This is a genomic window from Nocardia sp. CDC519 (genome assembly GCF_059509835.1).
On the sequence record NZ_CM183377.1, the window covers coordinates 4,535,976 to 4,593,382 of the forward strand.

Sequence of the window (57,407 nt, forward strand, 5' to 3'; positions counted from 1 at the left end):
CTCCATGGTCGCGGAGTACTCGTCGAAGTAGGGTCCGTTGGTGGACAATCCGATGTCCCAGCCGTCCACGACCAGGAAGACATCACCGTACGGGTCGCGATCGGCCCAGGGTGGGCGCCCACCGGACTCGTTGCGCATCGCACGGAACTTCCGGATGGTGTCGATGCCGAACTCCGCGAACAGGTTCTGCCTGGTTTCGAGCAGATTCGTGATCAGCGCGATGGTGCGCCGGATGCGGTCCTGATCGCGCGGCCCGGCCACCGAGCCGACGTGCGGCAACGATCGGATCGCCGACAACGAGCCGCCGGAGAAGTCCACGCAGTAGAACTGCACCTGTTCCGGGGTGTGGGTGAGCGCGGCCGACAGCATGAACGTCTGCAGTGCCGTCGACTTACCGGACTGCGGGCCACCCACGATCGCCATATGCCCGCCGGCCGCCGAGAGATCGGCCGTCCAGCTATCCTGGCGCTGCTGGCGCGGCTTATCGATCAAGGCGACCGGAATGCTCAGCGAACCCGGCTCGGTCCCGCCCAGCAGGCGGTCCAGCGTGGGCGGGGTGTTCAGCGGCGGCAGCCACATCTTGTGTGCCGGCCTGCCGTGTCCTGCCAATTGCTGCAGCACCGTCTCCATCACGGTGATCTGCTCGCCCTCGACCGCCTCGGGCTGCTGGGACCGGGTGGGCGCCTGCTCGACCACAGTCGGCCGGATATCGGCGACCGGGCCGGTGGTGAATCGTTGCGGCGGACGGTATCCGCCCCCGGCGCGCCGGGCCCGGTTCGACGCGTTCGGCGCCGAGACGGTCGCGCGCGGCGTGTACGCCTCGCCGACGTAGGTGGCTTGGAACCGTTGCAGATCACCGGAACCGACCCGCAGATAGCCCGAGCCCGGCTTCTTCGGCAGGTGGTAGGCATCCGCGGTGCCGATGGCGTCACGGGAGTCGCTGGTCTGGTTGGTGCGCAGGGCCACTCGATAGGACAGGTGCGCCTCCAGCTCACCCATCCGGTTCGCCGGCACCTTCTGCGAGGACAGCAGCAGGTGGATGCGCAGCGACCGCCCGAGCCGGCCGATCGCGACGAACAGTTTCGAGAAGTCCGGGTAGTGCTCGAGCAGTTCGGCGAACTCGTCCAGGATGATGAACAGCGTCGGCAGCGGGGCCAGGTCCGCGCCCTGTTCCCTGGCCCGCTCGTAGTCGGCGACGTTGGCGAAATTGCCCGCGTCGCGCAGAATGCGCTGGCGGCGCACCATTTCGCCGTTGATCACGTCCTCCATACGGGTGACCAGGTCGGACTCTTCCTCCATGTTGGTCACCACGGCGGTCACGTGTGAGAGCCGGTCGAAGCCGAGGAAGGTGGCACCACCCTTGAAGTCGACCAGCAGCAGGTTCAGCTGGTCCGGAGAGTGGGTGGCGACGGCGGAGAGCACGAGGGTCCGCAGGAATTCCGATTTACCCGAACCGGTGGCGCCGATACACATGCCGTGCGGGCCCATGCCATCTTCGGCCGATTCCTTGATATCCAGGTGCACGATCGCGCCCGCCGGATCGTGCCCGAACGGGATGTTCAGCCGGGCCCGATCGCTGTCACGGCGCATCGGCCACTGCTGGTCGATGCGGATATCGCCGGGATCGGTGAGACCGACCATCTCCTCCCAGGAGGTGCCGGTGCTGGCCTGTTCGGCCGCGACCGCCTCCACCACCGTGGACAGCCGGTACGGGGCCACGCGCCGGGCCAGCGCCATCATCGCGGGCAGCGACAGGGAATCCGCGACACCGACTCGGCGCAGGCCGCGCGCGGTCACCTCGCTGAGCGAACGATCCTCGCCGACAGTGAATTTCAGCGCTCGCGGCAGCGACTGCTCGGCGGGACCGAGGCGCAACCAGGTGCAGCCGTCGATGCCGGAGATATCGCGCTCGTTGGCCTGGCCGCCGACATCGACGATCAGCAGGTGATGCTTGCGGTCGAGCGCGGGCTCGCTGTTGGCGGAGAACGGGCCTCGATTGAGATCGGCCAGCACCTTGGCGCGCAATTCGCCGACGCTGCGATACACCATCCTGGCGGGGCCGACCGCGTCGGTGGCGGTGGGATGCTGGGTATGCGGCAGCCATTTCAGCCACGCCCACTCGGGCGCGTCCGGATCCGTCAGCGCCGCCGCGACGGCCACCTGGTCCGGCCCGTGCAGGACGACGGCCTCGGCGATCATCGCGCGGATCAATCCGGCCACCGCGGCCGGATCACCGTCGAACCCGACCTGCGGCGCGGACAGCAGATTGATCGCGACCGGCATACCACCGACGGTGGAGTACGCCTTGGCGAACCTGGTGAGTTCGACGACGCCGACCGGATCGAGATCGGAGGTCGGCGCCGCTTCGGGCACGATCACCCGCACCTGGTTGGCGATGCGCCCCCGCCCGATCCGCACCCGCAGGAACTGCGGGCTGGCCACCTGCACTTCCCACATGCGCTTGCCGCCGACCAACCGGGCGATCTCGGCAGGCCCGGGGTGGGTGTAGCGCAGGAAGGTGTGCAGATCCTTTTCGGCCTCGTGCACGGTCTTGCGGTTGTCGGTGATGCTGCGCAGGTAGTCCTTGCGTTCCTCGTTGAGGCTCGCCGCCGATGTCCCGCCACCGCCGGAGAACTGCCCGCCGACCATGCCGAACATCGACACCATCATCATCAGCGGGAAGAACAGCATCATCGGCGATGTCGGCATCCCACTGCGGAACATCATCACCATCATGCCGACCATGGCCGCGACCATGACGACGGGCAGGATCATCTTGAGCTTGGACGGCGGGACCGGCTTGGGCAGTTCGGTCGGCGGCTGCAACCGGAGTTCGGTCACCGCGGGAGCTTTGGGCCCACGGATCATCCGGGCCGGCCGGACGAATCGGCGGGTGGCGGTCACGACGGTCCGCCGAAGCCCAGTCCGGCTTTGTCGACCGGGATGCCGTCGTGCACGACCTTGGCATCGGCCTGGGACAGGGTAGGCCCGACAGCGAACAACGACACGATGCTCCAGGGTGCGGGTACGGGCGCGCGCAGCGCCAGGGCGGACAGGGTCTGGCGGGCATCGGATTCGTTGGCCGCGTCGACGTCGATGCCGTAGCGCACGCCGCTGTCGGAGATCCAGTACAGGCCCTCCCGCAGCGGTGAGGCCGGATCCGAACCGCTGACCTGCACGAATCGCCCGGTCGTCCGGGGCATGTACGCGGCGTCGGCGGTCTTGCCCTGCGAGTTCGGCGCGGTCACCAGTGGCACCGTGCGCGACTGTTCCTCGGCGGGCAGCGGCAACCGATCCCCCGCCACCAGTTGTGTGGTGGCGGCGGCGTCACCCGCGGCACGCGACCAGTGGTAGCAGGTGACGCCGAACCGCTCCGGCTCGACGATGTCGACCTGGGTCGCGGGATAGGTCGCCGTCCCCGGCCAGGCGCCGGGGCGCAGATTCGCCGCGATCACATCGGGTCCGACGGTCCGCACCGAAATGGCGCCTTGGGAGTCGGCATTGCGGATCATGTCCGCCAGCACCGCGTTCACCTGAACGACGCCGGACTGCGACACCACATACGTCGCGCCCTCGGTGTCGCGTCCCGACACCGTCAGCACCGAGCCCACCGGAACGGTCAGTCCGGTGGACAGGGTCGTCATCTCCCCCGCACCGGGAACGGCGGGCACCCGGATGGGTGGTGCCTCGGGGATCGCGTTGATCAAACCTTTGGAGGCGGCGACCACCGTCGCCGTCGGGTCGATGCCGAGTGCCAGCACCACAGCCGAGTCGGCGAGATCGATCGCCGCGCGCACGAAGCCCTGCTCCTGATCGGCGTAGACCAGCCAGGTGGTGGAGTCGTCACGCAGCAGGCGCGCCTCGGCGCCGGCCAGCGCGCGGGTGGTCTCGCCGTCGATGTTCAGCGGCCCGCCGATGGCGGTGGTTCGTGGTGCGGTGAGGGTAGCCGTGGGAAGGCCGGTGCGAGAATCGACCGGCGCTGCGGCTCCGGAGCGAGTGGTATCGCAGACCGCCCAGGATGAGTCCTTCGATCCGGAATCGACGATATTGCCTGGTGCTCCGGGAATACCGACCCACGGTCCGCGTGGATACTTCGAGAGTTCACCATTGGAGACACGGACCGGATTGTCGGCCGAACCGACCACCAGCCGCGCCGAGGTCAGGTTCAACGCCGGATGCAGCCGGTCGCCGATGCGAACGTACAGCGCACCGGTGTCCTTGTCGGCAACGATCTTCGAATCACCGACGTTTTTGGCCGGTTTGAAGAAGGCCATCACCGCAGCGCCGGCGACACAGACACACGCGAGGGCGACACCGATCATCAGCGCGGTCGACCGGCCGCGCTGCGGATCGTCGATCATGGAGGCATCGCGACGCACCAGGGCGTGCTCGATCCGGTGCAGGAGAAAACGCCAGCCCGATATCTGGTGTTTGGTCACCACCCGGAAACGTGCCATCACATCACCTGGTGGGTGCCAGACCCGCTAGCGCGGAGGTGATGTCGAACGCGTCGACGGTCATCAGCTCTTCGTCGGTCATCGTCGACACATCGAGGTTGTCGCGCGTGAAGCGGTAATCCCGTTCGGCCTCGGCCGCTTCCACCACATTGCGGATGAAGCGGCCGTTGCCCGCCAGGTCGATCAGCCGCCTGCCGTCGCGGTTCTGCACCGCCAGCTGCTCGCAGCGCTCGCGCAGCACCTCCATCGCCTGTTCGGACAGGATCGAATCCTTCTTCTTGGCAATGTGTTCGGCGATCTGCACCAGTTCGTCGGCGTCGTAGCTGGAGAACCGGATCCGCTTGGTGAAGCGGGAGGCAAGGCCGTCGTTGGAGGCCAGGAAGCGATCGATCTCGTCTTCGTAGCCCGCGATGATCACGACCAGCTTGTCCCGGTCGTTCTCCATCCGGGCCAGCAGCGTGTCGACGGCTTCCTTACCGAAGGCGTCACCGCCGGACAGCCCTTCCTGGATCAGGGTGTAGGCCTCATCGATGAACAGCACTCCGCCCAGCGCGGAGTCGATCAGCGCATTGGTCTTCGGCGCGGTGTGACCGAGGTGGGTGCCGACCATGTCGTTGCGCGAGACCTCGATTACCTCGGCGTTCTGCACAACCCCGAGCCCAGCGAAGATCTTCGCGATCACCCTGGCGATGGTGGTCTTACCGGTTCCCGGCGGCCCGGAGAAGATCAGATGCTGCGACTTCGATTCGACGGCGAGCCCACGCTTGGCGCGCACCTGATCCATCAGCACACCGGATTTCAGCCGGTCCACCTGCTCCTTCACCGAGGCCATGCCGATCTGGGCATTGAGCAGCTCAGACGCCTCGGTCAGCAGGGTTTCGCGTTCGGCCTTGGCGGCGCTGGCGGCGACCTGCACCGGATCGTCGCCGGACCGCGGATCCCAGATGTCGGCGCGGGAGGCGATCAGCTCCGGTGTGGTGATCGCGAACCGGTAGCTCTTGTCCCGGACGGCGCGCTGCCATTCCTCGCGCTCACCCCACAGGCCCGACCCTTGCAGGCCCGCTAGCACCTTGTCCGCTGCTTCGGTATCGCCGTTGTGCCGCAACAGCATGCCGAGCAGGAAGTGCGCGTCGGCCCAGATGTAGGACAGGTTGCCCGACGAACTGTCCTCGACGATCCGCTGCGCGCGCGGCATCGCCTCACCGAACCGGCCCAGATGCGCCAGCGCCGAGGTGGCCATCAATTCGGCCGCGATATCCAGCAGGCCGTCGTCGAGCGAGGGCTGCGCGGTGCGCGCGGCGAGCACATCGGTCCACCGTTCGGTGCGGTAATACAGCGACATCCGAACGAAACCGGCCACGTCGTCGCCGGGGACCTCATCCAGAATCGCCGCGGCTTCGGCCCACTCGCCACCGTCGGCGTAGAAGCACGCCTGTGCGATGGCGATCTGGGCCCGGTCGGCCATTGCCACCCGCAGCCCGTACATGCCGACCTCGACCTGACACCACAGCGCGCGATCGGCGAGGCCGGCGCGCTGCTGATCGCGGTACAGGTTGTGCACGGAGCGGTAGGCCCCGTAGATGACTTCGGAGGTCACTTCACCGGCCATGGCGCGGCCCAGCCAGGCATCGCACATGTCCGGATCGAGGTCGGTCGCCGTCCTGAAGGCGGCGGCCGCGTGTTGCTCGTTGCGCACCCCTCCGGCGACAAGCCCCAAACTCTGTACACCCGTGTAGAACGCGTCCTCGGCCGCTGACACTCGGACTTCCCTTCCGCCGATCTCCGCCTGAGTGCAGGTTAGCCACGGGGGCGATCAGTTGAATCGACCACAGTCCCCAAAATTGGGAAGAGGCGGGGTGATTCGTTCTACAGCACCCGGATGACGACCGAGTCGCTGTCCATCCGCGACCACGTCACCGTCTGCCCGAAGGTCGGCGCCTCGATCACCATGCCGTTGCCCGCGGCGAGCTGTACATGCTCGGGAACACCAGGGGCACTGAACGATCTGCCGGGGAAAACCAGATCACCCGGCTGCACGTCGGATGGATGCACCCGGACGCCGCTGTGGATCTGATCGTAGGTGGTGCGCGGCAGGATCACTTCACCGTTGGTGGCCTGCGCGATCGCGTACTGCGTGAGCCCGGAACAGTCGAAGCCGCCTCCGGTGGGGCCACCGGGGCCGCCCCCGCCCCAGATATACGGCGCACCGAGCCAGGCGCTGGCCGCGCTCACGGCGAGTCCGCCGCGGGTGCCGTCCGAGGGAACCCGGCGCCGGTCGGCACTGCTGCGTCGGATACCGCCGGAGGCTCGCCCTCTCGATGGCCGACGGCGTCTGCGCCGCTGGATCGGCGGTTGACCGCGGACACGCGATTTCGGCACCTCGGGTGGGACGATCTGCGCGGCCTGGCGCCTGGCCGCGTCGAGATCACCGTTGACCTGCTTGGTGGCGTTGGTGACCGCCTTCTGCGCGGAATCGAGCAGGGCCGGACCGCTGAACCGCAGGTCGCCAAGGGTGCTCAGCGCCTTGACCCGGGAATGGAATTCGGCGATCTCGCGGTCGAGAGCGCGCCGACCGAGCACGGTGCCGTCACCGGAGCCGGCGACCGCCTTGTCGACCACTCCCGCCCTGCCCGCATGGGCCTCGACGGCGGACTCATGCCTGGTGCGTGCTTCGGTATAGCCGGCCTGCATATGACCGCCGCGCAACGCGCTCGCCGCCAGATCGGCCTTGGCGAGGGCCGTGTTCGTGCCCGCCGTCGGTTGCCCTTCGCCGTAGAGGCCGGCCAGCGAACGCAGCACGCCCTCGGCGTCCGTCGTCAGCCCCGGCGCCATCCGACCGACCTACCGTCGCGCATCACCGACCGCCTTTCCGATTCCACGTCATTGTCCCGGCAGCCGAATCGAGCATCTTCCCAGCAATGGGACGTTGCGCTCGGGCACAGCACTTCCCAGCGCGGGGAAGGCAAGACAATGAGGGGCGATAACAGCGGGAGGCGGTGTCGACAGAATGGTGGCAGGTGTGGCGGACACCGAAGTTCAACAGGCACAGAGCACAAAGCCCGCAGAGGTCGCGGCGGTAGCCGCTGCTCCACGCGCGCAGAGCGCCACTCCCGCCGAACCCGAGGTCGGCCGAGTTGTCGCGCAGCCCGTCGAAGAAGCGCGACGAGCCGGCTCCGCCGACCCGTCGGGCGCCAAGGACGCGACGACGACACCGCCGGCGCGCCCGGCCCTGCCTGCCGACGGAGCAAAGGGGTCGGGCGATCCCGATTCGGTGCGGCCGATCTCCGCCAAGGACCCGGTCCGCACCCCGCCGCCCGCCAACGGCGACTGGATGAACCTCGATCCACCGCCCGGCGCCTCACCGCAGACGAAGCTGTTGATCGCGCAGGCCGAGAAGGCGATTCGGTTCGCCGTCGACCTGTTGGGCCGCGAACACACCGTCACACCGCCGCCGCAGGTGAGCGAGCTGCTCAAGACTGTCGCCGCCGACAATGTCGGAAACGGCCAGATGGTGGAGGCGTACAACAAGGCTCTCGGCCAATCCCGCCAGACCAAGACGGCGCTGCTGTCCATGGACGACAAGGTCGCGAAGACCTCGACGGTGATGGCCGACGAGAAGTCCAAGAATCTGGCGGCCATCAAGACGATCGTCACCGAACTCAAGGCCGCGCTGAAACCGTATTCCGCAGCCAAGCTCACCGCCGCACAGGACTACGCGGTGATGAAGATCGTCGCGCGTGCCCTGCGCAAGATCTGCGAGAAGATCGTGGCCGCTGCTGATTACAACTGGGACATCGCGCACGGTGGTGGTGGTGGTAACGGTAGCGGCGGTGGCGCCGGCGGCGGCGGTGGCATCCCGGGCGGCGGTGCGCAGCAGCCGGGCGGCGGCCAGGCCGGTGGTGGTGATGGCGGTCTGGGTGGCCTGCTCAGCATGCTGCCCATGCTCGGCATGATCCCCATGTCCCTGATCCCCATGCTGCCGATGCTGCACGAGGCGTTCGCCCCTGAGGAACCCAAGAACGCCGAAGAGAAGAAGGGCGAGGGCGCTCCGCCGCCACCGCCGCCGGGTGACGGCAAGCCGCCCGAGGGTCAGGCGCCGCCACCGGGCGATTCCGGCAAGCCCGCGGAAGGCGCTGCGGCGCCGGGCGATCAGAAGCCGAATGATCCGAACACGCCGGCGGGTGAGCCGGCGAAGGGCGAGGAACCGAAGGCTGCCCCGGCCTGAGTTCGGCAGGGCACGCCACGTCCGTATGCCGTCATCGGCGGATACTCCGTGGGTGCGATGCGGCCACGTGACCAGGTAACACGAGGGGCGGCCTGGACCAACCTGCGTCATGCCACCGTGATACGCCCCAGGCGACCTGGTAGCACGGTTGCCTCTGGTGCGACAGGGTGCCGGGCAGTCGGGAACGATCGGTCGGCGCGATCCCATCTCGTCGCCGGCCGGGGTGTCTCGTGGCCGGCCGCGAATGGCGAAGTGCCCGGTCCGAGCAGGCGAGGCGCAACGTCCGCCGCGCCGGCGAATCAGGTATAGACCTGCGGCCGAACCGGTTTCGGCTGCGGCGGCGCACCGCCGCCCGGCGCGACATCCACGGTCGGTTGCGCGCCCGCGGTGAGATCGCCTGCGGCCTTGTCGATTCCGCTGGGGTGGAAGAAGCCCTGGAACCGTCCGAACGGCCCGTGACCGTCGTCCGGTGGATTGTGCGGATCCATCTGCACGAGCTGGCCATTGAGCAGGACGTTCAAACCGGAATCGTTCATCACGACCAGCGCGGTCCGGTTCTCCCACTGGATCACATCACCGGTGCGCAGACGTTTGTCGGGGTCGGTGGTGTTCGGGTCGACCGCGGTCCACGGGTTGCTCGGGGTCTGCTGCCCGGTCGTGCCTGCGTACGCGGCGTGCGCGTCACTGCCGTTGGTGTTGTAGATCTCCTTGTTCAACGCCTGCGCGACAGCCGGCGGCACCTTCTGCGTAGTCCCATCCGGCAGCGGCGCATCTGTCATTCCGCCGGGCATGACCACCGGCGGCGGCGCACCCGGACCGTACGATGCGGCCGCAACCGGCGGCGCACCCTCGCCGGAGGCCGGCGCGCCACCGGCCTGCGCCGACGCCTGCGCGGTGGCGGCTTCCTCGTCGGCTTTACGCTCCTCTCGCTCGAGCTGACGCTCCTCCCGTTCGAGCCTGCGCTCCTCCTCGACCCGTTCGCGCTCCTGCTGCTCGGCCTTCTGCGCCATCATCATCTGCGCGGCCTGGCCGACGACCTGCGGCAACATCGACATCATCATCATCAACGGCATCGCGAGATTCATGCCGCCGCCACCCTGTTGCTGCGGCTGCTGCGGCTGCCCCGCGCCACCGGAACCGGACCCGGGGTTGGTCTGGTCACCGGGCTTGTCCTGGCCGCCAGGAGTCTGCCCACCCGACGTTCCGCCGCCCGACGTGCCCCCACCCGAGGAGCCCCCGCCCCCCTCACCACCGGAACCGCCGCCCGTACCGCCGCCACCGCCGGCCCCGATCTTCTCGATATCGTCGGCGAGATCGTTGAAGAACTTGGCCAACTTCGGATCGGTTGTGCCCTGGCCGGTTCCGCCGCCGGGGTTGTCGGCGCCGACCGGAAGATCGTTGTAGGTGCCGCTCCAATCCTGGTTGGCGCCAGGGCCGGTTGGGGTGGGGCCGGGCCCCTGCTGCTGGCCTGGACCCTGCGGCGTCTGCTGCCCACCGCCATTACGCTTGCCGTCGCCGTCACCCGTATTGCCGGAAGAACCGTCTTTCTGCTTCCCGCCCGGGTCCTTGGGAGGCTTCTTCCCCTCGACGAAGTCTTTGACGCGTTCGATTCTCTTGGAGATGTCCAGCGAGGTGCTGCGCAGAGCATCCAGCAGCTTCTGCTCGAGCTCCTTGCTCAGCTCGAACGATGTGACGTTGCCGTCCTTGTCGTAGGTGCGCTGGACCTTGGTCTTCTTCTCCGCTTCCAGCTCTTCCAGGCTCTGGCCCCGCGGTCGCGCGCTCGCATACATGGGCGAACGCATCACTTGACCGAGGTCCTCCAACCTGCGGACGATGTCGTTCTTCGCGTCACTCACCTCGCTGGCGAGATCCTTGGTCAACACCTTGACGTCTTTGAGCCGCTTGTCGAGAGCCAGGTTGAGGCTTTCGATCTTCTCGTGATTGTCGCGGTAGATCTTCACCATTTCCGAGGTGAATTTCCCGCTCGGCAGCCCCGCGTTTTTCAGTTCCTCGAGCGGATCAGGCGCGGCGGATGGCTTACCGGCTCCGAGCTGGTCGACCTGGAGCTGCATGATCCGCCGCATCGTCGCGACGGTGTCATAGAAGAACTCGCTACCGCCCGGCGGCACCGGGAAGTCGACGGGGATGAAGTGTTTCTTCTGGTCGCCCATGTAGTAGGCGACACCCAGGACCTCTGTGTTGTCTTTGCCGCCGAGCGCGACGATCGTGCCATCGTCATTGATCCGGTAGGCCTTGATCTTGTCGAGGATCGACTTGTCGAACTCGAATCCCTGCGACCACAGCGCCCGGCCTTTGTCACCCTTGGCGAGATGCTGGCCGCCGAGGATGTCGATGGAGTCGTTGTCGAACCGGGCACCGGTAACCGAGCTGGTGCCATTGTCCGTGCCGGATTGCAGAGCTTTCTGGCCGAGCTCCTTGTCGACGAAAACCAGGTTGCCGTCCTGGAATCGTATGGCGTATCGACCGTTGTCCGAGACCAGTTCATCATTCGGCCCGAGGGTATCGCCGACTTTGATGGTGTTGCTGCCGGTGGCGGCATCGAGCTTGATGTCCTTGGTCGACGGTGCGTCGAATTCCGGTTCGACTGCCCCCTTGATGGGTGCGGTGCCGTCGAGCTTCTTCTCCTCCTCCTTCGGCGGCGGCGGGTCGTCGGACTTTCCGCCGGTGACGCCACCGCCGTCGCCCTCATCTTTTACTTTGACCGCAGCAGGGTACGAGCCGTTGGGGTTCTGGACATACGTCTCACCGCTGTCGGGCTTACCACCGGAACTCCCGCCACCGCCACCCGTGTCGGCAGGCTTGTCCTGCTCGGAGTTTTTCAACGTCTCGGCCAGGGGCGGCGGCCTGTCCTCCGGTCGAAGCAGGCCGCTTTCCTTGTACGCCTGATCGAGCCGGTATTGCTCCAGTGGATAGGTCTTCGGCTTGTCACCGTCGGCCATCAGGGTGTCCGATCGTGCATGGCGGCGTCATCGACGCTGCGATCCATGGCCACCGTTGGGATATCTCGGCTCCTGTCGAGCAGAGAGTCGCGCTGCCACTCAGGAGCCATCTTGTGCGCTCCTCGGCGTCGTCGGCGGTGGGGAGACCGCCGGGGGAACCGAAGCACCCGTGGGCGGGCCACCGACTCCGCTCGGCGGGGCGACCGAAGTTCCTGGCGCGGACACGGTTCCGGTCGTGGTAACAGGACGGTCCACGCGGCCGGTGTCGGCGGCGGACACCGCGGACGGCGCCTCCACGAACAGGGGGTGTTCGATGATCTGCTCGTGGGCGTAGACGGCGTCGCGCAAGCCCTGGCGGGTCGGCTCGCCCTCGAGCAGCATCACCAGTTCGTTGCAGCGGCGTTCGAACACCATGTCCCGCAGGGAGGAATCCGAGCTGTCCACCCTGAGGTCGCCGATGCCGACGCGGCCGGGATCGACGCGACGCGAGAGCATAGAGGCCGCGAGCAGGTCGTCGGCATCGCGCAGGTCGTCCCACCACGGGGCCGGAACGGGTTGGCCGGCCTGAACCATCGCCAGGATGCGTTCGCGCACCGACCGCGCCTCAGCGGCTTCGGCCGGCACCGGCCCGGCGCGACCGACCCGGACGTGTGCGTCGACCGCGAGCTCGATGCAGCGGCCGGGGACCTGCTCGTCGGTCAGCGCGGACACGTGCTCCAAGGCGCTCATCGTGCCGAACAGGCCGAGACGATCGGCGGTGTCCGGGGTGAATACGCGCAGATCCACTTCCTCGGCCGGGCGGACGTTGCCTTCGGTCGACACGTCGCGCAGTTGTGCGCGCAGGCCGGGGTCGATCGGCCCCGATGACACCAGCGCGGACAGCTTGGCGTTGGCCTTGGCGCCCCAGGCCAGGCCGAATTCGGCGAGCACCCGGGCCGGGTCGGTGACGCCTTCCCACGGTGAGCCTTCGCCGGAGTCGGTGCCGAGCAGCTCGTCCCAGATCCATGGCGACGACACCTCACGCGGCAGGAACAGCCCGGCGGGCATCCAGCCGCGGCCCTCGTTCGTGGTGATGAACACGCCGGCGCCGGCCGGTCCGCGCATCACCGATACCGCCCAGGTCAGGCCGATGACCGAGGAGTCGACCGCGGCGAGCACCGAACGCAGCAGCGTCCGCGCGATCACCAGATCTTCGTCGACCTCGTCGCCGACCACATGCGAGGGCTCGGCCGCCTTGTCCTTCGCGGCGGCCACGGCCGCGGCGAACGGGGTCGGCACCGGCGCCATCATCGGCGTGGCGTCGGAGCGGCCGCTCGTCTGCGACGGCGGGGCGGTGGCGGCCCGATCGTCCATCGGGCCGGCGACCGGCGCCATCGGCGCGACGCCGGGCATCCCGGTGGACGGCGGTGGCGTCGCGGTGGGCGCCGACGCTCCGGTGGGCTGGGCAGGCGCGGACGAACCGGTATTCGTCCCGGTGTCGGTGCCCGCTGCCGCCGCCGCGGTGGGAACCTGCGGGGTCACACCGGAAGCGGCAGCGGGTTGCTGCGCAGCGGTTTCCGACGCACCGGGGGCGCCGATGCCGGGTGTGACCGGTGGCGGCGTGGTGACGTTCGGCGCCGGCTGGTCGGCTGTCGGGCCGGAGGGATCGGTCTGATCCGGCGCGGTACCGCCCGGGAGCACCGGACCGGGGGCCGGGCGGTCCGGAGCCGAACTGTCCGGTGGTGTGGTGCCCGTGCCGGGGCCGCCCGTCGACGGAGCGTCGGGTGTCTGTCCGACGGGCGTCGGCGCCGGAACCGGCTGAGTGCCCGCACCCCCTCCGGTCGGAGTATCGAGGCCCTGGCCGCCGCCGCGCACGGCCTGCGCGCCCTGCTGATCGGACCACTCGTAGTCGTTGGCAGACTTGATGAGATAGTCCGCGGTCCTGTCGTGATCGTCGGCCAGGGCATTGCCTGCCTTTTGCCGTTCGTTGTAGTACTCGACCAGCGCTTCGTAGACGGGATCAGCGATCGCCCCGTAGGTCCGTGGGAAGTCGTTGAGCCAATCCAGGGGAGGCTTCGCCCATTCCCGGGTGTCTCGGGCGACGCGCCGGTGCTGTTCAGCCAGCTGCCGCAACACCGCGGGGTCGAGACTCAGACCTTCCGGCACGCCTGATCACTCCTTCCACACCACTGACCCGTCCATTTTCGGCGCTTCCCGCCATTGGGAATCCGCGCCTGGTCAGCGGACGGTCGGCGCGGACACCGCCGATGGCCGGTTCGCACCGGGCCGGGGCGCGGCAGGTTCGGGCAGCGCGGGATGCCCGGTCACCTGAGCGTGCGCGTACATCGCGTCGCGGAGCAACTGCCGGGTCGGCTCGCCGGCCAGCAGCAGCACGAGCTCATCGCAGCGGCGCTCGAACACCATGGCCCGCAACGCCGCACCCTCGGTGCCGGTGTGCTCGGCGCGCAACTCGCCAAGCGTCACCCGTGACGCGTCGAACCGCCGTGACACCATCGACGCGGCGAGCAGATCGTCCAGATCGCGCAGCTCGTCGAACCACTGCTCGGGCACCTCGCGGTCTTGCCGAATCGCGCGGAGTACGCGTTCGCGCTGGGTGGGCGCGCCGAGGGCGTGCGCGTTCTCGCCGAGCGCCCGCGTGACTCGCTGATGGGCGTCGACAGCCAGATCGACGCAGCGGGCGAGGATTTCGTCGTCGGGTATCGCCGCGACCCTGGCCAGCATGCGTGGTGAGGCCGTCAGTTCGAGCCGGTCGACCAGCTTGCCGGTGCGCGCGCTGAGATCCATCTCGGGTGAGGCAGGCACCTCGCCGATCGTCGCCACCTCGCCGAGTTGGGCGGCGAGCACGGCGTGGATCGGGAGCGAGGAGGCCAGAGCCGTCAGCCGAGCACCGGATTTGCGTCCCCACGCCACGCCGAACTCGGCCAGCACCCGCGCCGGATCCGACAGGCCCTCCCAGGCCGAGCCATCGGAGACCGACCACATCCACGGCGTCGACATTTCCGGCGGCACGAACACTCCGGTGGGCAACCAGCCTCTGCCCTCGTTGGTGGTGAGGAACGCACTCACCCCGCCGGAATGGCGCATGACCGCGACCGCCGTGGCATGCCCGACGACAGGGGGTGCGGCGGCGAGCACGCCGGCCAGCAGCGTGCGGGCGAGGACCAGATCGCCGTCGACCTTGTCGCCGAGGACGAATGACGGTCCTGCTGCCGCCGCCATGGCCGCGCCGACGACATTGCGCACCATGTCGCCGGAATCGTCCGGGTCCGCGGGTTGCTCGTGTGGTGGCATCCCGGGCCGGGGAGCCGGCTGGCTGTTGGACGCGACTGCCGGTCCGGTCGGCGCCGGGGCGCCCGCAGCAGGTTGCGCCCCGACGACGGGAGCCTTCGCCGGCGCCACCGGCGGCGCGGGTGGCGCAGCCGGCGACGATGGCTGCGCCGCCGCGCTCGATGGAACGGCGGTTTTGCCGGTCACCGGCGGTGGCGGAGCAGCGGGCGCTGCGGCCGTGACCGCCGACGGTGGCGGGCCGGCCGGCAAGATCGGAGGCGGCATCGCACCCATGGCGGCCGCGGCGGCCTGGTCCGGCCCTGGATCGCTGTCCGCCGCGAAGTCGGCCCCCGGATTCTTCTGCCCAGCGGCGCGAATAGCGGCATCGGCCACGGGGTCGGCCGGATCCGCGCCCGGGTCCGTCTCGGAGCCGGATGATTTCGCGCGAGTGGACTCACCATCGGAACGCTGCTCGTCCGAACCGGCACGATAGGCACTCGCGCCGGCCAGGCGATCCGAGGCGTCGCCGGAGGGTCGATCGCCCGGGCTGCTCGACCGGTCGATGCCGGGATCGGAACCCGCCGCGCCCCTGGCCGTATCGGGGATGACCGCGCCCCACGGTGTCGGCACCTGACCAGCGGAACCACGACCCACCGGGCCGGCATGGACCGGGCCGCCCGCAGGATCGGATACGGGGACGCTGCCGCCGGTCGAATTACCCTCGCCCCGGGGCGTGCGGTCGATCGCCGCGCCCTGCCCGGTCGACTCGCCCTGGCCGACCGACTCGCCTTGCCCCGTCGGCTCGCCGGGCCCAGCCGCAGGCCCCGGTCCGGTGACGATATCGGCCGGCCCCCTGGCCTCCGGCGATTGCCCGATCCCATCGGGCGTCTCATGCACCGGAGGCGGAAGCGTGTGCGGTCCGTCTGGATTCGGCAGCGGCGTGGGAACAGGCACGCCGCGAGGATTCGGCGCAGCGGGCGCCGTGGGCGGTTGCCGAAACCGGTCGTGCACCGGCTCCGTCGGAGCACGACCCGATGGTGGATCAGGCGCTCCCGAACGGCGCTGCGTCCACGGACCGGGCTGCCTCAGCAGTTCCGCGATTCTGGCGAGCGCGGGTACACCGGACGGGCTCAGCGTGGCCAGCGCCGCGGCGACCACATCGCGCACGTCATCGCGCGCGGTCGCGAGGATGGCGGCAATCGTCGCTTCGGCCTCTTCCGGCGTGGGCCGGTTCGCCTCGCCTTCGGTACTTTCGGCACTGTCATCGCTTTGGGCCCTGCGGCGCACTGCCGTGATCCGAGCCGTGGCGTCGTCGACGATGTCGAGAATCCGGTTGCGGGTCCGATAGACCAGGTCACCGAACCCGCGGAAGACCTCGCTCGCGGCCAGCAGCGCGTCGGCGAACGCCTGCGGCATCCCCTGCTGCGCCAGCATTTCGTCCTTGATCGGTTGCAGGCGTTCACTGGCCCGCACCGCTTGATCGAAGGCCAGCCGCGCCTGTGGTGCGTCACCGGTGTTCAGCGCGGAGGCCGCGGCCCGCGCCCGGGTCTCCAGCGCATTCCAGTGCGCCGGAGAGACCTCGGGCCAATCGTCGCCGACGATGGCGTCCCAGTAGGGGCTCGTACGCTCCGGCTCCATGACGTTCGGCTGTTCCGGCGATCAGACCGGGCGGTGACCGCGCACCGCGGCCGCGCCGAGGATGTCGGCGATGTCGTGGGCATTGGCGCCGTCGACCGCTTCCCGGAGTGCGATATCGGCGCGCCCGAGGCAGCTACGCACAGCATTGCCGAAAGTTTCGGTGATCCAGTCGAGTTCGCCGACCAGCGCATGGTCCAGCGACGACGACGGGCGGCACGTGAGCGTGAAATCGCCAACCGCCGCGCCCACCTGGCCGGCCCCGGAAGTCATGGCATACACATAGGCCTGCACCGGGCGCAGAACTTCGGGCGTGCTGTCGCGGTCCAACATGTCAGGGTCCTGTCTCGGATCCGGCCGGTATCAGGGCGTGCGGCCCAGCTCGGCGTTCTCCATGGCTCGGTAGGCGGCCTCGGTCGGCAGATCGAAGGCGTCGACGGTGTAGGGGCGGGCGCCGTTGTATTCCATCTCGGCGCGCAAGCCCACCCTGGATTTCAGATGGGCCAGCCGCGCGATCCGCAGGATCTCGGCCGACAGCCAGGCATCGCCGTTCTCCCTGGCTTCGTCGGTCAGGTGCAGACCGACCACCTCACCGTCACGGTTGCAGGCGACGCCGACGCTGTGATCGAGGTTGACCACTTCGTAGATCATGCTCTGCCAGTCCGGGGCGGCGGGGGCGTCACCGTGATAGCCGTCCTCGTCGAAATCGTCGAAATCGACCGGCTCGGTGGCATTCGGATGCGTCATCGGTTCATCTCCGGGGGTCGTTCGGTGGCGTCGGCAGCCGCCACCGCGGTGGGTCTGGGGGCCGGGCCCGGCGCGTCCGAGGTTCCGGAGAGTCCGGCTACCAGGCCCGACCACATCGTGTCGTCGATGGTCATCACGAATCTCAGCGGCCAGAACCGCGCACCGAGGTACACCTCTCCGGTGCCGTCCGGCGCCACCTCGATGCGGTCGACGCCGTCGTCGGCCGCGTCGAGGACGAGGGTGGTGACGGGCGGGCGTTTGTCGTCGACGTGAATGATCGACGCTCCCCCACCGGGGAAAAATCCGCGGCGACACCTCGGGCTGTCGCCGACCGTCACCGCCTCACTGTTGGTGGTGATGGTGACTTCGGGATCGAGCAGCAACTGCATCACCCACGAACGCGCCACGGCCACCGCATGATCGGCGCTGATCGCGACCTGGAGGAACGCGGCCAGATCGATGACGAGAATCGCGTCCCCCATGGTGATTCCGGCCACCACCAACCGCCGGGCGGACTCCACCGGCGGGGGCAGCTCGTCGGCGGACAACGTCAGCAGTTGGGCGCCGGCACCGGTATTCGTGACCGGATATGCGGTCACCGCGCCGGTGGCGACGTCCACCGTGAAGGCGCCGAACGGAGCGGCCGCATTGGCCGCTGTGCCCGCCAGCCTGCTCAGCCCTTCCTCGTGCAGCCAGCGGATCGCCTCGCCAGGACTGACCGTATCGGCCTGCGTCATGACGACGCCCCGGACGCACCGGCGGTCGCTTCCGGCTCGGCCGACTCGAGGGGGCCGTCCATGACCAAGCGATACTGGCGTCCGGCGTCGGCGGCGCTGTCGCGGATCGCGGCCATGATCTCGTCGACCAGTTCCGGGCTGGTGAATCGGTCCACCGTGCCGGGTGCGAGATACAGGCCGGTCAACCTGCCCATCGCGTCGACCTCGGGAATGACCGCACCGCTCGGCGAGGGACGCCGCGCCCGGATCGCATCGATCTTCTCCCGCATATCGGCGATGCGGTGACGCAGGTCGCGCGCCATATCGAGGGCGGCCTGCACATCGGGATGGATCTTGGTCATGCAGAACCTCCGGAGTGACTCGAATGCTGGTTGCCTCCAGCCGAATTCGGTGTCGGCGGGGTGACGCTGGGTGCGATGGTCGGACGTTCGCCGATCACCATCTCGGTGTGCGGCGTGTCGTCGACGTACATGAGGCGATCGGGGTGCCAGGCGACGACCCGGTTGCGATCCTCACCACCGCCGCCGGGCCCACCGGCCCCTGGAGCCATCGGCATGTACGGCATCATCGGCATGCCCGCACCCCGCATCGCGCTGCCCGACCCGCCGGACGACGACGCGGACAGCGGTTCGATCACCGGCGCGCGCGGCAACCCCTGCGTCAGGCCCGCGGGCACCGAAGCCGACGTGGTCAGGGGTGTGGGTGCGGCGACGGCGGCCGCGTCGAAATCGCCGACGGAACCGCCGAAGCCTCCGCCGCCACCTCCACCGCCGCCGAAGCCTCCGTAGCCACCGGGGGAACCGAAGCCGTAGCTGTCGTCGTACAGTTCGTCACCCAGGGCATAGTCGTCGAGGTATTCCTGCGACGACTGGTCCAGCGGCAGGCCGCCCATGCTCGACATCGCGTTCATCATGGCGGGCAGCAGATTGGCGAGCATGCCTGGGTCCATGGCCTGCTCACCCGAGCCCTGTTCGCCGCCGCCCTGGCCGCCCGAGCCCTGACCGCCTGCGGCCTGACCCGCGGCGGATTCCGCGGCAGCGGCTTCACCCGGAAGCGGCGTGTTGGTGGCAGCGCTGTATCCGGTGACCGTTTCCGCCGAGCGGGCGTTCTGCTCCTCGAATTTCGCCAGCGCCAGGGCAGTGCGCGCCTCGTCCTTGGAGCGCATGGCGGCGAGCAGTTCCTTGCGGGCGGCGATGATCTCCTCCGGCGTCGGATGCGTCGACTTCGCGATCCGGAACGCCTCGCTGTAGGAGTCGATCGAATCGGCGAGCAACCGCATTCCGGTGACCAGATGGCCGAGCCAGCCGCTGTACCGGGTGAGATTGCCGGCGACCTTCTCCCCGACCGGCGTCCACTGCGCCATGGCGGCGGCCGAATCGGCTACGGCCTGGTTCGCGATCGGGGAGATGTCACGGGCGAATCCTCGTACCTTCTCGGCGAATTCCTTCGCCGGCCCCGGCCCCGGGCCCGCCTGCAACTGCTTCGCGAAGGTCAGCGGGTCGATGGCCGCACTGCTCGGCGCCGAGTACACGGGTGGCTTGCGATGCGGCATCGGAACCGGTTCGGCGATCGGGTTCGCGATGATCTCCCCGCCGCGGCCGCCGATCGCGCGGGCCCCTGCATCGTCCTGAGTGCTATAGGCCTGGGCGGATTTCCCGATCTTGTATGCGTCCATCGCGACCGCGTTGAGCACATCGATCATGCCGTTCACGACAGCGGCAGTCTGAGCATTCAACTGCGGCACCTTCGCACCGGAGATCGGGTCGGCGCCCGCGGGCACCACCCAGCCGCTGGGCAGCGCCAGTCCGGTGTCACGTGCGGCGTCGGTCAAGCCCGACGCCGCCTTCACCAATGCGCTCAGATCGACATCGAGAGCCATAATCGTCTCCCCTCAGACCAACCTGCACCCATTACGCCACCACCGTCGGCTGCTGATCCGCCGTGGCGGGCGCGGGCGCCGCCGCACCGGCGTCGGTGGGCGGCACCGCATCGATCCCGTTCGGATGGAAGAAGCCGTTGAACGTCCCGTACGGCCCGTCCTCCTTCATGATGTCGCCGGTCACCGCCTGGAGCTCGCCGTTGGCGACGATCTCCAGCGTGCCCTCGGCACCGCCGGCCGGAGGGCCTGCACCGTCGGCGACCGGCACAGCGTCGGCACCGCCCTCGTTCTTCCAGACGACAGCGATCGCGGTGCCATCCTTCCAGCTCGCCACATCGCCGGTGATCAACTGGCTCGGATCGATCCGCATTCCGATCGTCTTGTCGTCGTTCCACTTCGCCGGCGTATTCGCGTACGCGGCCTTGGCATCGATGCCCTTCTTGTTGGCGACGGCGGCTCCCAACGCGCTGTGCACCACCGGTGATACCCACAGTGTGGGCCGTCCGGGAAAGTCGAACGGCACCAACCCCTTCTCGTTCGGCACCGGTCCCGCCGCCTGCCCCGGCGGTGGCGGGGTACCCGCCCCGGGAGCGGCCGTGGCACCCGAATTCGCGTTCACCTGCTGCCCATTCGGGGCTCCGGGCGCCCCCTGACCCTGCTGCGCCACCGCGGGCTGCGCCGCGGGCTTCGGCTGCGCCACATCACGCGGCTTGTCCCGCCGATCTTCGAGCTCCTCACGCCGACGCGCCAGATCCCGATCCAACTCGTTACGCCGCGCCAACTGATCGTTCATCCCGGGCAGACCCATGCCCATACCAGGCATTCCCATCCCCGGCATGCCCATACCCATTCCGGGCATGCCCATCCCCGGCATACCGCCCAAGCCAGGCGAACTCGGCGACGAGATCGGCGGATTCACCCGCGGCGGAGTGGAAATCGGCGGAGTCGTCGTCGGCGGTTTGATATCCGAAGACGGCGGTTTCACGCCGGACGCCGGCGGTTTCGTCTCCGGCGGGGTGATGGGTTTCGTCGTCCCCGGCGGAGTGATCGTGCCGGGACGTGTCGGATCCGGTGTTGTGCCGGGTTGCTTGGGGCCGTTGTCGTTGACCCAGGGCGGCGGATTTTGTCCCGGGTTGTTCGCCCCGGGAGCCCCCGGCGCGCCCGGTGTTCCCGGCGCCGACGGCCCTGACGGCTTCTGCGCGCCCAGAATGCCTTCCATCTGCTTCTGCCAGGCTTCTCGATCTTTCTGACCTTGCGCGGCCGAGTCTTTTATCCATTTCTGGACATCGTTCCGGAGGCCGTCGCCGAGTTCCTGAGACTTTTCCGTCGACATCTCTCGGACGCCGTCGACACCCCTGAATCCGGACTCCAGAATATCAAAGAATGATGCGTCGTTATTTGCCCGCATGGCGTAGTCATTGATGCCGTCGATCAAATCGAGAATGTTCGTGCGTCCGGTTTTCGTCATTTCTTTTGTCTCGACAACCTTCTCCCAGGCCTTTTGCTGAACCGATTCATAGGAATCGGCGACCAGGATGAGGCCTTCGGACGCAGTCGTGTACTCGTCGATTCCGGGCCTCGCCAAATGCATCTTCGGAAGCTTGGGCAACTCCATGTCGGCAGGCTCGTCCACGCCGAACATCCGATAGGTGATATCGAGATACTCGACGAACGATGGGCTCGAAGGGGTCGATGGTTCCGAGGACGTCGAAGTCTCTGCCGGTTCCGCCACTACGTCGACCTCCCAACTCGCGAGAACATCAAATGGTCACTGCGGCCGCGGCTCCGGTGTCCTTGGAATACAGTTGCTTCATTCCGGGGGACAAGCCATCGGGCTGCCAGATGAATCCTTTGGTGTTGTCGGGGTTCGCGTACTGGGTAAAACTACCGTTCCTCGCCGACTCGACGTATCCGCCTACGAATTTTCCAGCGTACCCTGGTGCTCCATTACCTGGCCCCTTACCTCCGGGAGCCTGACCCGGCTTTACCGGAGGGTCGCCGAAGAGGTAATTGTTCAGCGGCTTGGACGCGTAGTAGCCGGCTACCGCACCTGTGCCGGATGCCCCCGCGTACCCGAGGCCCGATCGCCTGAGGTTTCTGTTCGGGAGACGCCACCGGAGTCCGTCCGCGCCCGGGTTGAAATGGTTACGCCACGAATCGGGTCGGTTTCGGGCCAGGTTCGCTCTTTCCGCACGCCGAGCATGCTGCGCCTGTCCACGCAGGGTTGCCCCCACGCGGCCACCCCTCAGTAACGGCGTAGGGGCGTTGGCGGGAAGATTGTAGTTGCGTCTGGCGGCCTGCCCGGCTCGTGCTGCAGTGCGGCCCTGAGCGCCTCCGAGGAAACCCAGCCTCCCCCCTGCGAGTCCGCCGCCCGCCCTCATACCGACGCTCGAAGCAATGCCGGCAACGATCGTCGACCCATCGAGTTTTCCGGTCTGCGCCCAGTTCGCGAAACTACCGCCGACGGCGGCCCCGATCCTGGCACCGATCGGCCCACCGACGTACGCACCGACCGCTCCGCCGACCAACGGCAGGGCCACTCCAGCCGTAGCGACCGCCGCCTTCTTCAACCACCCAAACATCAGAGGCCTCCACTATCAGTCGGCAGCCATGGTGCTCGCGTACCAAGGACGTCGAACAGGAACAGGGGCGCGTTCGGCAGAACCGTGGTGGCCACAGCCGCCGGTTCCACGCTCCAGTGATAGTCCACGCGCCACATACCCTTCCGAACCCACTCATTGTCGAAGATCCCCAATGCTGGGAACCCTTATGGTGCGCGCACGGGTGAGGATGGTTCGGAGACCGCACCATGGGGTAGGCGGAGCGATGCGGCCGGCCGGGCCTCGCCGGTCACCGACGGACATGGGAGGACAGCCGGAATGGACCTCCACCACCAACGACCACAGACCGGAACCGAGTCCAGGAAGCTCCGCTGGCGTGCCCGCTCGACTACAGGTGCCCAACCATGACCAGCGCCGAGGTGTGGCCGACCGCCGAAACGCCGGCCACGGTCGCAGAACACGACACCGACGACGGGCTCACCACACCGAGTCCCTGGTCGCCGCCATCTGGTCGGGCACGCGCGGGGTCCAGCACACGACCGGTATCGACCGGCACCGACGGCGCGCCCGCGAATACCACCGGCCCGAGCACGGGGAACGGCCGCGATACGCCCGCCGCGACCACCCAGCGCGAGCACGCACCCTCGGCGAACGCCCAATCCGCCGGATCGGCGTCCTCCCCGGCAGCCACAATAGCGCCGGCCTCGCCGGCGGGTGTACCGGCGGATACCTCGATAGAGACGGCCCGCTCCACCGCCTCCGGAGGGCCGACCGCCGAGCAAGAGCCCGCGGCGCAAGACGGCGCGGACCTGCTCGCTCAGCTCGAGCCTGCCCTGTCCGCCGGCTCACAGATGCTGCCGATGCTCGCTTCGGCGCTGTCGGGTTTGACCGGCAACAACGGCGATGCCGCGGGGAAAACGGCAGCGACAGCGTCCGCGCCGACGACCGCGAACGCGGCTGCCGCACCGGCTACGAGCGCTCGCGAGAAGCTGGGCGAACCCGACGCCACCACCGGCACCGCGGGCGCCGGCATGACAGACACCGCCGCCGACGCTGTCGCGGGGGGCCTGTCGCCCGAGGCTCAGCGTGCGATCAAGGCTTTGCGTCTCTTGGCGGCGGCCTATGGGGATGGCAATCCGACCGATCCCGAGGTCATCGAGCTACGAAAGATGCTGGGACTCACCCCCGGCAGTGGCGGCGCTGCCAGTGGGAGCCGTGCTCGGCAACTGTTCCAGCGCACAGCCGCGACCGCATTCAACAATCTCGACAACCAGCTCGCCCAGTACGTCTCGGGTCTGGCAGGCAACCACAAGGTGGACCGGAAGAAGCTCACCGAGCTCATCCGGGAAGTCAATGTCGCACTGGCCGAGCTCGGCCCGCATGCGTATACCCGCGAAGGTCACGCGAAGGTACACCAAATCCTCGCGCGCGCTCTGCAGAAGGCTCACACCATTGTCTCGGCCGGGCAATCGACCACCAAGGACATGGCCGCCCACGTCCAACGCCTCACCGCCCAGTACCTGTGGAATATCAACGGGCAGCAGCAGCCCTCCGGGAACGCGACGACCGGGACCGGGTACAGCCCGTACCGCGTCGGACAGGGCGGGTCGGTCGGCCAATGGATCCAGCAGGCCATGGATATCCTGCGCCGGTCCGGCACCGATATGAGCAAGGTCGATCCCGCGGCCATCGCGATCATGGCCCAGCACGAATCCAGCAACAATCCACAGGCGATCAACCTGTGGGACGACAACGCCAAACGGGGAACTCCCTCGAAGGGCCTGCTCCAGACCATCGATCCGACGTTCCGGCAGTATGCCCTTCCCGGCTACAACGACATCTGGAATCCGGTCCACAACATCATCGCCGGCGTGCGCTACGCACTCGACCGATACGGCTCGTTGGGCAACGTGCCCGGTGTGAAGGCGGTACGCGCCGGCGGCGCCCACGTGGGGTACTGACCATGGCTGGGCCCACCGTCGATACCGGCCCCGTCGACCCGGCGCCCGGGCGCAGAGAACGACGCCAACGCGTCGGCAACAAGGGCCCGGCACAGCTTCGTCCGCCCACTGGCTCCTCCGGTCCCGCGGCACCAGGGGCGGGAGCGGCGGCGGCGACCGCCAAGCCGGGCGCACAATCGGGTGGCACGCCTGCTCCGACATCGCCTGCCACCGCGCCGGGAGTGGTACCACCGGTCGGCGACGCGCGGCCCGGCGGTGCCGCCGCGGCGGCCGGAGCGGATTTCGGTGCTTTGCCCGCTGCGCTCGTCGGGGTGGCCGCGCCGGCGATGGCCGCGCTTGCCGCCATCGCGGGACGCTACGGCGATGGCTCGCCCTCCGCGGTCACCGGTCAGGGCTACGCGCCGCCTGTCGTCAGTACCGGCGCTCCGACCGGCCCCTTACGTTTGGGCGGTGAAATGGGCGCGCAATACGGTCTCCACGAGGGCAATACGTCTCGTCGCGTCGAGGCCCTCGGGAACTTGAACGTCGAGCTCGAGCGGATCCTCGGTGACGCGGCGAATTCCACCGCGCACGGCAGGGCGGCGATAAGCACACTCATCGCCGAAGTCAACACGGCGCTCACCGCTTTGGGGCCGGTGGCGGACACACCCGAGGGCCAGCAGATGGTGATCGCCACGTTGGGCAGGGCGCTACAACGGGCCGGTACCGTGCTGGGCCAGGGGCAGACCAACGCCGCGGTGTCGGCGGATCGGGTAGCCGCGCTCGCAGGTCGCTACGTCCGGGAATCGCGGCCCCAGGCACCCGCACCGCGCCGGCGCCGCGGAACCGGGCCGGGCCGCGGCGGCGCTGGGACCGGACCGCCCCGGACGATGCCCACCGGGCAGCAGAGTCAATGGATCGATCAGGCCATGCGCGTACTGGCCGAGAACGGCTACGACACAAGCCAGATCGACCGCTCGGCCATCGCGGCGATAATCCAGCACGAATCCAGTGGCAATCCGCACGCGATCAACCTGTGGGACAGCAACGCCGCTGCCGGCATCCCGTCGAAGGGGCTGATGCAGACCATCGACCCGACGTTCAACGCCTATTCGCTGCCGGGGCACCGCGATATCTGGAATCCGGTCGACAACATCATCGCCGGCGTGCGCTACTCCATCGATCGATACGGCTCGGTCAGCAATGTGCCGGGGATCGCGAGTATGCGCGAAGGTGGGGCGTACATGGGCTACTGAGCCCGCACCCGCCGTCAGCTCTCGGTACCGGGCAGCACCCGTTTCACGCGTACGTCACTGTCGGAGTTGATCTCCATCAACCCGAACTGCCCAGTGGCCGGATCTGCGGTGACCACGCGCGTTCGGTCCACTGCAATGCCGACTCGGGTCGGCGCGTGATCGCGGTAATCCCAGAAGATCAGATCACCCGCCGAGACGGCGTCGAGCTTGACGCGTTGGCCGCACAGTCCCTGCCCGGCAATCGTGCCGGGTAGGTCGATCACTGACGTGTCGCTGGTCTGTACGCAGGAGCCGCCGGGTTGTGGGTGTCCGGATTGTGCTGTCGGGACTGCTATGCCGCCCCCTTCGGCAGCGACCGCGCAGCGGCCCGTGGTCAACGCGACCGATGCCTCGTAGATCACCTCTCGAACCATCTCCGCCGCAGCGGAACTCACTGCGCTCGCGGGTTCGCCGGTCCGCGCAAGCGCCAGCTCCCGAGCACACTCGACAGCGAAGCCGGAATTGGTCTTGTCGGTGGCGGGGGTCTGCAACGGAGCCGACGACATCGCCGAGAGGCAGTCACGGTGCCAATCCGAAACCTCGGTGTCGCCGGGTGCCACTGTCATTTCGGCGTACGGATTCGTCGTCGGTACGCCGGAGCTCTCCCACTCACCCTCGGAGTCACAGGGAGTGGCACCGGGGGTCGGGCTCTGAGACGAGGTCTGCGTCGCCGAAGGATCAGGCCCGATCGCGCTGTCACATTGGCAATTGAAGAACTGTTCGCCGGACGAGGTGCTGATCCCGGTGAAGGAGGCGACCACGACGAACAGAAACCCCCCGAAAACCGCGATCACTGCCGCGACGGCTGACAACAGAACTTTCATATGATCGCTCGATCCTGTCTCATTGTGCGCTCGGAGAACAGTTCGGCCTGGTCTTGGCTACGGCACTCATGCACGCGGCGGTGCGATGTCCGCGCCGGTCGCCCCTTCACCATGGGTTTGGCGCTCGAGATGCCTGGCACTACTGACCTGCCGGCGAAGCTCACGGACGCTGTCGTGCGCCTGCCGTCGGGCGGCTCCGTGTTGAATATCCGCGAGAGGGGTCTCGTTGATCCGGTCCACCGAGTCCAAGATATTCATCGCGTAACCATTTTCGATCCAGGACAATATTCGGCCTGCACTGATACGACCTTCTGGCGTGCTGTGCGGATTGTCTTCGACCTCACCATTGTTGTTCAACATCAGGCCGTCTCTCCTGCGCTGCAATTCCTGGATCCGCCACCTGACGGGATCCGCCAAATATTGCTCGGCGATTGTTCTTTCGCTATCTGTCAGGGCGACGCCGCCGCTGCGCTGGGTTCGCAGGTTCACGGCGGCCATTTCGAGTGCGTACAGGTTGGCCTCTGTCGGATTGCTCTCGAATTGGCGGCTCAAGGCTTCCACCTTGGCGAGCGGCTTCGCCTTCGCCGGCTCATCCACGGTGCGTCGTTCGCCGTAGGTATGGGCGCCGATGGCATCCATCATTATTTGTCGATCGGTAAATCCTGCCATCTGGAGGGCCGCGAGCAGATCGCCCTCTCCGGCACCCCCCTTCTCTACCGCCCATTGGACTGCGATGGCGGCACCGCGAGCGGTGTCGACTCCGCTGGGGATGTTGTACCGATCCGGCGTCCGAGTATTCGCCGTCGTGTTCCAGCCGCGGATTCGTTCGGCCTCATGCCGCTCCAAGCCTTCCCGAGCCGCTTCGGCGAACTGAACCCGGTTGAGGAAGCTGGCGGGATACGCTCCGGCCATGTGAGATTCGGTCCACCCGGCGATCTGTGTCCTTCGCATGCGCTCCGCTCGGCGGGCCGCCGGGTTCAGCGGACCGACAGCCCCGAGCAGCCAGGCGGAGACCGGTGAGCTGTTGATCGTGGATATTGCGCCCATGCCCGCAAGCATGGCAGCGCCGGGGCTCATCGAGTTGGTGGCACCGGCGACCCCCATTCCCGATCCGCCGGAGCCGCCGCCACCGCCTGCACCGGCGCCGCCGCGCCCGCCCTGCATGACCCCCGAGAAACGCTCGGCGATCCATTCGTTGCCGCGAGACAGGCTGTTGTTCAACCTGCCCAGTTGCGCGACGCCGACGATCATAACGATTGATCCAACGACCAGGACGGTGACCACCTGGCCCCCTGCCTGCTCGAACACTTTCCCGATGATCAGCAGGTACAGGCTCAGGAACACCGTGTTGATCGCCATTCGCGCGCCCGCTATCAGCGCGTCGGCGGCGTTGCGCGCCATGAAGGTTTGGGTCGGACCATAGATGAACCCACCGGCCGCAAGTCCGAAGATCATCATGAATCCGTGATAGATCGCATCGAGGGCGGCCCAGATGATGCGGACCGCCATGTACGCCGCGAAATACATCATGATGAGTGCGGACAGCAAGATGAGGATTCCCGCTCCCACCTGCCCGACGGTCGGCTCGGACGACATCGCGTAGGCGTAGCCGCCGTCACCGCAGTTCTCCAGCAGATCGCGCGTGGTGTTGCCACTGCCCGACCTGATCCCGTCGGACCATGCCTGCTTGCAGCCGGGAATCGTGTCGAGCACATAGCTGAAGTTCCACACCTGCAACGGTTTCCTGGCGAAATTGTCGACTGCGTCGGCGTTCATACTCGCGAGCAGCTGGTCCGGATCGTTTGTCGCGTTGCCGTGCAGGCCGGCAGCTATCGATAGTCCGAGATCCCGCCCCTGTATCAGCACTCCGTGCGAGGACAGGATGTCGGCAAGCGGATCAGCCAAGAAGATCGGACCCAGCATCGCAACGCCGACCATTGTCACGACCTGGGAGGTGGCCTTGGCGTGCAATCCACGGGCCAGGAACACACCCACGATGACCGCACCGATCGTGACCGCCGTGACCAGCATGATCGATGTCGCGATCTGATTGGTGAAACTGTTGGCGACACCCTTCATCACGTTGCCGATCAGGTCCAGCCAGACGAAGCTCAACACCCAGCCGATCAGCCACAGCACAGCGCCGACGATGACGAGCCACCCGGCGAAGATCAGGCCGATCACCAGACCGATCGCGGCCTTCGCTGGGTTGAACAGGCTGTTGCCGATATTGACGACGAACATGTAGTCGGCCAGTTCGACGCCCGAAGAATCGCGCACACCCAACGAACTCAGCGCGCTGTTGGCAGACGAGCTGGCGGCCAGGTTGCTGGTTCCCGCCGTGGCCACGGCGCCGACCAGCCCGGGAAACACGAACAGCAGGAACAGCGAACCCAGCAGCGAGACCGTCCACCGTCTACGCCGCGTAGCGACGACCCATTTCCGGCCCCTGGCAGCGACAGTGCTGGGACGCCAGCGGCCGGCATCCCAGGCCACAAGGTCCCATCCGATCATGGCACGACCTGACGTTCCAGCGCGGCCATCTGCTTCGAGCTCGCCGCCGTCGGCGTGCTGGTAATCGCCGCAGCGCGATCCGGCCGCGCGGGCCCGAGGACCTTCCCGCGTCCGATCCGGTTCAGCGCATCACGCATGAACATCTCACCGCGCCGTTCCTCGGGAACCTGTCGTCCCTGTCCGACCGGAGGTGAAGTATCTTCACGCAGCACCTGAAGCATGAACGGCGCTTCCTTCAGATCGACCCCGACCCACTCCAGGCTGTTGCGTGCCAAGGTTTCGTCGCGCTGCCGGAAGACGAATCGGTTCGGGATGAGATTATGTGCCGCACCTTGGAAGTCGGTCGCCGGATCATGGGAAGCGAGACCGATCGCTGCGAGGTGCTTACGTCCGTCGCGGCTGAAGTCCGAGGTCACCGCCGCACCGACCTGGGTTTGGGTGAAGTGGTGGGCTTCGTCTCCGACGAGCAGCCCGAAGCGGCCGTTGTCGGAAAGGAACGCCTCCCGAGCCGCGACGCCGACGAGTTCGTAGAGCGCCGTGCCCAGACGCTTGGTCAACGGCAATCGGTTGTACAGATGCGGTGTGGTGAGCTCTTCCGCGGTCGGCAGTGCCAGTTTATGGCTGCGCACCACGGTTGCAGCGGCGTCCAGGCGCAGCGGCGGCAGATCGGGATCGAACAGGACCGGCACGCGATCGACGATCGTCGCAAGCCGGGCGGCCAGATCCGCGTACTCGTCGCCGAGGCCGGGATCCTCGCGCAGCCGTCGAGCGACCATGAACAGGTCGAGCAGACTGCGGATATTGTGCTCGACAATGCCTTTCGGGGTGAGCAGGCTGCTCACCGCGGCACCGGCGCCGCTGGTCGGCGAGAGATCCAGGAGCGGCAGGATCGAATCCAGCGTCCGCTCGCCCGCCACCGAGGGTTCGAACAAGCGCAGCGGATCCAGCGACACCGTGGGACTGGTCAGGTCGACGATCACCGCATCGTCGATCGTCGACGCGAAGTACTCCCACTCCCCGACCTGGCTGCGATCCAGAGCCAGGAACTGCCCGCCCATATCGTGCACCAGGACCGCCATGAGCTTCAGGAAGTACGATTTGCCCGAGCCCAATTCGCCGGTCACCGCGAACGAGGCCGAGAGGTCGTGCAGCGCTGCTTCCATGATCCCGAAATGGATCGGTTCGAAATTGCCGGACAGCAGGTTGACACCGATGACCGGACCGCTGTCGTCACCGATCTGGTTCGTGGTGAACGGCACGAAACCGGCCCACATATCCGAGGGGACGATGTGGGCGAAATCGTCGTAGGCCCGCCGGGCCGGGCTGCCGGGGATCATCATCGACCAGAGATCGACCTGCGCGCCGACCGGCGCGGTCAGGTCTACCTGAAACCGCTTGTAGCGACGCTTGATCTGATTGACGGCATTGAGCGTGGTGTCGCGCGAACCGCTGCCCACCGCGATCACCGTGGTGAACGAGACCTCCGATTCGCCGCCGTTGACCTCGAAATGATTGTTGTACTCGCTGAGCAACTGCGCCTTGGCCATCAGCGTGTTCTGCGCGAACGAGACCTCCTGATCCCGCTGGTCCATCTGCTCACCGAGACGGCGCAGATTCAGTTCATTGCTCTTCAACACCTGATCCGCGGGCCTGGTCGATACCCGAATGGCCCAGTCGACGGTGACCTCGTCGATTCCTTCGAGCAGGTTCAGGAATTCGCTGCCACCGGGAAAGGTCATGCCGCCGTAGGGAAACGACAGCGGCGTCAAGATCGTCTGATACGACGGCCATGCCGCTTCGTCGGGTTGGACGACCTTGATCACCGGACTGAACGATGGGCGCAGCCGACGGCTGCTGTCGGCCTGTGCACCCTCGTCGAGAGCTGCCGAACGGAACACAGCGGCGGTCGCGTCTTCGAGTGCCCCGATCCTGGTGGGTGCGACCGGTTCGCTCAGCGCTCCGCGCGAAAGATAGTGCTCCCACAGCCATTGGAACAACGCCGCCGGGACCGGGACCGGGTCGAAATCGTCGCCGATGCGGGACAGGATGTCGGACGCGGTGGAATCGTAGGAGTCCATGTCGGCCCGCGAGATCGCGGACGGATCCACCGTCGCACCGCTGCTCCACATCCGTGAGAGCGCCGACATCGGTGTGCCGACCGTGCCCACCGGTATCGAGAGCATATGAATCCGGGTCCGGGGCCGGATGGCGCGGATGCGCTCATAGGCCGCGACGGATTCGATCGCGTAGTCCTCGCATTCATCGAGGTCCACACCCTCGACCATCTTGCTCAGCACATCGCGAGTGTTGAGTTGCGCCTGGATACCCAGCAGCAACGAACCATCAGGGAGGTTGTTGATCAACGCATGATGGGCCATCTTGACGTCGTGCTTGTCACTGGCTTTGCGTAAGCCGTATCCCAGTGGGCTGATGAAGTAGGTCGCCGTGACCAAACCCATGGTGGTGAACTGTAGGTTCCCCCGGATCGCTGCGGTCGGCTGTAGATCTTGTCCCAGCCCCATCAGACCGCTCCTGCACCATTGCCCGAGACCAGCTTCCGATTGCCATCCACCAGTTCACGCAGCCAGCCGCCGGACGGGAGCGCTGGTTGCGGCCGCATCTCACGCGCGGGTCGATCGGGAAACACCACCACCACCGTCTCCGAAACGAACACCGTATTCCGTGACGACTCCTCCGTCACCGGCATCCCCGACGCCGATACCGGCTTGCGTATGAAGATGAGCCGGGCGAACCACAGGGCCCGCGATGTCAGTCGGACGCCGGTGTAGGGGATCAACCCGAACAAGAACACCGCGAGAATCGCGACAGCCGTGCCCGCGAAGAAGGTCACCGCCGGATTGACCGGCAGACTCATGGCGAACGTTCCCGTCACCGTCATCACCACCACACCAGCCCCGACCTGCGGCAACGTGTACGGGCCGAAGGGCAGCTTCTGTCCGTTCTGGGCCTTGCCGACCACCACCGGCACACGCTTGATCGGCGTGAATACCTTGATGACCTGAGCCATCAGTACGCGCCCACCGGGGAATCGGGGACCACCGTGTTCACTTCCCAGCGCGCGTGATTGATCAGGGTGGGGAGCAGCCAGATCAGCACGCCGGCCAGGATGGCCGAGCCTGCCACCGTCAGCACTTTGGCGGGTGACAGTTTGGATTTGGCGCCCTCGCTGATGAGGGTGCCGATGCCGATGATGGCGATCAGGATGAGTCCGGCGGCGCGGACGAACTGCAGGATTACCAGCAAAACGCCGGTCAGATTGCTACCCATTGTGCACTCATTTCGCCGATCACTTGTGCGTCGCTGGTGGGATGGCCGCCGTGGAGGGCGGCGCTGACGTGGTGGGGCCGGCCGCCTGCTCCTTCGAGCCTTCGGCGATCACGGCAAAGGGCGTGGCGAGCGCGGGGACCTGGTCCATCGTCTGGACCTGCCATTGGCCGCCGTTGTTGATCATGGTCAGCGGATATTCCAGGACGGCCACCTCTGCTCCCGAGGCCGAGGGGGCCACCGAAGCCAGCACCCGGATCTTCGAACCGCTTTTACCGCAACTCGAATCGTCGGCATCGACGGAGACCAGATCGGCCTTCGTGTACGGCGGCGGGGCCAGCGCGGTGATGCCAGAACCCTGCGCGATGTATCGGGTGATGTCGCCCGAACCGGTGAGGAACGCACCGAGGAAACCGGAGGCCACCGTGGAGACCGGCGCATCGACCGGGCAGGTGGTCTTGTAGGTGGTGGCCAGATCGAGGCCGCGTCCCGGCGGGGTCACCGCCGCAGGCAATCCGAGCGCCCGCAGCCTGCCGTCGGTCAGCGAGACCGCGACGCGATAGAACTGCCTGGCGCCCGCGGTGTTCCCGGAACCACCGAGGCGCACCGACACCGTGACGGTCCAGATATCGAGGCCACCCTGCACATCGGTGCGCCGGACGAACACGACCGATGAATCGGTCACCTGGCGACCGGTTTTCGGTAGTCGCAGCCGTGAGCTGTCTGCGACGAACTCGGCCAGCCGCTCCTTCTGGCTGTCGTTCGAACTCAAGTAGGTGACCACGAATTCTTGGGCGAAGGTGCCGGCGAGCTGCGCCCGGCCGACAATGGTGACCGCTTCCTGACCGCTGGTGTCCGGAACGGGTTTGCTGAACAGGAAACTGAAGATCGCATGACCACCGCCGAGCACCGCCAAGACGGCGAGCACGGCGATGACCGCATTGTCGCGGCGGCGGCGCGCGGCCATCCGGCGAAGCAACGCTTCGCCCGAATCCACCGAGCTACCGGCCAGTGTGCGCACAGTCGAAATCGTAGAGAGCATCGCCGATTCCGACCGGCCACCCATTCCCACGCTTGGGGAGTCGGTCAGAATGCAGGACTGTGATTCTGCCGACCCGCCAGCCAGTGCCGCAGTTGATGGTCATAGCCGATCGGGGTCCGCACCCGGTGCATCGGCAGACCGTAGCGAGAATCGTCGAGCATGGGCCGCTCACCGGCGGCCCGCACGAGCTGTCCGATGGCAAGATCACGGTGTTTGGTACCCGGATACGGGTGCAGCAGCAGCGAGGTCGACTGATACTCGCCGCCGTAGTCGAGTGTGCGCATCGTCAAGCCGGCGGATTCGCCCGCGAGCAGCCGGTCGGCGATCATCGGCAACCGGGCGCGATCGTCCGGGTGGAACACATCGACCGGCCGGAACAGGTAGTCCCATCGGATCCATGGCGCCGGATCGGTGAGCCAATGCGCGATGCTGGCGTGCGAGATCTGGATGACCGCCAGATGCGTGCCCGCCCGGCGGTGCGCCTCCCGCAAACCGACATGCTCTAGCGTCGGCGCGCTCACCGTCGTGGTCTCGGAGGTGATGTCCTCGATCAGCAACCACGCGCCACGGGCCTGCGCATCGTCCCTGGCACGGATGGTGATCAGCAGTTTCGCCGGAGCACCGGTACCGGTCCGGACGGCGGTCTCGAATTGGAGTTTGTCACCCGCTCGCGGCCCGTAGAGCAGCGAGAGCACCTCAGCGTGCAGGTCGAAGCCGGTGAAACGATGAAACACCTCGGCCAGCGAGATCCGCGGGACGTACTCTTCGGCCACCATTCCCGGTAGGCCCGAGATGCTGTTGGGCTGGCAGATCATCTGCGCGTCCAGATCCCAGGTCACGCCGACCGCCCGGCGCAGCTCCGGCACCTTTTCGGCACCGGGGCCGAGCCAGATCCGCAGCGCGTGCACCTGCCGGGCCGGACCGAAGACCGGCCGGATCAACAGCCGATGCGGCCCGGAGGCAGTGGGGATCGTCAGGTCGACGTCCTCGGCCAGCTTCTGTGCCGCGTCGAGCGCCTCACCGATGCCACGGGTGGACAGACTGTCATAGAGCGCAGGCGTTTTCGACAGAATGCGCTGCAAGACGCGTCTCCACCCCGCGAACCCCCGAGCTTCGTCCCCCACCGATGCCACCGTCTGAACGTCCGGCGCCAATGTTTCGACCGTCACCCACGGGATCACTGCGCTACTTCCCTCATCCGACTCGCCAGTACCACGTGCGCACCTCGGATGGACTTCCCGAACGCACCGTTGTCACACTGCACAATGTACCGTTATATAGCGGGCCGTTCAATGGGCTTTCGCAAGCCTGTTCACCCAGTGTGCCGCACAACTGGACGTGAGCGTTGCCAAACGAGTGATTCACTTCGAGGGAACCGCGTGTTCGACTGCCGGCCATGGCGAAGTCAACAGCGAACTACGCCATGCGAATTCCGTGTCACGTGACGGAGAGTTACGACCTCTCGGGGATCAGCCCTGCGCCGACAGCGCCAGGACCCCGGCACCGCACAGAATGGCGTTGTCCCCCAGGTCCGAGGCCACCACCCGCAAGCCGGGCAGGAAGCTGAGCCGGGCATGCGTCGCCACGGCGGCGTTCATGGGTTTCCACAGCGCCGAGCCGGGTTCGGCGAGGCTCCCGCTCAACACCACGAGATCGATGTCCAGCAGTGCCGTCACCGAGGAAATGGCCTGGCCCAGCGCGGTTCCGGCACGGTTGAGAGCAGCCACCGCGACCTCCTGACCCGCGGCGGCGTCCGCGACCAACTGCGCGGTACCCTCACCGCTCCAGCCGTTCGCCCGCGCCCAGCGAGCAGCCGATTTACCACCGGCGACAGCCTCGAGGCAGCCCCTGCCGCCGCAGTCGCAGACGTCGTCGAAGCCGGGCACGAGAACGTGACCGATGTGCCCGCCGTTGCCGGTACGTCCGACCACGGTCAAACCGCCGACCTGCACGCCACCCGCGATCCGATCCGAGACCGAGATCGAGAGCGCGTCCGGTACCTCGGCGGTGGCGCCGAGGTACCGTTCGGCCAACGCCAGGCAAACCCCGTCCAGAGCGAGCTGAATTCCCGCTCCGGGAAACATCTCCTCCACCGCGCCGAGGATGCCGAACCCCGACTGCCAGTCCGAAACGTCGCTCGGCGCAACGACACCCGCGGCCATATCGATCGGCCCGGTGGAGGCGATGCCGACGCCGACAACGTCGCCACCGGCGACGACCTCGGCGAGTAGTTCAGCGCAACGATCCCATGCGGCACGAGCAGGCACCGGGATCTCATGGATCTCCATCAGTCCCTCGTCCGGATCCACGCGGGTGGCCGCGAACCTGGACGTGCCGATTTCCAATGCCACAAAGGTCATGAACTACGTTCTCCTACAACATGTCCGGCCCTGACAACGAGGCCGGATGATCAGTGTGCGCCGGTCCCGGTCGGCCGAAGTGGTCGCCCGAGAACCAGGTGCCGACGCGGCGCGCCGGTCGCTGATTCGATCCGGCTCGGACGTGGACCATTTCGGATGATCCGCATCGGACGCTTGTTGTCCAGCGCCGCGACACGGTGTTTGTCCAAGTCGTCTACCACATGACCGGAAGCGTCGTACGCGGTTCCGGCCCAGATCATCGAACGCGGGTAATCGCCACGGGCGATGAGCATTTCCGCCAATTGCCGGCATTGCGCCAGCACCGGGCACCCACTACAGGTGCTCACCGCGGTCCGCCACGCTTCGGGCGTGCCCGCGTCCAGATCCCAGTTGTCGGGAGTGTCCGCGCATGGTGGGCGAGTGGTGGACCTGGCGGGAATGGTGGTGATCCGCGGTGCCGCGAGATCATCGCGGTCGAGCAGATTCGTCCGAGCAGTTGTCATGGAAATCTCCGGGAAGCCGAGGGCACGCCGATATCCGCGTGTCCGTGGTCGCGCGAGAGCGCTGGGGAGTCATCGGAGCTGCTCGACAGTCTCCGGAAACCAGCTCGAGAGCCGGTCAACGCACGTTAACCGACGGTTCGTCTCGGGGCAAGCGAATCTGCCGTCAGGTAACGGGACATTGATCAACTAGTTACCTTCCGTACCGGCATGTAACGGCACATTTCGCCACGGTCCGTTTTTCTACGGGCACGATTGTGGTTTCCTAGTAGGCATGGCAGCAGAGGCGGAGTACACGATCGACGAACTGGCGCGGGTAGCCGATACCACCGTGCGCAGCGTGCGCGTGTACCACGAACGGGGGCTCTTGCCGTCGCCCGATGTTCGGGGACGGATCGGCTACTACGGGTCCGACCACTTGAACCGGCTGCAAACGATCAGCCGCCTACTCGGGCGCGGCATGAAGCTCAACGGCATCCGCGAACTGCTCGATGCCTGGGATCGCGGCGACGGACTCGCCGACGTACTCGGGGTCGCCGATCAGCCGGCCGCCGAGCCGGCGCCCGGCCCCCGACCGGCCGACGAGCCGAAGGAACGCGAGCCGCAACCCGAGCTACCGGATTACGTGAAACAGGCGCTGGCCGCCAGCGACGACCCACTCGACGCCTACCGGGTGACCAATCCACGTTGCTGCGATCTGGCGACCCGGCTCAGCGACGCCGGGCTCGCGGTGGACGCGACCTTCCAGTTCGTCGAGAGGCTGCGCGCCGATTGCGACCGCATCGCCGACCGGTACGCCTCGGAGGTCTTCTACCTGCTGGCAGGCCAGAGCTACGAACAGTCGGACCGCACCCCCAAGGACCGGACCAAGCTCGAAACCGATCTCGCCATCGCCCGCCTGATCGCCACCCGAGCCGCCTCCGAGCTGATCGATCAGGCGTTTGCCCGGCATGCGGAACTGCCGGCGCCGATGGCCACCGACGGCGTCTGACCTCGACCGCAGAAAGCCCCTGGCCACACTGGTCAGGGGCTTATTTCGATGGTCGGGGTGACAGGATTTGAACCTGCGACCCTCCGCTCCCAAAGCGGATGCGCTACCAAGCTGCGCTACACCCCGAGGCCTCGCCAGGGGCGAGCATATTGCGTGTGAGCGGGTGACGGGAATCGAACCCGCACCATCAGCTTGGAAGGCTGAGGTTCTACCATTGAACTACACCCGCAGGCATACGACATCGATGGGATCGCCACGATGTCGTGTGCATGAGCGACTGTACCGAACCCGCCTCCGGTAACGCCAATCAGCCCCCCGCTCCGGCACACGGGTCCCGCCGCGACTGCCTTCCGGCGATTTTCGAGCTAACCGGAAGTGTTGTGTAACACTCGCGGCCGCACAGCGATCACATACCCGATCGCCCGTGGCTACGCACCGAGAACTCGTTGCAGAACGCCGTTTTTCGAGGCCGATCGGCTTGCTAGGATCCTTTTTGCCGGACGGGGGTATCTGGAAAGGGGGCGGTGAGCGTGCACCCGACGAGGTGGACCATCCGCGTAGCAGTGAGAACGACCGGTGCGACGCCGGTGTCGGGCTCGGATCGGGGAGCCCGCGCGGAGTCGTCACCTGTGTCCGGTGAGCGCCATGCCGGCTGAGGACCGACCACCGGTCGCCGCGACCGCACGGGCATGGGCGCGCACGGTCTGCGCCGAGCCCGGAGTCGAGGCGGCCCCACAACAGCTGGAACCTGTTCTGATCGAGATCATCGAGCGCCTGCTCGAACTGGCCGGATCCGAACCGTTTCCGGTGCTCGAAGCCCGAATGCTCGGTGCGCGGCTGGCCGAGGCGCCGTTGGAACGAATTCGCATGCTCGCCCAGGCGACTCGCACGCTGCTCGGCTTCCGCGCGGGCCCGCCCGGCTCGCTGACGGCGACCAGGTGGCCCTTCGTGGCCAGCCAGGCCATCGACAGCTATGCCCAGGCCTTGCAGGAGCGTGCGCTGGCCCAGCAGGAACAGCACATCTCGGCGGCGGTCTCGGTGCGGGTGCAGGAGATCGCCGCCCTGCAGCACCGGCTGCGCCACGAGGCGACCCACGATGCGCTGACCGACCTCGCCAATCGCACGCTGCTGCAAGATCGGGTGCGATTGATGGCCGCGGATCCCACGCGCGGAATCGGGCTGCTGCTGATCGATCTGGACCGCTTCAAACAGATCAACGACGGTTACGGACACGCCGTGGGCGACGAGGTGCTGGTCGACCTGGCGAACCGGCTGCGTGAGGTGTGCCCGCCCGATACCGTCATCTGCCGCTACGGCGGTGACGAATTCGTGCTCGCCACCAATCCGCCGCGCAACAACCTCGGCGATCTCGCACATCGCATCGTGGCCGCACTGCGCGATCCGGTGTGGTCGTCCGCGGGTCCGGTGCCGGTGTCGGCGAGCGTCGGCACGGCGTACTCACCGCCCGGCAGCCCATGCGATTTCACCGATCTGCTGCGGCGCGCCGACCGGGCGATGTATTCGGCCAAGACGGCGGGCGGGCGTCGTTTCGCGCTGGCCGATGCCGACGAAGCGGAGATGGGAGCGGCCGTCGCCGGTTGAAAAGCCGACACGACACCCGCGGATCATGCGACACGCGGAGCGAATCGGTGGAGCCGACGGCAGTCGGGCGACTAGGCTACCGGCCGCTCAGCTGGGCTGACATGCCGGGCACCAGAAGAGGTTTCGCCCCTCCAGCACCGAATGAGCTACCGGCGTACCGCAGATCCGGCAGGGTGCACCGGCGCGGCGATAGACGTAGGTGCGCGGCCGATCCGGCGCGTAGGACGGTTCACCGTGATCGTGTTCCGGCCGCACCACATGCATCTTCCCGCGGCGCACCCCCACCCGCATCAGCTGCACCAGATCCGCCCACATCGCGTCCCATTCATCGCGGGACAGCGCGGTGCCCGGCCGCTGCGGTGCGATGCCGTGCCGGTAGAGGACCTCGGCACGGTAGACGTTGCCAACGCCCGCGATGACCTGCTGGTCCATCAGCAGCGAGCCGATCGGCCTGCGGGAGCGATGAATCCGGCGCCAGGCCCGCTCCGGATCGGCGCCGCGGCGCAGCGGGTCGGGACCGAGCCGGTCGACGAGCGCGCCGGCCTCGGGGGCGGTCAGCACCTCGCAGGCGGTGGGCCCGCGCAGGTCGGTGCCGAAATCGGCGCCGGCCAGCCGCATCCGGACCTGCCCGACCGGCTCCCCCATCGGCATCGCCGATTCGGTGAAGCTGCCGTACAAACCGAGGTGCACGTGCACGACCAGCCCGGATTCATAGTGGTGCAGCAGATGTTTACCCCAGGCCTCGGACCGGACCATGACCTGCCGGTCCACCCGCGCGGCGCCGTCGGCGAACTTGCCCTGCGGGCTCGACACCCGCACCACACCGCCTGCCAGCCGCCGCTGATGCAGCTTCGCCAGGCGGTGCAGCGTATGACCCTCGGGCACTGTCGAATACGTTCGGTCTACTGGCCGGGCAGCGCGGGCGCGACGCCGGTCTTCTCGTATTCGGCGAGGATGTCGATGCGGCGCTGGTGGCGCGCTTCCTCCGACCACGGGGTGCTGATGAACGCGTCGACGATGGCCAGAGCTTCCTCGGTGGAGTGCATGCGGCCGCCGATACCGATCAGCTGAGCGTTGTTGTGCTCGCGGGCGAGCTTGGCGGTCTCGACGCTCCAGGCCAGCGCACAGCGCGCACCGGGCACCTTGTTGGCGGCGATCTGCTCGCCGTTGCCGCTGCCACCGAAGACCAGCCCGAGGCTGCCGGGGTCGGCGACGGTGCGCCGCGCGGCTTCGATGCAGAAGGCCGGGTAGTCGTCGAGCGCGTCGTATTCGAGGGCGCCGCAGTCGACGACCTCGTGGCCCGCCTGCTCGAGATGGGCCTTGACGTGATTCTTCAGTTCGAAACCGGCATGGTCGGCACCAAGGTATACGCGCATGGGTGGAATCCTATCCGCGCTGCGATGCGGCTCCGTCGAGGGTGTTGGCGGGGTTGTGCCTGCCCGCCATCCAGTGCGGCGAGGATGGGCTGTGGCGGTGGCCACACCGGGCTTCGAGGGCGCCGGCGACCCGACTCGACGGGCTCGATCTGAATAGAGTGGGCGTCCATGCAACCGATCGATCCTCAGCCGCCGCAGCGTCCGCAGGCCGATCAATCCGGGGGGCAGCCAGAGTGGTTGCGCAAGAACGCGCCGCAGGGTTCCTCGTCCGGGTCCGAATCGAGCGAGGTGCCGCAGCCTCCGCAGACCGCCCCACCGACGGCGTATCCGTCGGCGCCCTACCCGGGGATGCCACCCGGCTATCCCAGCGCCGGGTATCCGGCCTACGGGTCCGCGCCGGTGCCGCCCGCCGTGCCGCCGGGCAGCCTGCCGCGGGGGCTCTCGCCGTTCGGTATGCCCGCGCGGCATCTGTGGGAGATCCCGCTGCTCATCGTGGTGGTGGCATTGACGGCGCTGGCGTACCTGTTCGCGGCGCTGCTGCTGGTGTTCGGCAACGTGAACGAATACATCCTCGCCCTGGTGTTCGCGCCGATCCTGATCTGGTTCGGCCGTGGCGTGAACTACGCGACCCAGCGGGTCAACGGGGTGAAGATGTCGCCGACCCAGTTCCCGGAGGGCTACCGGTTGGTGCAGGAGGCGGCGGCGCGTTTCGGCATGGCCAAGGCACCCGATGCCTATGTGGTGCTCGGCAACGGCCAGATCAACGCCTTCGCCTCCGGCCACGGATTCCGCCGGTTCGTGGTGGTCTACAGCGACCTGTTCGAAATCGGCGGCGCCGCTCGCGAACCGGACGCGCTGGCGTTCATCATCGGCCACGAGGTCGGGCATATCGCGGCCGGGCATACCTCGTATTGGCGTCAGCTCGGCATGTTCCTGGTGCCGTTCCTGCCGATCATCGGCAGCTCACTGATCCGCTCGCAGGAATACACCGCCGACAATCACGGGTTCTGCAACCGGCACGAGGGCGCCCGCGCGGCCATGGGCACCCTCGCCGCGGGCAAGTACATGAACACCATGGTCGGTTTCGACGAGATGGCCGACCGCGCCGCGCAGGAGAAGGGCTTCTTCGTCTGGATCGTCAACGCGCTGTCCACGCACCCGGTGCTGACCTGGCGGATGTGGGCGCTGCGCGACCGCAGTAGGCACGGCCGCCTCTTCTGGCGCCCGAGCCCTCCCCCACAATTCCCGCCAGGCCGGCATCCGTACGGCCCGTACGGAGAGGTTCCGAGCCTGCCCCCGAAGCCCGTCGCCTGATCAGTCGAACACAGGGTCTTCCGTGCGGGTGCGCTTCAGCTCGAAGAAGTGCGGGTAGGACGCCAGGGCGACGACGCCGTCCCAGACCTTGCCCGCGTCCTCGCCGCGCGGGATGCGGGAGAGCACGGGGCCGAAGAAGGCCACGCCGTTGACGTGGATGGTCGGGGTGCCGACGTCCTTGCCGACCTTGTCCATTCCGGCGTGGTGGCTTTCGCGCAGCTCCGCGTCGTAGTCGGTGCTGTGCGCGGCCTCGGCCAGCTCGGCGGGCAGGCCGGTTTCGGCGAGCGCGTCGGCGATGACCGCGGCCAGTGTCTCCGCGGTGGTGGCGCGCTCGTATTCGGCCCTGCGGTCGTGAATCCTGGTTCCCATGGCGGTGTAGAGCGGGGCGAGTACCTTGTCGCCGTGTTCGCGCGCGGCCGCGATGGCCACCCGGACCGGGCCCCAGCCGCTGTTCATCAGCTCTTGGTACTCCGGCGGGAGGTCGCGGCCTTCGTTGAGTACGGCCAGGCTCATGACGTGGAAGCGGGTCTCGATATCGCGCACCTTCTCCACCTCGAGGATCCACCGTGAGGTGATCCAGCACCAGGGACACAGCGGGTCGAACCAGAAGTCGGCGACATCCTTGCCCTGGTGATCTACGGCGGTGTTGCTCACGTCGATTCCTCTCGATCGCAGACTTGTCCGGCGGCCGGGCCGCTCTCGTACCGACAACCAACGGCCGGCCCGATTCGTTCCCGCATTCGGCGTTTCGGCGCGCCGCGCGCACCTAAGCTGAGGTCGAGGAGCTCGATTCGCCCGGCGTTTAGGAGTCCACGTATGACCTCTGCGCAGCATTTCGTCGTCGTCGGTGGCGGTCTCGCCGGCGCCAAGGTCGCACAGGCGTTGCGCGACAACGATTTCGACGGAACGATCACCGTGCTGACCGATGAGGAGCATCTACCCTACGAGCGGCCGCCGTTGTCGAAGGAGTACCTGGCGGGCAAGAAGGCGTTCGACGAATTCACCGTCGAGGACAAGCCCTGGTATCGCGACCACAACGTGGATCTGCGTCTCGGCACCGCAGTCACCGCGATCGACCGGGCCGCCAAGACGATCGCGCTGCCGGATGGTTCCACCCTGCCCTACGACAAGCTGGCCCTTGCCACCGGCGCCACCCCGCGCCGCCTGCCCATACCCGGTGCGGACGCCGAGAAGGTGTACACCCTGCGCACCCTCGACGATTCGAACACCCTGATCGAGTTGCTGCGCAGCGCGCGGCGCCTGGCCATCATCGGTGCGGGCTGGATCGGGCTCGAGGTGGCCGCCGCCGCGCGCGAGGCCGAGGTCGAGGTGACGATCATCGAAGCCGCCGAGGCGCCGCTGCTCAACGCGCTTGGTGCGGAGATGGGTGCGGTGTTCGCCGATCTGCATCGGGCGCACGGCGTGGACCTGCGGTTGGGTGCGCAGGTGGCCGAGATCGTCACCCGTGACGCGGTGGCCACTGGGGTGCGGCTCGGTGACGGCTCTGTCGTCGATGCGGACGCGGTCCTGATCGCGGTGGGTGCCCGGCCGAACGTCGAACTCGCCGCCGAGGCGGGCCTCGCGGTCGACTCCGGTGTCCTCGTGGACGCGCATCTGGCGACCAGCGACCCCGATATCGTCGCGGTGGGCGATATCGCCGAACAGGATCATCCGCTGCTCGGCCGCCGGATCCGGGTGGAGCACTGGGCCAATGCGCTGAATCAGCCCGCGGTCGCCGCGGCGACCATGCTCGGCAAGGACGCGGTCTATGACCGGCTGCCGTACTTCTTCACCGATCAATACGACCTCGGCATGGAGTACACCGGCTATACGGCACCGGGCGAGTACGAGCGGGTCGTGGTGCGCGGGGACCTGGCGGCCAGGGAGTTCGTCGCGTTCTGGCTCGATGGGGGCAACCGGGTGCTCGCGGGGATGAACGTGAACGTCTGGGATGTCACCGACCGCATCAAGCAGTTGATCCTCGGCGGTGAACCGGCGGATCCCGACCGGCTGGCCGATGCCTCGATCCCCTTCTGAGGGCTGTGCTGCCGCGCTCGGGCGACTGCGCGTCGCATTGTGTCGAATCCGCCGGCCCGGCTCCGACCTGTTCACGACAACGTCGCCGGACGCATCGAGAATGAGGAGCCCGATATGAAATACATGCTGGTCAAGACGTACGGTCGCGCAGCCAACTGCGATATTCCGATCAACGAGTGGGCGCCGGAGGACATCGCGGCGCATATCGATTTCCAGCGCAAGCTCGGCGAGAAGCTGGCCGCGGCCGGCGAGCTGGTGGATGCCAAGGGCCTGGCCGGGCCCGATGAGGCACGGGTCGTCAGCTATGACGGCCGCACAGCGCCGGTGGTCACCGACGGCCCGTTCCCGGAGACCAAGGAGTTCCTGGCCGGGTACTGGCTCGTCGACGTCGACAGTGCGGAACGCGCGCTGGAAATCGCCGCCGAAGCCTCGGCCGCACCCGGCCCCGGTGGTGTGCCCATCGGCGAGTACATCGAGGTGCGCGCGGTGATGAGCGCACCTGCTGCCGATCGGTGATCGCTTCCGATCGCGCGACCGAGGACCTGCTGCGTGAGCTGGCGCCGCAGGTCCTCGCCGCACTGGTGCGCCGATTCGGCGATTTCCCGACTGCCGAGGATGCCTTACAGGAGGCACTGCTGGCCGCCGCTACCCAGTGGCCGGTCGAGGGCAGGCCGGACAATCCGCGGGGCTGGCTGATCCAGGTGGCGCAGCGGCGGATGGCCGACGCCGTGCGCGCGGAGGTCGCCCGGCGCAACCGGGAGACCACGGTCGCCCTGCGCGAACCCGAACCCGCCGAGACCGTTCCCGCTCAGGACGACTCCTTGATGCTGTTGTTCCTGTGCTGCCATCCGGCGCTGCCGCCGGCGAGCGCGATCGCGCTGACCTTGCGGGCCGTCGGCGGCCTCACCACCGCCGAGATCGCGCGGGCCTTCCTGCTGCCGGAGGCGACGATGGCGCAGCGGATCACCCGCGCCAAGAAGCGGCTGGCCGCCCTGGACCGCCCGTTCGCCCCACCCGCGGACGACGAATGGCGCGAACGCCTCGATGCGGTGCTGCATGTGCTGTACCTGATCTTCACCGAGGGTCACACCGCCATGACCGGCGACCGGCTGCGCCGCGCGGACCTGGCCACCGAGGCGATCCGGCTGACCCGCGCGGTGTACCGGATCCTGCCCGACGATCCCGAGGTCGGCGGGCTGCTCGCCCTGATGCTGCTCACCGATGCCCGCCGCGACGCGAGGACCGGCCCGCACGGCGAGCTGATTCCGCTACCCGAACAGGATCGCCGCCGCTGGGACCGCGCGGCGATCGCCGAAGGGGTCCGGCTGACGACGGCAACTCTGGACCACGGGCTGCGCGGCCCGTATCAGATCCAGGCGGCGATCGCGGTGCTGCACGCGCAGGCCGATTCCACCGAGACCACCGACTGGCAGCGGGTGCTGGCGCTGTATCGGCTGCTCGAGCGTGTCGCGCCGAACCCGATGGTGACGTTGAATCGTGCGGTCGCCACCGCCATGGTGGACGGCCCCGCCGTCGGCCTCGAGGTCACCGACACCGTCGCCGGCGCGCTCGCCGACAACCACCGGCTGGCCGCTGTGCGCGGACACCTGCACGAGATGGCGGGCGATATCGGCGCCGCGATCACCTACTACACGGCTGCCGCGCGATGCACCACGAATACCGCCGAACGCGATTACCTGACGATCCGTGCCGCGCGCCTACGCACGGAGGCCACGCGCACCCCATCAGGTGCGCCCGGCACCGGTCAGTGATCAACAGGGCGAGGCACACCCCCGGTGCGTAGCTCGAGCTCGATACCGGAACTGATCGAGTCCCGCTCAGGCGGGTGATCCCGTCCAGGTCTTGCCGGTGATGAGCTCGTAGGCCTCCATGTATTTCTTACGGGTCGCCTCGACGATGTCGGCGGGGATCTCCGGCCCCGGCGGTTCCTTGTCCCAGCCGGTGGAGGTGGACCAGTCGCGGACGAACTGCTTGTCGAAGGAGCGTTGCGGTCGGCCGGGCTCCCATTCGTCGGCGGGCCAGAAGCGCGAGGAGTCGGAGGTGAGGACCTCGTCGCCGAGGGTGAGGGTGGCACCGTCCCAGCCGAACTCGAGCTTGGTGTCGGCCACGATCACACCGCGTTCGGCGGCATGCGCGGCCCCGCGCGCGTAGATGCCGAGGGTCAGATCGCGCAGCTTTTCGGCAACCTCGCGACCTTCCTTGTCGACCACGTCGGCGAAGGAGATCGCCATGTCGTGGCCCTCGGCGGCCTTGGTGGACGGAGTGAAAATCGGTTCGGGCAGCCGGTCACCGTCTCGCAGGCCCGGCGGCAGGGCGATGCCGGACACCGTCCCGCTCTGCTGGTACTCCTTCAATCCGGATCCGGTGAGGTAGCCGCGGGCGATGCATTCGACCTGGATCATCCGCAGCGGCTTCACCCGGATCGCACGGGCGCCGAACTCGGCGGGCACGTCGCTGGTGGACAGCACATGGTTGGGCACGTCGGCGAAGAACTCGAACCACCAGTTCGACAGCTGGGTCAGCAGCGCACCCTTGTCCGGGATCGGCGTCGGAAGCACCACGTCGTAGACCGACACCCGGTCGGAGGCGACGAGCAGCAGAGTGTCGCCGTCCTCGTACAGGTCGCGCACCTTCCCGGCGTGCACATGCTTCACGACGTAGCTCCGATCGTGGTCGATGGTTGTCGATGCGGAATTACTACCGCGCGGGCAACCTTACCGACGTGGCATTGTGGGGAACGCCGTGCCCATATGTAGTTCTTCGACCATGAAGGAGTCCGATGTCCGCACCGAACCTCACCCGCGAACAGGCGATCGAGCGCGCCGCGACCGTCTCGGTCGAGAACTACCGCATCGAACTCGATCTCACCGACGGGTCGGGTAACCCGGGCGAGCAGACGTTCTTCTCCCGCAGCACGGTCGCTTTCACCGCGACGCCGGGAGCGTCCACCTTCATCGATATCGTGGCGCGCGGTGTCCGCTCGGCGGTTCTGAACGGCAACCCGATCGACGTCTCCGGCTACGACGAGTCCACCGGCATCACGCTGACCGATCTCGCGGCCACCAATGAGCTCGTGGTGGAGGCCGACTGCGAGTATTCGCATACCGGCGAGGGCCTGCACCGGTTCGTGGACCCGGCCGACGACGCGGTGTACCTCTACTCGCAGTTCGAGACCGCCGACGCCAAGCGTATGTTCGCCTGCTTCGACCAGCCCGACCTCAAGGCCACCTTCACCCTCAGCGTGACGGCCCCGACCGGCTGGAAGGTCATCTCCAACGGTGAGCCGGTCGACACCATCGCCGCCGATCCGGCCCACCACCTGTTCCGCACCACCCCGAAGATGAGCACGTACCTGGTGGCGCTGATCGCTGGCCCGTACGCGCAGTGGACCGACGTCTACACCGACGAGCACGGCAGCATCCCGCTGGGCATCTACTGCCGGGCTTCACTGGCCGAACACATGGACGCCGACCGGCTGTTCACCGAAACCAAGCAGGGCTTCGGCTTCTATCACCGCAACTTCGGCGTGCCCTACGCCTTCGGCAAGTACGACCAGCTGTTCGTACCCGAGTTCAACGCCGGCGCGATGGAGAACGCGGGCGCGGTGACGTTCCTCGAGGACTACGTCTTCCGGTCCAAGGTCACCCGCGCCTCCTATGAGCGTCGCGCCGAGACCGTGCTGCACGAGATGGCGCACATGTGGTTCGGCGATCTGGTCACCATGAAGTGGTGGGACGATCTGTGGCTCAACGAATCGTTCGCCACCTTCGCCTCGGTGCTGTGCCAGGCCGAGGCCACCGAATACACCAGTGCCTGGACCACTTTCGCGAATGTGGAGAAGTCCTGGGCCTACCGTCAGGACCAGCTGCCCTCCACCCATCCCATCGCCGCCGACATCCCGGATCTGGCCGCGGTGGAGGTGAACTTCGACGGCATCACCTACGCCAAGGGCGCGAGCGTGCTCAAGCAGCTGGTGGCCTACGTCGGCCTCGAGCCGTTCCTGGCCGGTCTGCGCGATTACTTCGCCGAGCACGCCTACGGCAACGCGACCTTCGACGATCTGCTGGCCGCGCTGGAGAAATCCTCGGGGCGCGATCTGTCCACCTGGGGCGCGCAGTGGCTCAAGACCACCGGCCTGAACATCCTGCGGCCCGACTTCGAGGTCGACGCCGACGGAAAGTTCAGCTCCTTCACCGTCATCCAGGAAGGTGCCGCCCCGGGCGCCGGTGAACAGCGGGTGCATCGGCTCGCGGTCGGTATCTACGACGACGACGCCGACGGCAAACTGGTACGCACCCACCGCGTCGAGCTGGACCTCGACGCCACCGAACGCACCGAGGTGCCCGAGCTGGTCGGTGTGCCGCGTGGCAAGTTCGTACTGGTCAACGATGACGACCTCACCTACTGCTCGATCCGCTTGGACTCCGATTCGCTCGATGTGCTGATCAACCGCATCGCCGATATCGCCGAACCGCTGCCGCGCACGCTGGCCTGGTCGGCGGCCTGGGAGATGACCCGCCAGGCCGAGCTGCGGGCCCGCGATTTCGTTGCCCTCGTGCAGCGTGGTGTGGGTGCGGAATCGGAGATCGGCGTGGTGCAGCGGCTGCTCATGCAGGCCAACACCACCCTCAGCAGCTACGCCGACCCCACCTGGGCGGCCGAGACCGGCTGGCCCGACTTCGCCAACCGGCTGCTGGAGCTGGCCCGCGAGGCCGAGCCGGGTTCGGATCATCAGCTGGCCTTCGTCAACGCGCTGACCGGCGCGAAACTGTCGGCTTGGCACACCGAGGTGCTGCGTGAGCTGCTCGACGGCGACCCGGCCTCGGTCGGGCTGTCCGGGCTGGTCGTCGACACCGATCTGCGCTGGCGCATCGTGACGGCGCTGGCAGCGTCCGGCGAGATCGACGCCGACGGCGTGGAGACCCCGACCATCGACGCGGAACTGGCCAACGACCAGACCGCGGCGGGCAAGCGCCAGGCCGCCGCCGCCGCGACCGCCCGGCCCATCGCCGAGGTGAAGCAGCAGGCGTGGGAGACGGTGATGGGCGACGATTCGGTGCCCAACATCACCGCACGCTCGATCGTCAACGGGTTCGCCCCCGCAGGCCAGGGTGAGCTGCTGTCGGACTTCGTCGAACGCTACTTCGCCGAGATCCCCGATGTCTGGGAACGCCGCTCCAGCGAGGTCGCGCAGACCGTCGTCATCGGGCTCTATCCGTCCTGGGAGATCAGCGAGGCCGCGGTGGCCAGGGCCGACAAGTTCCTCGCCGAGAACCGTCCGCCCGCGCTGGCGCGGTTGGTGAGTGAGGGCAAGGCGGGCATCGAACGTTCACTGCGTGCCCGCGCGTTCGACGCGCAGTAAACACTCCGCGTACCCGGTCGGGTCGCGAGGGGCCGACGCATGGTCGGCTCGCTGCCACCCGCCGGCCGACGCAGCGCTGGGCCAGGCCCGGATCCCGTTGGGTCCGGGCCTTTTCCGCGTTCACCTGCGCTCGCTGCTGTGAGCAGATCTGCCTACAGCAGCGTCGCGAGATTTCCGGCCCGCCGCGCGGCACCGTGGAGCCATGGCACACGATGAGAAGGCTCCGCTGTTCAGCTGGCGGGCCCGCGAACAACTTTTCGGCAGGCGCATCCTCGTTCTCGACGGTGGCCTCGACGACGACAACGGCACGCTGCTGATGACGCAGATGCTCACCCTCGCGGCCGAGGATCCGGACGCCGGGATCTCGCTGTGGATCCACTCCCCCGGCGGCTCGGTGCCCGCGATGCTCGCCATCCGCGACGTCATGCGGCTGGTGCCCTGCGAGATCTCCACCCTCGCCCTCGGGCTGGCGTGCAGCGCCGGGCAGTTCCTGCTCTCGGCCGGCGATCCGGGACGGCGGTTCGCGCTCCCGCATGCCCGGATCCTGATGCATCAGGGTTCGGCCGGGATCGGCGGCAGCGCCGTCGAGGTCGAAGTGCAGGCCGACGACCTGCGCCACACCGTGGAGACCGTGCTCGGGCTCATCGCCGCCGACACCGGCCAGCCCTATGAGCGGATCTACGAGGACTCATTGCACGACCGCTGGTTCACCGCCGCGCAGGCCAAGGAGTACGGGTTCATCGACCACATCGTCGACTCGTTCGGCCAGGTGGTTCCGCAGCGCCAGAAGATCGGAATCTCATGACCACCTACACCATTCCCAATGTGATCGCCCGCCAGCCGGGGGGCGAGCGGATCATGGACGTCTACTCGCATCTGCTGGCCGAACGCATCGTCTACCTCGGCACGCCGATCGATTCGGGGGTGGCCAACGCGCTCATCGCGCAGTTGCTGCACCTCGAGTCGGAGAACCCGGAACAGGAGATCAACCTCTACATCAATTGCGAGGGCGGCGAGCTGCCCGCGATGCTCGCGGTCTACGACACCATGCGGTTCATCAAGGCGCCGGTCGCGACCACGTGCGTCGGGCAGGCCATCGCGGTCGGGGCGGTGCTGCTGGCCGCGGGCGAGGCGGGCAGGCGTTCGATGCTGCCGCACGCGCGGGTGGTGCTGCATCAGCCGGCCGCCCGGGGCCAGGGCGCGATCCCCGATCTGATCCTGCAAGCCGATGAGCTGGTGCGCATGCGCGCCGAGATCGAGTCGATCCTGTCCGACCACACCGGCAGGCCGGCCGAGACGTTGCGTCGCGATACCGATCGCGACCGAGTGTTCACGGCGGCGGCCGCGGTGGACTACGGGCTGGTGGATCAGGTGCTGCGGGCCAGGTGAGTCGGTGGGCCGAGCGGGCTCGCTGCGACGGTGCCCCGGCTACCAGCCTGCGCTCGCCGGGACGCCGGCAGCGGCGAGTGCCGGTGGTGGCCGCGGTGCTGTTCGATGCCGCCGACGAGGCACGGCCGGCACGTCGGGGCGACCGGCATTCAGCCGAGTGTGCGGGCCTCCGGCCGAAACACTCGAGCCGGCCGCGGGCGCGCTCGGACGGCGTGAGAGACGTCTATCGGCTGCGCGCTCAGGCGGCGAGCAGCAGGACCCGGGGCGTAGTGGAAACCATCGCGGTCGGGGCGGCGGGCTCGTGCCCGACCTGGCGGCGACCGAGCTCCCCGGCCGGGCGCAGTATCCGGCGACGGCCCAGCGTCTCCGCGACCTCACCGGCCAACTCGGCCAGCGAGGTGCCGAGCGCTCCGGCCAGGGCGGCGATCATCTCGCTCGATGGCTCCTTGCGGCCGCGTTCGATTTCGGACAGATATTGCGGCGAGACACCCGCGCGGCCCGCGGTCTCGGCCAGGGTCTCCTGCTGTTCCTGCCGCAGCGCGCGCAACCGGGTGCCGAGCACCTCACGCCACAGCGGTTCACCCTCGGATCGCTCCGGCGGCGGGGCGTGGCGCTGGTCGCGTCCTCCGGGAATGGCATGCAGCCTCGGATGCTCGCTCATAGCCGGAGCGTACCGCCGCCCGCGCGCCGGGCCGACGAATTACGCTCTGGGCGGACAACTCCCGGCCCTCGACGCACCGCACCCCTGCCGATCCCGGCGCAAAAACGCGCCAGGAAGGCAGGGGTGCGGGAGGTGTCGAGTCAGCGGCCGATGGCGGCGGCCATCACCCGAACGGCCGAGACCAGGCCGTCGATGAGCTGGCCCTGACGCATCGAGCTCAATGCGGCGGTGACGCCGAGCTGGCAGACGCGGTCGTTGGCGCGGTCGGCGACGTCCTTGCCCGAACGCACCTCGACGGCGCGATCGTTGGGCGAGACGGCGATGAGCACCGACCGGTTCGCCTCCGGCGTCACCGGGAAGATCGCGTCGGCGCCGGCGGTCGGGTCGGCGCCCAGATCACCGATGAAGACGTTGAACCGCACCTTGGTGGCGCGCGTCGCCTCGGTCAGCACGTTGTCCATGAGCAGGCGCTCTTCATTGCTGAAGGGAGCTTCCTTGAAGACGTCGCCCGCCTCGTGCACGCCGGAGACCCGGCCACTGCTCATCAGGGCGTATCCGTGCGGTAGTTCGGATTCGACCACCGCGGGCCACTTAGAACCTGCCACTTGCCCTGCCTCCGATCAGCTCCGCGTCCGCGGTTTCGATAGCCGCATGGTGACCATGCGAATCAGCAATGTGGTGCCCGTACACGGTCACCTCGTCGGTCGCACTCCACAGCACCGGCTCGGAGGTCCACTTCTTGCTCAGGTCGTAGTGGACCGGCTTCTCGCCGGGCAGCGGCTTACCGAGAAACGACAATCCGGCGATCACGCCGTAGATCACCAGCGGGATGCCGACGAAGATCAGCACTGTCTCGAGAATGCTCACAGCTCAAAGGTAGACGATGCTCTGTAGTAGTTTATCGATCGGTCAGCCTTTTGCGCCTCGACCAGGCATTTCCGCGGCATTCGCGGCGACGTCGGCCGGCGCCGGCTCAGCGCCCGACGACCGGCACTGAGCTGCACTGTTGCCTGGTTGTCCGGTGGCCAGGACTCAGATCAGCCAGGCGGCGGAGTTCGGGGCGAGCAACCCGTCGACGAGGGGTGCGCTGAGCAGGATCGCCTCTCGGTCGGGCAGCTCGATCGCGGCTGCGGAACTGTTGAGCACGCAGACGAGTCCGCCCGGGCGACGGAACATCAGCACTCCGGGTGCGGCGGGCATCCACTCCAGTCCGGCGCCGTCGAACTCCGGACGCTTGTGCCGCAGCTCGATGGCGTCGCGGTACAGCTCGACGGTCGACCCGCTGCGATCGAGCTGGGCGGCCACGGTCAGCTCGGCCCAGTCGGCCGGTATCGGCAGCCATGATCGCGCCGCCGCGGTGAACCCGAACGGCGGGGCGGACCCTTCCCAGGGAATCGGCACCCGGCACCCGTCCCGCCCGCGCTCGGTGTGCCCGGTGCGTTCCCAGACCGGATCCTGCAGCACCTCGTCGGGCAGATCATCGACATTGGGCAGGCCCAGTTCGGCGCCGTTGTAGATGAACACCGCGCCCGGCAGCGCGAGTTCGAGCAGGATCATCGCCCGTGCCCTGGCGACCCCGAGTTGGCCGCCGCCGTAGCGGGTGACCTCACGCTCGATGTCGTGGTTGGACAACGTCCAGGTGGGCGTTGCCCCGACCGGGACCACGGCGAGCAGGGAGTTCTCGACGGCGTGGCGGATGGCGTCGGCGTCGAACGGGGTCTCGGCCAGCCGGAAGTTGAAGGCGAGGTGCAGTTCGTCGGGGCGCACGTATTCGCCGAAGCGCACGTTGTCGTCGACCCACACCTCGCCGATGGACACCGCGTGCGGATAGTCGTCGAGTACGCGGCGGATGCGGCGGTGGATGTCGTGCACGCCGGGGTTGTTGAATCGCGGATCGGAGTCGTCGTGGATCAACATCCTGGTATCGACGCGTTCCATATCGGGCAGGCCGTCCGGTTTGGCCATGCCATGTGCCACGTCGATGCGGAAACCGTCGACGCCGCGGTCGAGCCAGAACCGCAGGGTCTGCTCGAAATCGGCGATCACCTCGGGGTTGTCCCAGTTCAGGTCGGGTTGTTCGGCGGCGAACAGATGCAGATACCACTGGCCTGGCCTGCCGTCGGCCTCGACGACCCTGGTCCAGGCCGGGCCGCCGAAGATGCTCGGCCAGTTGTTGGGCGGCAGCTCGCCGTCCGGGCCGCGACCGTCGCGGAAGATGTAGCGGGCGCGCTCCCGGCTACCGGGCGCGGCGGCGAGGGCGGCGCGGAACCAGGGATGCGCGTCGCTGGTGTGATTGGGCACCAGATCCATCGTGACCTTGATATCGCGGGCGTGCGCGGCCGCGATCAGCGCATCGAGGGCAGGCATACCGCCGAAGAGCGGGTCGATATCGCGCGGGTCGGACACGTCGTAACCGCCGTCTGCCATCGGCGAACGCATCACCGGGCAGATCCACAGCGCGTCCACGCCGAGGCGTTCCAGATAATCCAGCCGGGCCCGCACCCCGCCGAGATCACCGACACCGTCGCCATCGGAATCGGCGAAAGAACGCGGATAGACCTGGTAGAAGACCGCGGCCTCCCACCACGGGCCCGACGCAGTGCTCATGTCCACCCCGCCGCGCTCACCAGGTCGCGTTCATCAGCGAGTTCGCGGCCATCTCCAGGTAGTCGAGCAGCGCCTTGCGGTGTTCGTCGTCGAGCACCTCCGGCTCGATCTCGGCCACCCCGATCCGCATGCAGCGCAACCAGGCGTCGCGCTCCACCGGACCGATCGTGAACGGCATGTGCCGCATCCGCAGCCGGGGATGCCCGCGCTCGTCGCTGTAGGTGCGCGGCCCGCCCCAGTACTGCTCCAGAAACATCCGCAACCGCCGCTCGGCGGGCCCGAGGTCCTCCTCGGGGTACAGCGGGCGCAGCACCTCGTCGGCGGCTACCTCGCGGTAGAACGCGGCCACGATCCGGCGGAAGGTCTCCTCGCCGCCGACCGCCTCGTAGAACGACGTCGCTGTGTGCTCGCCCGAAGTCATAGACCCTCTCGATTCGCTGGATGCGCCGCGCTCCATTGTGCCCGCGCACCGGCCTGCTCGCGCACATCGCGGCCCGATGGCTCTTCAGCCACAGTTAACCCGACATTGTGTTAAATCACCGTGCACCGGCCCGCATTCCGTGGTCAACTTGGTGGCAGTCTCCGGCGAGATACCACATGATCTTGGAACGCAGAAATTGGGGTCGACATGAAGCAGCGACACGCCCGATCACAGGAGGCGAGGGCGCACCGACAACTCCAGCCCGCCGACGTCCACAACCGTGGGTCGGGGGCTACTCCGCTGCACTTGTTGTCCGATCATCATTCCGGGGCGCACCGCGATCATCATCGCGCCGACACCGCGCCGACCCCACTGCCCACACCCACCAACAACTGGCTCAAACGCCGCGTCCTGCTCCTCAACGCCACCTACGAGCCGCTGACCGCGCTGTCCGCGCGTCGCGCCGTGGTGCTGCTCATCTGCGATAAGGCCGACACCGTTCACCACGACCCCGAGGGCCCGATCGTGCATTCGGCCGGATCCTCGCTCACCATTCCGTCGGTGATCCGCCTGCGCACCTACGTCCGCGTCCCCTACCGGGCCCGCGTCCCGATGACCCGCGCCGCTCTCATGCAGCGCGACCGTTACCGCTGCGGCTACTGCGGCGGTAAAGCCGAGACCATCGACCACGTCGTCCCCCGCAGCCGCGGCGGCGAGCACAGCTGGGAGAACTGCGTGGCCAGCTGCGCGCCCTGCAATCACCGCAAAGCCGACAAACTGCTCAGCGAGCTGGGGTGGACCTTGCGCGCCCCGCTGGTGTCGCCGAAGGGGCCGCACTGGCGGCTGCTGTCGACCGTCACCGAGCTGGATCCGGTGTGGTTGCAGTATCTGGGCGAAGGCGCCGCGTAACGGTCAGTGGTATTCGACCACCAGGGTCGCCCAGGTGCCCGGTTCCAGCGCCTCGAACAGATGCGGAACGTCGCCCGGATAACTGATGTAATCGCCGGGCCGGAGTTCCGCGGGCGCATCCGCCGGTCCGACGAGAGCGCGTCCGGCACCGAGCAGGATGTGCTCGACCGATTCCCGCATGTGCGCTTCCGACCGGCGCGGCTCGCCGGGTTCGGCGGTGATCCGGTACAGATCGCTGCGCGTGTCGGCCGGGCCGGCCCAGAGCAGAGTGGCCCGATACTCCGACTCCGCGGCGGCGACCACGGGCCCCTCGCCTGCCCGGATCACCCGCACACTCGGTCGGGGCGGGTCGAGCAGCCGCGAGAACGGCATATCGAGGGCGACACACAAGGCCCACAACGTTTCCAGACTGGGGTTCCCGGTCCCCGACTCCAGTTGCGACAGCGTCGATTTCGCGATGCCCGCCCGGTTGGCGACCTCGGTGAGCGACAACCCCGCACGGGTGCGCTCCCTGCGTAGCGACGCGGCGATCACCGCTTTCGGCGCCACCGCCGGATCTTCTGCCGCCATCCAATGCTCCCGTTGTCGGTACTCGTCCGCCCGTTGACGGATCCGGTCCGCGGCGTTCAATATAAACGACATGCGTTCGATATGGCGAACACTGGACCGGGATCTCCGGACCAGTATCGCGGCGACCTCCGTGGCCGCCGCGATGATCGGCATTTCCTACGGTGCGGCCGTGGTCGGCGCCGGATTCCCGATGTGGATGCCGGTGGTTCTCGCCTCGACGGTGCTGGCAGGCGGCTCGGAGTTCCTGTTCTTCGGGATTCTCACCGCGGGGGCGGGCCCGCTCGCTGCGGCGTCGGCCGGTCTGCTGGTGAACGCGAGGCACCTACCGTACGGGTTATCGATGCCGGACGTCTTCGGCTCCGGCGCACGACGGCTGCTCGGCGTGCATCTGATGGTCGATGAGAGCGTCGCGTTCGCGCTGGCTCCGGGCGATCTGGAACGGCGGCGGTCGGCCTACTGGCTGTGCGGCCTCGGCATCGCGGTGTGCTGGCCGCTCGGTGCGCTGGCCGGAGCAGTCATCGGCAGCATCGTGCCCGACACCGCGGCGTTCGGCCTGGATGCGGTCTTTCCGGCGGTCCTGCTCGCCCTGATCCTGCCCGCCCTGCGCGATCGGGTGACCCTGCGGGCGGCCGGCGTCGGCGCCGGATTGGCCGTTCTCACAACGCCGTTCGTCCCGGCCGGCCTGCCGGTGCTGATCGCGCTGGCCGGGCTGATCGTCGCGGTGGGAGCGTTGTGATGGGTTCGCCGCTCCTGGTTCCCGCCATGCTCACCATGGCCGTCGGCACCTATCTGCTCCGCTGGGCGGGGCCCGCGCTGCGCAACCGGATCCGCTTTCCGCCGCGAGCGGCCCGGCTGCTCGAGATCGGTGCCGTGATCCTGCTGGCGGCGTTGGTGGCTACCACGGCGCTGCCGTTCGGGAGCGAATTCGGGTGGGCCTTACCGGCGGGCGTGCTGGTGGGAGGGATACTCGCCTGGCGGCGCTGCCCCTTGCTGGTGGTCATCGCCGCCGCCGCGGGGACCACGGCGGTGTTGCGGGCGGTCGGCATCGCCTGAGCGGGGGCGCCTCTCGATGCGGCGCCGATCCGACCATCCAAGCCGCGGCGGTCGAGTGCGCTGTGCCTATCGCCGCCCGGCCGAACCCCACCCCGAGTTCGGTGATCTCGCGGGTGGCCGGCACTTGTCCCACCCGCCGGCCATCGCGTGCGGACAGCCGCGGCGGCCCGGCTAGCGCGGGGTGAGTGGCAGACCGCCACCGAGGCGGCGGGCGACCGAGCCATAGCGGGCGTCCAGGCGCAGCCACGTCGTGCTGGAGCGCACCCGCACGATCTCGTCGGGCGGGATCCGGCGCGACTCGGCGCGATCACCCGAATGCGGGATGAAGTCCATGGCGGTGAGGGCGAAGACGACGCGCATCGGCACCTGCACCTGCACCGCGCCGCCCGACACCGTGAGCACCGTCTGGTCCAGCAGGGCAGCGGGCGGTCCGTGCCCGGAGCCGTGCTCCTTGGCGAGGTCGGCGCCCTGTTCGGCGAGTTCGACGAGGGTGCGGGCGGGCACATCGTCGACATGGGCGAAGCCGCTGGCCGGCGGGAGGGCGCCACGCCAGGCCGAATCCATCGAGTAGCCGAGGTCGATCGGGCTACCGGAAGAAAGCCCGGCCAGCACCGCATCGGCACCGACGGTGACATCGTCGACGCCCAGTTCGGCCACCACCGTCCGCACCGCGAGCGCCTCGAAGCCCGTCGCCACCCATGCCGACACCCACCGCTCCCCCCGGCGACGCAGCCGCACGACAACGGCCGGATCCAGCCGGAGGGCACGGCCGAGGAAGGTCGCGAGGTTCTCCCGTTCGGCCGGATCGCCGACGTACAAGACCCGTTGTTCGGACATCACAGACCGACGATCACCGTGCGCCGGTC

Annotated in this window: 50 protein-coding genes and 2 tRNA genes (2 of these 52 cut by a window edge); 15 read left to right on the plus strand and 37 right to left on the minus strand. The window is 67.9% G+C overall.

Translation table 11 applies throughout. The annotated features are described in order from the left end of the window. The 4 genes from eccCa to AC5W7N_RS20305 form a co-directional block, all read right to left on the minus strand. A protein-coding gene (eccCa, locus tag AC5W7N_RS20290) for a type VII secretion protein EccCa (RefSeq protein ID WP_495922000.1) crosses the window boundary here: on the minus strand, window positions 1–2,841 show its 5' portion. It extends 1,110 nt beyond the left edge of the window; only the first 2,841 of its 3,951 coding nucleotides appear in the window; it begins with the start codon at window positions 2,839–2,841; its stop codon lies off the left edge, out of view. Between the two features lie 59 nt (window positions 2,842–2,900). After that, on the minus strand, window positions 2,901–4,457 hold the full coding sequence (gene eccB / locus AC5W7N_RS20295) for a type VII secretion protein EccB (RefSeq protein WP_163814957.1): 1,557 nt from the start codon (window positions 4,455–4,457) through the stop codon (window positions 2,901–2,903). Window positions 4,458–4,461: 4 nt separating this feature from the next. Further along, on the minus strand, window positions 4,462–6,216 hold the full coding sequence (eccA, locus tag AC5W7N_RS20300; RefSeq protein WP_163814955.1) for a type VII secretion AAA-ATPase EccA: 1,755 nt from the start codon (window positions 6,214–6,216) through the stop codon (window positions 4,462–4,464). 107 nt (window positions 6,217–6,323) lie between these two features. Then, on the minus strand, window positions 6,324–7,289 hold the full coding sequence (locus AC5W7N_RS20305) for a C40 family peptidase (RefSeq protein ID WP_495922001.1): 966 nt from the start codon (window positions 7,287–7,289) through the stop codon (window positions 6,324–6,326). Between the two features lie 187 nt (window positions 7,290–7,476). Here AC5W7N_RS20305 and AC5W7N_RS20310 point away from each other — a divergent pair, with 187 nt between their 5' ends. Beyond that, complete coding sequence (locus tag AC5W7N_RS20310; RefSeq protein WP_495922002.1) at window positions 7,477–8,682, plus strand: hypothetical protein; 1,206 nt, start codon at window positions 7,477–7,479, stop codon at window positions 8,680–8,682. 299 nt (window positions 8,683–8,981) lie between these two features. Here AC5W7N_RS20310 and AC5W7N_RS20315 read toward each other — a convergent pair whose 3' ends face one another. The 10 genes from AC5W7N_RS20315 to AC5W7N_RS20360 all read right to left on the minus strand — a co-directional run bounded on the left by AC5W7N_RS20315 (window position 8,982) and on the right by AC5W7N_RS20360 (window position 23,159). Continuing rightward, on the minus strand, window positions 8,982–11,642 hold the full coding sequence (locus AC5W7N_RS20315; RefSeq protein ID WP_495922003.1) for a periphilin-like transcriptional regulatory Lge1 domain-containing protein: 2,661 nt from the start codon (window positions 11,640–11,642) through the stop codon (window positions 8,982–8,984). Window positions 11,643–11,741: 99 nt separating this feature from the next. Further along, on the minus strand, window positions 11,742–13,787 hold the full coding sequence (locus tag AC5W7N_RS20320; protein WP_495922004.1) for a type VII secretion target: 2,046 nt from the start codon (window positions 13,785–13,787) through the stop codon (window positions 11,742–11,744). Between the two features lie 72 nt (window positions 13,788–13,859). Continuing rightward, window positions 13,860–16,547, minus strand: coding sequence for a collagen-like domain-containing protein (locus tag AC5W7N_RS20325; RefSeq protein WP_195021414.1), 2,688 nt, complete (start codon window positions 16,545–16,547; stop codon window positions 13,860–13,862). A gap of 21 nt (window positions 16,548–16,568) precedes the next feature. Then, window positions 16,569–16,877, minus strand: coding sequence for a hypothetical protein (locus AC5W7N_RS20330; RefSeq protein WP_163817654.1), 309 nt, complete (start codon window positions 16,875–16,877; stop codon window positions 16,569–16,571). Between the two features lie 30 nt (window positions 16,878–16,907). Then, the gene (locus AC5W7N_RS20335; RefSeq protein WP_163817652.1) at window positions 16,908–17,291 is read right to left on the minus strand and encodes a hypothetical protein; all 384 of its coding nucleotides are present in this window, start codon (window positions 17,289–17,291) and stop codon (window positions 16,908–16,910) included. Next, window positions 17,288–18,028, minus strand: coding sequence for a hypothetical protein (locus AC5W7N_RS20340; RefSeq protein WP_163817650.1), 741 nt, complete (start codon window positions 18,026–18,028; stop codon window positions 17,288–17,290). Before AC5W7N_RS20340 ends, AC5W7N_RS20335 begins: the two co-directional genes overlap by 4 nt. After that, window positions 18,025–18,369, minus strand: a complete 345-nt coding sequence (locus AC5W7N_RS20345; RefSeq protein WP_163817648.1) for a YbaB/EbfC family nucleoid-associated protein — start codon at window positions 18,367–18,369, stop codon at window positions 18,025–18,027. Before AC5W7N_RS20345 ends, AC5W7N_RS20340 begins: the two co-directional genes overlap by 4 nt. Further along, complete coding sequence (locus AC5W7N_RS20350; RefSeq protein WP_490725397.1) at window positions 18,366–19,907, minus strand: PPE domain-containing protein; 1,542 nt, start codon at window positions 19,905–19,907, stop codon at window positions 18,366–18,368. The genes AC5W7N_RS20345 and AC5W7N_RS20350 overlap by 4 nt, the downstream gene beginning before the upstream one ends. Before the next feature lie 31 nt (window positions 19,908–19,938). Further along, a complete protein-coding gene (locus tag AC5W7N_RS20355; RefSeq protein WP_195021416.1) occupies window positions 19,939–21,639 on the minus strand; it encodes a hypothetical protein in 1,701 nt (566 codons plus the stop codon). Window positions 21,640–22,856: 1,217 nt separating this feature from the next. Beyond that, complete coding sequence (locus AC5W7N_RS20360; RefSeq protein WP_194990379.1) at window positions 22,857–23,159, minus strand: hypothetical protein; 303 nt, start codon at window positions 23,157–23,159, stop codon at window positions 22,857–22,859. Between the two features lie 160 nt (window positions 23,160–23,319). On the opposite strand from AC5W7N_RS20360, the gene AC5W7N_RS20365 reads away from it, so the two are divergent. After that, window positions 23,320–24,429, plus strand: a complete 1,110-nt coding sequence (locus AC5W7N_RS20365; protein WP_194990378.1) for a DUF4226 domain-containing protein — start codon at window positions 23,320–23,322, stop codon at window positions 24,427–24,429. Between the two features lie 2 nt (window positions 24,430–24,431). Then, window positions 24,432–25,664 (plus strand): transglycosylase SLT domain-containing protein, encoded by a 1,233-nt coding sequence (locus tag AC5W7N_RS20370; RefSeq protein WP_228806369.1) that lies wholly within the window; start codon window positions 24,432–24,434, stop codon window positions 25,662–25,664. A gap of 14 nt (window positions 25,665–25,678) precedes the next feature. Here AC5W7N_RS20370 and AC5W7N_RS20375 read toward each other — a convergent pair whose 3' ends face one another. The 9 genes from AC5W7N_RS20375 to AC5W7N_RS20415 all read right to left on the minus strand — a co-directional run bounded on the left by AC5W7N_RS20375 (window position 25,679) and on the right by AC5W7N_RS20415 (window position 36,231). Continuing rightward, on the minus strand, window positions 25,679–26,515 hold the full coding sequence (locus AC5W7N_RS20375) for an NlpC/P60 family protein (RefSeq protein WP_195007226.1): 837 nt from the start codon (window positions 26,513–26,515) through the stop codon (window positions 25,679–25,681). A gap of 78 nt (window positions 26,516–26,593) precedes the next feature. Continuing rightward, complete coding sequence (locus AC5W7N_RS20380) at window positions 26,594–29,041, minus strand: hypothetical protein (protein WP_194990376.1); 2,448 nt, start codon at window positions 29,039–29,041, stop codon at window positions 26,594–26,596. Continuing rightward, window positions 29,038–31,500, minus strand: coding sequence for an ATP-binding protein (locus AC5W7N_RS20385; RefSeq protein ID WP_228806368.1), 2,463 nt, complete (start codon window positions 31,498–31,500; stop codon window positions 29,038–29,040). The genes AC5W7N_RS20380 and AC5W7N_RS20385 overlap by 4 nt, the downstream gene beginning before the upstream one ends. 62 nt (window positions 31,501–31,562) lie before the next feature. Continuing rightward, complete coding sequence (locus AC5W7N_RS20390) at window positions 31,563–32,024, minus strand: hypothetical protein (RefSeq protein WP_495922005.1); 462 nt, start codon at window positions 32,022–32,024, stop codon at window positions 31,563–31,565. A 44-nt stretch (window positions 32,025–32,068) separates the two neighbouring features. Further along, window positions 32,069–32,329, minus strand: coding sequence for a hypothetical protein (locus AC5W7N_RS20395; RefSeq protein WP_014349609.1), 261 nt, complete (start codon window positions 32,327–32,329; stop codon window positions 32,069–32,071). A 19-nt stretch (window positions 32,330–32,348) separates the two neighbouring features. Next, on the minus strand, window positions 32,349–33,347 hold the full coding sequence (locus tag AC5W7N_RS20400; RefSeq protein ID WP_280499237.1) for a conjugal transfer protein: 999 nt from the start codon (window positions 33,345–33,347) through the stop codon (window positions 32,349–32,351). A 65-nt stretch (window positions 33,348–33,412) separates the two neighbouring features. Continuing rightward, on the minus strand, window positions 33,413–34,549 hold the full coding sequence (locus tag AC5W7N_RS20405; RefSeq protein WP_163814791.1) for a GAF domain-containing protein: 1,137 nt from the start codon (window positions 34,547–34,549) through the stop codon (window positions 33,413–33,415). Between the two features lie 288 nt (window positions 34,550–34,837). After that, window positions 34,838–35,728 (minus strand): ROK family protein, encoded by an 891-nt coding sequence (locus AC5W7N_RS20410; RefSeq protein ID WP_195007225.1) that lies wholly within the window; start codon window positions 35,726–35,728, stop codon window positions 34,838–34,840. A 50-nt stretch (window positions 35,729–35,778) separates the two neighbouring features. After that, window positions 35,779–36,231, minus strand: coding sequence for a hypothetical protein (locus AC5W7N_RS20415; protein WP_163814793.1), 453 nt, complete (start codon window positions 36,229–36,231; stop codon window positions 35,779–35,781). Between the two features lie 271 nt (window positions 36,232–36,502). On the opposite strand from AC5W7N_RS20415, the gene AC5W7N_RS20420 reads away from it, so the two are divergent. Next, on the plus strand, window positions 36,503–37,219 hold the full coding sequence (locus AC5W7N_RS20420; RefSeq protein WP_163814794.1) for a MerR family transcriptional regulator: 717 nt from the start codon (window positions 36,503–36,505) through the stop codon (window positions 37,217–37,219). A 49-nt stretch (window positions 37,220–37,268) separates the two neighbouring features. On the opposite strand, the gene AC5W7N_RS20425 is transcribed toward AC5W7N_RS20420, so the two are convergent. Both AC5W7N_RS20425 and AC5W7N_RS20430 read right to left on the minus strand, forming a co-directional pair. Continuing rightward, window positions 37,269–37,345, minus strand: a tRNA-Pro gene (locus tag AC5W7N_RS20425). A gap of 32 nt (window positions 37,346–37,377) precedes the next feature. Then, window positions 37,378–37,448 (minus strand) — tRNA-Gly (locus tag AC5W7N_RS20430). A 416-nt stretch (window positions 37,449–37,864) separates the two neighbouring features. Here AC5W7N_RS20430 and AC5W7N_RS20435 point away from each other — a divergent pair. Further along, a complete protein-coding gene (locus AC5W7N_RS20435; RefSeq protein WP_036534474.1) occupies window positions 37,865–38,821 on the plus strand; it encodes a GGDEF domain-containing protein in 957 nt (318 codons plus the stop codon). An 87-nt stretch (window positions 38,822–38,908) separates the two neighbouring features. Here AC5W7N_RS20435 and AC5W7N_RS20440 read toward each other — a convergent pair whose 3' ends face one another. Both AC5W7N_RS20440 and AC5W7N_RS20445 read right to left on the minus strand, forming a co-directional pair. Further along, window positions 38,909–39,706 (minus strand): Fpg/Nei family DNA glycosylase, encoded by a 798-nt coding sequence (locus AC5W7N_RS20440; protein WP_195021419.1) that lies wholly within the window; start codon window positions 39,704–39,706, stop codon window positions 38,909–38,911. Window positions 39,707–39,723: 17 nt separating this feature from the next. Continuing rightward, window positions 39,724–40,197, minus strand: coding sequence for a ribose-5-phosphate isomerase (locus tag AC5W7N_RS20445; RefSeq protein WP_014349601.1), 474 nt, complete (start codon window positions 40,195–40,197; stop codon window positions 39,724–39,726). A 348-nt stretch (window positions 40,198–40,545) separates the two neighbouring features. Here AC5W7N_RS20445 and AC5W7N_RS20450 point away from each other — a divergent pair, with 348 nt between their 5' ends. Continuing rightward, window positions 40,546–41,511: a M48 family metallopeptidase gene (locus AC5W7N_RS20450; RefSeq protein WP_416381951.1), complete on the plus strand. Its 966-nt coding sequence runs from the start codon at window positions 40,546–40,548 to the stop codon at window positions 41,509–41,511. On the opposite strand, the gene AC5W7N_RS20455 is transcribed toward AC5W7N_RS20450, so the two are convergent. Next, window positions 41,512–42,165 (minus strand): mycothiol-dependent nitroreductase Rv2466c family protein, encoded by a 654-nt coding sequence (locus tag AC5W7N_RS20455; protein ID WP_163814797.1) that lies wholly within the window; start codon window positions 42,163–42,165, stop codon window positions 41,512–41,514. It lies immediately after the preceding gene. A 162-nt stretch (window positions 42,166–42,327) separates the two neighbouring features. Here AC5W7N_RS20455 and AC5W7N_RS20460 point away from each other — a divergent pair, with 162 nt between their 5' ends. From AC5W7N_RS20460 to AC5W7N_RS20470, 3 genes are all read left to right on the plus strand, one after another. Continuing rightward, window positions 42,328–43,548, plus strand: coding sequence for an NAD(P)/FAD-dependent oxidoreductase (locus tag AC5W7N_RS20460; protein WP_163814798.1), 1,221 nt, complete (start codon window positions 42,328–42,330; stop codon window positions 43,546–43,548). Window positions 43,549–43,662: 114 nt separating this feature from the next. Further along, complete coding sequence (locus AC5W7N_RS20465) at window positions 43,663–44,064, plus strand: YciI family protein (RefSeq protein ID WP_194989407.1); 402 nt, start codon at window positions 43,663–43,665, stop codon at window positions 44,062–44,064. Beyond that, window positions 44,061–45,320: an RNA polymerase sigma factor gene (locus AC5W7N_RS20470; protein ID WP_194989406.1), complete on the plus strand. Its 1,260-nt coding sequence runs from the start codon at window positions 44,061–44,063 to the stop codon at window positions 45,318–45,320. Before AC5W7N_RS20465 ends, AC5W7N_RS20470 begins: the two co-directional genes overlap by 4 nt. Window positions 45,321–45,386: 66 nt before the next feature. Here AC5W7N_RS20470 and AC5W7N_RS20475 read toward each other — a convergent pair whose 3' ends face one another. Further along, window positions 45,387–46,223, minus strand: a complete 837-nt coding sequence (locus tag AC5W7N_RS20475; protein ID WP_194989405.1) for a phosphoribosylaminoimidazolesuccinocarboxamide synthase — start codon at window positions 46,221–46,223, stop codon at window positions 45,387–45,389. A gap of 125 nt (window positions 46,224–46,348) precedes the next feature. On the opposite strand from AC5W7N_RS20475, the gene pepN reads away from it, so the two are divergent. The 3 genes from pepN to AC5W7N_RS20490 all read left to right on the plus strand — a co-directional run bounded on the left by pepN (window position 46,349) and on the right by AC5W7N_RS20490 (window position 50,320). Further along, complete coding sequence (gene pepN / locus AC5W7N_RS20480; RefSeq protein ID WP_194989404.1) at window positions 46,349–48,931, plus strand: aminopeptidase N; 2,583 nt, start codon at window positions 46,349–46,351, stop codon at window positions 48,929–48,931. 202 nt (window positions 48,932–49,133) lie between these two features. Then, complete coding sequence (locus AC5W7N_RS20485; RefSeq protein ID WP_163814803.1) at window positions 49,134–49,736, plus strand: ClpP family protease; 603 nt, start codon at window positions 49,134–49,136, stop codon at window positions 49,734–49,736. Next, complete coding sequence (locus AC5W7N_RS20490) at window positions 49,733–50,320, plus strand: ClpP family protease (RefSeq protein ID WP_163814804.1); 588 nt, start codon at window positions 49,733–49,735, stop codon at window positions 50,318–50,320. Before AC5W7N_RS20485 ends, AC5W7N_RS20490 begins: the two co-directional genes overlap by 4 nt. Window positions 50,321–50,558: 238 nt before the next feature. On the opposite strand, the gene AC5W7N_RS20495 is transcribed toward AC5W7N_RS20490, so the two are convergent. The 5 genes from AC5W7N_RS20495 to AC5W7N_RS20515 all read right to left on the minus strand — a co-directional run bounded on the left by AC5W7N_RS20495 (window position 50,559) and on the right by AC5W7N_RS20515 (window position 54,009). Further along, the gene (locus tag AC5W7N_RS20495) at window positions 50,559–50,981 is read right to left on the minus strand and encodes a helix-turn-helix domain-containing protein (protein ID WP_163814805.1); all 423 of its coding nucleotides are present in this window, start codon (window positions 50,979–50,981) and stop codon (window positions 50,559–50,561) included. Window positions 50,982–51,121: 140 nt separating this feature from the next. Then, window positions 51,122–51,526, minus strand: a complete 405-nt coding sequence (locus AC5W7N_RS20500; protein WP_228805924.1) for a DUF5130 domain-containing protein — start codon at window positions 51,524–51,526, stop codon at window positions 51,122–51,124. 46 nt (window positions 51,527–51,572) lie between these two features. Beyond that, complete coding sequence (gene ctaJ, locus AC5W7N_RS20505; protein WP_036534362.1) at window positions 51,573–51,848, minus strand: aa3-type cytochrome oxidase subunit CtaJ; 276 nt, start codon at window positions 51,846–51,848, stop codon at window positions 51,573–51,575. 165 nt (window positions 51,849–52,013) lie between these two features. Then, on the minus strand, window positions 52,014–53,588 hold the full coding sequence (locus tag AC5W7N_RS20510; protein ID WP_195021420.1) for a glycoside hydrolase family 13 protein: 1,575 nt from the start codon (window positions 53,586–53,588) through the stop codon (window positions 52,014–52,016). 16 nt (window positions 53,589–53,604) lie between these two features. Next, window positions 53,605–54,009, minus strand: a complete 405-nt coding sequence (locus tag AC5W7N_RS20515; RefSeq protein ID WP_138452949.1) for a globin — start codon at window positions 54,007–54,009, stop codon at window positions 53,605–53,607. Window positions 54,010–54,216: 207 nt separating this feature from the next. Here AC5W7N_RS20515 and AC5W7N_RS20520 point away from each other — a divergent pair, with 207 nt between their 5' ends. Further along, entirely contained in the window at window positions 54,217–54,918 is a 702-nt protein-coding gene (locus tag AC5W7N_RS20520; protein ID WP_175585949.1) for an HNH endonuclease, read from the plus strand. Window positions 54,919–54,921: 3 nt separating this feature from the next. On the opposite strand, the gene AC5W7N_RS20525 is transcribed toward AC5W7N_RS20520, so the two are convergent. Further along, entirely contained in the window at window positions 54,922–55,488 is a 567-nt protein-coding gene (locus tag AC5W7N_RS20525; RefSeq protein WP_163814808.1) for a helix-turn-helix domain-containing protein, read from the minus strand. Window positions 55,489–55,558: 70 nt separating this feature from the next. Between AC5W7N_RS20525 and AC5W7N_RS20530 the strand changes: the two genes are divergently transcribed. Further along, window positions 55,559–56,224, plus strand: coding sequence for an AzlC family ABC transporter permease (locus tag AC5W7N_RS20530; protein WP_195021421.1), 666 nt, complete (start codon window positions 55,559–55,561; stop codon window positions 56,222–56,224). After that, complete coding sequence (locus tag AC5W7N_RS20535; protein ID WP_195021422.1) at window positions 56,224–56,541, plus strand: AzlD domain-containing protein; 318 nt, start codon at window positions 56,224–56,226, stop codon at window positions 56,539–56,541. Before AC5W7N_RS20530 ends, AC5W7N_RS20535 begins: the two co-directional genes overlap by 1 nt. A 171-nt stretch (window positions 56,542–56,712) precedes the next feature. Here AC5W7N_RS20535 and AC5W7N_RS20540 read toward each other — a convergent pair whose 3' ends face one another. Then, on the minus strand, window positions 56,713–57,378 hold the full coding sequence (locus AC5W7N_RS20540; RefSeq protein ID WP_163814811.1) for a DUF8185 domain-containing protein: 666 nt from the start codon (window positions 57,376–57,378) through the stop codon (window positions 56,713–56,715). Window positions 57,379–57,405: 27 nt separating this feature from the next. Beyond that, window positions 57,406–57,407, minus strand: a 2-nt sliver of a protein-coding gene (locus AC5W7N_RS20545) for an acyl-CoA thioesterase (RefSeq protein ID WP_228805923.1). Its footprint extends 373 nt past the window's final position; just 2 of its 375 coding nucleotides fall inside the window; its start codon lies off the right edge, out of view — the gene reads right to left on this strand; only part of the stop codon is in view: it crosses the right edge, with 2 bases visible at window positions 57,406–57,407.

What these genes read in the sequence shown, in the direction of transcription:
- eccB (WP_163814957.1), bottom strand. Translation starts at nt 4,457, where the DNA reads ATGGCACGTTTCCGGGTGGTGACCAAACACCAGATATCGGGCTGGCGT.
- AC5W7N_RS20305 (WP_495922001.1), bottom strand. Translation starts at nt 7,289, where the DNA reads ATGGCGCCGGGGCTGACGACGGACGCCGAGGGCGTGCTGCGTTCGCTG.
- AC5W7N_RS20315 (WP_495922003.1), bottom strand. Translation starts at nt 11,642, where the DNA reads ATGGCCGACGGTGACAAGCCGAAGACCTATCCACTGGAGCAATACCGG.
- AC5W7N_RS20325 (WP_195021414.1), bottom strand. Translation starts at nt 16,547, where the DNA reads ATGGAGCCGGAGCGTACGAGCCCCTACTGGGACGCCATCGTCGGCGAC.
- AC5W7N_RS20330 (WP_163817654.1), bottom strand. Translation starts at nt 16,877, where the DNA reads ATGTTGGACCGCGACAGCACGCCCGAAGTTCTGCGCCCGGTGCAGGCC.
- AC5W7N_RS20335 (WP_163817652.1), bottom strand. Translation starts at nt 17,291, where the DNA reads ATGACGCATCCGAATGCCACCGAGCCGGTCGATTTCGACGATTTCGAC.
- AC5W7N_RS20340 (WP_163817650.1), bottom strand. Translation starts at nt 18,028, where the DNA reads ATGACGCAGGCCGATACGGTCAGTCCTGGCGAGGCGATCCGCTGGCTG.
- AC5W7N_RS20345 (WP_163817648.1), bottom strand. Translation starts at nt 18,369, where the DNA reads ATGACCAAGATCCATCCCGATGTGCAGGCCGCCCTCGATATGGCGCGC.
- AC5W7N_RS20350 (WP_490725397.1), bottom strand. Translation starts at nt 19,907, where the DNA reads ATGGCTCTCGATGTCGATCTGAGCGCATTGGTGAAGGCGGCGTCGGGC.
- AC5W7N_RS20365 (WP_194990378.1), top strand. Translation starts at nt 23,320, where the DNA reads ATGCTGCCGATGCTCGCTTCGGCGCTGTCGGGTTTGACCGGCAACAAC.
- AC5W7N_RS20370 (WP_228806369.1), top strand. Translation starts at nt 24,432, where the DNA reads ATGGCTGGGCCCACCGTCGATACCGGCCCCGTCGACCCGGCGCCCGGG.
- AC5W7N_RS20380 (WP_194990376.1), bottom strand. Translation starts at nt 29,041, where the DNA reads ATGATCGGATGGGACCTTGTGGCCTGGGATGCCGGCCGCTGGCGTCCC.
- AC5W7N_RS20385 (WP_228806368.1), bottom strand. Translation starts at nt 31,500, where the DNA reads ATGGGTTTGGTCACGGCGACCTACTTCATCAGCCCACTGGGATACGGC.
- AC5W7N_RS20395 (WP_014349609.1), bottom strand. Translation starts at nt 32,329, where the DNA reads ATGGGTAGCAATCTGACCGGCGTTTTGCTGGTAATCCTGCAGTTCGTC.
- AC5W7N_RS20410 (WP_195007225.1), bottom strand. Translation starts at nt 35,728, where the DNA reads ATGACCTTTGTGGCATTGGAAATCGGCACGTCCAGGTTCGCGGCCACC.
- AC5W7N_RS20415 (WP_163814793.1), bottom strand. Translation starts at nt 36,231, where the DNA reads ATGACAACTGCTCGGACGAATCTGCTCGACCGCGATGATCTCGCGGCA.
- AC5W7N_RS20420 (WP_163814794.1), top strand. Translation starts at nt 36,503, where the DNA reads ATGGCAGCAGAGGCGGAGTACACGATCGACGAACTGGCGCGGGTAGCC.
- AC5W7N_RS20435 (WP_036534474.1), top strand. Translation starts at nt 37,865, where the DNA reads ATGCCGGCTGAGGACCGACCACCGGTCGCCGCGACCGCACGGGCATGG.
- AC5W7N_RS20445 (WP_014349601.1), bottom strand. Translation starts at nt 40,197, where the DNA reads ATGCGCGTATACCTTGGTGCCGACCATGCCGGTTTCGAACTGAAGAAT.
- AC5W7N_RS20450 (WP_416381951.1), top strand. Translation starts at nt 40,546, where the DNA reads ATGCCACCCGGCTATCCCAGCGCCGGGTATCCGGCCTACGGGTCCGCG.
- AC5W7N_RS20460 (WP_163814798.1), top strand. Translation starts at nt 42,328, where the DNA reads ATGACCTCTGCGCAGCATTTCGTCGTCGTCGGTGGCGGTCTCGCCGGC.
- AC5W7N_RS20465 (WP_194989407.1), top strand. Translation starts at nt 43,663, where the DNA reads ATGAAATACATGCTGGTCAAGACGTACGGTCGCGCAGCCAACTGCGAT.
- pepN (WP_194989404.1), top strand. Translation starts at nt 46,349, where the DNA reads ATGTCCGCACCGAACCTCACCCGCGAACAGGCGATCGAGCGCGCCGCG.
- AC5W7N_RS20485 (WP_163814803.1), top strand. Translation starts at nt 49,134, where the DNA reads ATGGCACACGATGAGAAGGCTCCGCTGTTCAGCTGGCGGGCCCGCGAA.
- AC5W7N_RS20490 (WP_163814804.1), top strand. Translation starts at nt 49,733, where the DNA reads ATGACCACCTACACCATTCCCAATGTGATCGCCCGCCAGCCGGGGGGC.
- AC5W7N_RS20495 (WP_163814805.1), bottom strand. Translation starts at nt 50,981, where the DNA reads ATGAGCGAGCATCCGAGGCTGCATGCCATTCCCGGAGGACGCGACCAG.
- AC5W7N_RS20500 (WP_228805924.1), bottom strand. Translation starts at nt 51,526, where the DNA reads ATGAGCAGTGGCCGGGTCTCCGGCGTGCACGAGGCGGGCGACGTCTTC.
- AC5W7N_RS20510 (WP_195021420.1), bottom strand. Translation starts at nt 53,588, where the DNA reads ATGAGCACTGCGTCGGGCCCGTGGTGGGAGGCCGCGGTCTTCTACCAG.
- AC5W7N_RS20515 (WP_138452949.1), bottom strand. Translation starts at nt 54,009, where the DNA reads ATGACTTCGGGCGAGCACACAGCGACGTCGTTCTACGAGGCGGTCGGC.
- AC5W7N_RS20520 (WP_175585949.1), top strand. Translation starts at nt 54,217, where the DNA reads ATGAAGCAGCGACACGCCCGATCACAGGAGGCGAGGGCGCACCGACAA.
- AC5W7N_RS20525 (WP_163814808.1), bottom strand. Translation starts at nt 55,488, where the DNA reads ATGGCGGCAGAAGATCCGGCGGTGGCGCCGAAAGCGGTGATCGCCGCG.
- AC5W7N_RS20530 (WP_195021421.1), top strand. Translation starts at nt 55,559, where the DNA reads ATGCGTTCGATATGGCGAACACTGGACCGGGATCTCCGGACCAGTATC.
- AC5W7N_RS20535 (WP_195021422.1), top strand. Translation starts at nt 56,224, where the DNA reads ATGGGTTCGCCGCTCCTGGTTCCCGCCATGCTCACCATGGCCGTCGGC.
- AC5W7N_RS20540 (WP_163814811.1), bottom strand. Translation starts at nt 57,378, where the DNA reads ATGTCCGAACAACGGGTCTTGTACGTCGGCGATCCGGCCGAACGGGAG.